We start from the raw sequence: 55,121 nt of genomic DNA on the forward strand, positions 1-55,121 counted from the left end.
GCGGCGTCGTCGCCTACGACCGCGGCGAGCTGACCACAATGTTGGGCCGCTCGACGTCGGATCTGGCTCCGGAGCTGCGCCGACCCGCCGTGCACGCCGACGACCTGGTGGCCGTCTGAGTCGGTGCGCTAGTGATCGCCCAGCGATCGGATGCGCGCCGAGATCCCCTCGAGCACCGCCTTGATCTGGTCGGCGCGCTCATCGGCGCTGGCCATGACGTCGTCATCGGCGGGTTGCACCGTCACGTCGTTGGCCTCCGCCGTGGCCTCGAAGCACTCGCGGACCACCGGATCGGCCAGGATCACCGCCGCCAGCATTCCCGGCGTGAGTTCGCGAGTGCGCAGCAGGCCGTCGTAGCGCACCTCTGCCGGGATCCGAATCTCCAGCGCGCCGCCTTCGAGTTGCTGTTTGGCCGCGGCCAGCAGAAGCGTCAGCGCCGCACGGGAGACCGCGCCGAGCACCTTGCGCCGGAACGGGAACCAGGGCAGGGGCAGCTTGTCGATCTGCTTGTCCACTCCGCCCGTGAACAGGTACTCGATCAGGCTGCGGGTCCGGACCTCTTCGACCTGCGCCCATTCGACGGTGTCCCCGTCGAATTCGACCGAGTCCTCGCTGATGGCCACGCCGCCGAAGTGGTTGAGCTTGCGCACCAGCCACCGCAGCTTGTCCGGGGTCAGCGAATGCTCGGCGATCACGTCGCCGATGCCCAGTGCCCACCGGCCGGTGACCGGCCCGGGATCAGGGCGATGCCGGTCGATCAGCTCACGCAGCCACGAAGCGTCCTCGGATGTCTGCGTCACGCCGTCATTCCCACCGAAGTCGCGACGCCGGGCAGCTCGTCGGCCAACAACGCCAGCATGGGGGAGCACCCGTTGTCGACCTTGACCGTCGCCAGCGCGTCGCCGCGGGTGGGTCCGCGGTTGACGATCGCGATCGGCATTCCGGCCGCCGCGGCGTGGCGCACGAACCGGTAGCCCGAGTACACCGTCAGCGACGACCCGGCCACCAGCAGGACGTCGGCCGCATCGACCATCGAATACGCCTGAGCCACACGCTCTTTCGGGACGCTCTCGCCGAAATAGACGATGTCGGGTTTGAGCATGCCGCCGCACCGCGGGCATTTGACGACGCGAAACGATGTGGTCTCGCCGACGACGGCATCGGCGTCCGGAGCGACCGCGATCCCGCCCACCGACTCCGCGACCCGCTGGGCGAACCCGGGGTTGGCCGCCTCCAGCAGTTCGGCCAGGGCGGCCCGCGTCATCGTGTGCGCACACTCGAGGCAGATCACCTGCGCGTAGGTGCCGTGGAGGTTGACGACGTTGGCGCTGCCCGCCTTGCTGTGCAGCAGGTCGACGTTCTGGGTGATCAGCGCCGACACCACACCCGCCGCCTCGAGCGCGGCCAGGGCCCGGTGGCCGGCGTTGGGCAGCGTGGCGTCCATATGGCGCCAGCCGAGGTGGTTGCGGGCCCAGTAGCGCTGCCGGAAGACGGGGTCGGAGGTGAACTGGCGGATCGTCATGGGGTTGCTCGGCGGCGAGTCCGGGCCGCGGTAGTCGGGGATTCCCGAGTCGGTGGACATCCCCGCGCCGGTGAGCACCGCGATCCGCCGGTTGCGCAGCAGGGCGACGAGTTCGGGTGCGTCCACCTGATCGAGGGTAGGCGCTTGGCCGAGGTTCGGCGTCAGCGGTGCTTAAGGGGTTGATCGCACGCACCACATGCGTGCGATCAACCCCTTAGCGCATAGTTCGCGCGCATCAGGTCTTCGGTCAGTTCGCCAGCGCCTGTGGCGACAACTCCTTGAGCATCGCATTCGCCCACCGCATCTGCCGCAGAGCTTGCGGATGGCACCGCTGGGTGAGTTCTAGCAGCCGCTCGTCCTTGGCGGCTTGTGCGCCCTGGGCCAGCAGTTCCCAGTCGAGCGAAACTCCGGCCGCCAGCCGGTGCAGCCGCCTCAAGTCCGCCAACAACAGAAGGGCGGGCTCGGGTCGGCGGCCGAGGCGGTCGCTGATCCACTGCTGGGCCGTCTCGGTGACGGCCTTGGTTCGTGGATGCGCACGCAACCGGACGCCGTAGCGGGGACCGATCTGCGCGATCAGTTCGACGTGTTCGCGCGACCAGACGGTGAGGTCATTGGCGACGTGATGGATGCCGTGGTCGTTGTGGTGGCGCGCGGCGATCGCATCGAGTGAGCGCGCCAGCCGCAGTTCGGAGCGGTGCAGTTCACGTAGCGACAAGCCGAGTTTCATGATGACTCCGCTCCGGTCGACGCGACGGCCAGCCGGGCCGCCGCGGTTTTGAAGATCGGCTGCTTGGAGACCGGATCCCAGTCGGTCAGTGTCAGCTCATTGGCGGCCCGATCGCACTCGGCTGCCTCGGTGTCCCAGTAGCCGTAGTGAAACGGCAGGAACAGCACGCCGGTGCGGATGCCGGTGATACGCGCCTTGGCCCGCACACGCCCGCGTGGTGTCTCGATGTCGGCAAGATCACCCTCTTGGATGCCGACCCGGCGAGCATCGGCCTCGGACACCTCGACCCACACCTCCGGAGCGGCCGCGGCAAGCTCGGGTACGCGGCCGGTCTTGGTCCTGGTGTGGAACTGGTACACGGTCCTTCCGGTGATCAATGCGAACGGATAGTCGTCGTTCGGAGTTTCGTGCGGCGGCAGATACTCGGCCGCCTTGATGATCGCCTTCCCGTGCGGGTTCATCGCCCGGTACTCGGTCGGCTCCAGCGGCGCACCGGTGATCAGGTCCTTGCCGTAGGCCTCGCAATAGTCGGGGTCGGCCCAGAACCGCCCGTCGGAGTACAGACGTTCGGTGCCCTCGGGATTCTCTGCGTTGCAGGGCCATTGAATCCCTCGGCTGCCGCGCAGCTTGTCGTAGCTCAGCCCGGTGTAATCGCACGGGCGTCCTGCGCTGCATCGCTGCCACGCGGTGAAGGCCGACTCCGGATCGGTCCACGACGGCAGCGGATTACCGTCGCGGTCACGAAAACCCATGCGGCGGGCGTAATCGAGGAAGATGTCGAGATCGGGCCGCGCCTGACCGGGTGGATCCACCGCTTTCTCCGACAGGTGCACGGTCCGGTCGGTGTTGGTGAACGTGCCCGTCTTCTCCGCCCACGTGGCCGCGGGCAGCACCACGTCGGCGAGTTCCGTCGTCTCCGTGGGGAAGATGTCTTGTACGACGAGAAACAGCCGCTGCTGGCTAAGGATGCTGCGGATGCGGCGGAGCTCGGGTAGTGACACCGCCGGATTGGTCGCGCTGACCCACAGCAGGCGCAGCGTGCCCTGTTCGGCGTATCGAAGCATCTGCATCACATGCGTCGGTGGCGCATAGTGCGGAATCTGCATCATGTCCAGGTTCCACAGGTCGGCCAACTCGCGGATGTGGCTGTCGTTGGACCAGTTTCGGAAGCCGGCCAAATCGCCGTCGGCACCGCATTCGCGCGTGTTCTCGGCCGTGGGTTGGCCATTCATCTGCAGCAGCCCACATCCGGGCTGGCCGAGCATGCCGCGCAGGATGTGGATGTTGTTGACCTGCACCGCCGCGGCGGACGCCTGATGGGACTGGTAGAAGCCCTGCAGCACCGTCGACAGCAGTCGTTCCGCGGTGCCCAGAAGCCGTGCCGCCGAGCGGATGTCGTCGGCGGACACGCCGCAGATCTCGGCGGCACGTTCGGGCGGGAACTCGGCGACGCGTTTGCGCAACTCCTCGAAACCGACGGCGTGGGTCCGGACGTAATCGGTGTCAACCCAGCCGTTGAGCACGATCTCGTGCAGGAGCCCGTTCATCAACGCGACGTTGGTACCGGGCAGCGGGGCGAGGTGCACCGTCGCGTGTTCGGCCACAGGCGTCCTGCGCGGATCAACGCACAGGATCGCCGGCGGGTCCGGTCCGGCGAGGCGGTCCAGAATCCGCATCCACAGCACGGTTTGGGTCTCGGCGACGTTGTGGCCGTAGAGCGCGATGACGTCGGCGTGATCGACCTCGGTGTAGGAGCCTGGCTGACCGTCGCAGCCGAACGACTCCTTCAGCGCCTCGGCGGCCGTCGCGGTGCACAACCGGGTGTTGCCGTCGACGTGGTTGGTGCCGATCGCGCCGTGGGCGATGACACCGAGGGTGTAGTACTCCTCGAGAAACAGCTGACCCGATGTGTAGAAACCGAACGCCGACGGCCCATACCGGTCGAGCAGCCGCTTGCTGTGGCGCACCACCTGATCCATGGCCGTGTCCCAATCGCATTCGGTGAGTTCGCCGTTGACGCGGATCATCGGTGTCCTCAGCCGATCGGGCGAGGCGTTGGCCTGCCACCCGTAGAAATCTTTGGGGTCGAGCCGACCGTGGTTGACGCGGTCGTCGTCGCGGCCCCGCACACCCACGATCCGACCGTCCTTGACCGCGATGTCGAGCCCGTCACCGTTGGAATGCAGAACCGAGGCCGACTGCACCCAGCGGTCGACGTTTTCGGGTTCCAATTCGTCAGCGAGGAACATGTCGACGCGTTTCGGCCACTGTCCGCCCTTGGCGTAGGGGGTTCGCGTTCCCCACGGTTCGGCAATGCGATCGCGCCTGCCGTTGCTCATTGCTGGGCCGGGCAGGCTTCGACGGGCGCGAGCATGGTCAGTTCCCCGGATTTCTCGAAGCGGAATGTCACGTCGACGTTGTGCGCGGGCTGGACGCTGTCTTTGGTCCCTTCGAGCGTCACCGTGAACGGACGACCCGGTGCGACGGGTTGCCCGGCGGCCATCGAGGTGCCGGCAGCCACCTCGATAGGCGGGTTCGGAGTGATACGGACGGTCTCGGCGGCTGGTGTCGAAATACCCTCGAGCCGCTCGGTTTCCGCCGGCCGGTTGTTGGTGATCGTGAACCGCAGCTCCGCTGTGCTCCCGACCTGGATGGCGCACGATCCGGGCAGATAGCGGGGCACCACGAACGCGTTTTCGACTGTTGTCTCCGTGGTCTCCGATCCGGAACCACGGTTGGTCGATTCACCGGTGGTGTAGCTACCGCAGCCGGCCACCAGGAACGCGACAAGCAGGACCGTCGCGACGGGACCGGGTTCGCACCGTTTGTATTTCGTCACCGACGCGGACCTACCCGCTCTTAGCGACGCCAAACGTCGAACCGGCGGCAGTTTGCGCCGGTTCCACGGGGTAGGCGTGGGGCGTTCGCGTTGGCCGCCGTGCGCGAGTCGGTCGGATGGCGCTGAAGACCTGCTGTTGTCCCGTTTCCACGATACGACCGCGGGTACGCGACGGGGGATCGTCGACAACCAAGGAGGACGGCATGAGCGTTGCGGCCAGGATGCTCGAGACCTATCCGAAGGACTTGGGCGGTGTCGACCGCGGGAAGCTTGTGGCATGCATTGAAGCCTGTCTGGAATGTCCGCAGGCGTGTACCGCGTGTGCGGACGCCTGCCTCAGCGAAGAGTCGGTCGCGAAACTGACCAAGTGCATCAGAACAAACGCCGACTGCGCCGATGTCTGTGCGACTACCGCCCGAGTGCTATCCCGGCATACCGGCTACGACGCCAACCTCACGGCCGAGGTGCTGCGATCCTGCGTGACCGCGTGCCGCGCATGCGCCGACGAGTGTGGCCGTCATGCCGAACACCACGACCACTGCCGCATCTGTGCCGACGTATGCCGCCAGTGTGAACGGATGTGCGACGAACTTCTGTCCGCACTCGGCTGATGCGCGATGCGCGCACTGACCGCCGGACCCGGCACGTGTGCCTCACAGCGCGAACTGGCCGGCGTCAGGAGTGAGTCTTCGGGGCGCGGCTTCGAGCGGCACGTCACCCCCGAGTGATCACTGCAGACACTTTGCCGCGGGCGTGATCTCGGCGCTCATGTTGCTTTTCATCATGGTCAGCGCCGCGTCGCTGAGCTCCGGGTCGATGTGGGCGACCGCATCGGGCGGGACGACGACGGGGAAGTGCCGGACGTAGGCGTCCAGCGCGGTGTAGAGGATGCACTGCTCGGTGACCTGGCCGGTGAGGATGACCCGTTCGGGTTCGAGCTGGCCGAGCAGGTAAGCGAGCGAGGTGGCGTAGAAGGCGCTGTGGCGCACCTTCGTCATCAACCGGCAGCCCTTCTGCGGGACGATCGGTTCGACGAGGTCCGGGCGCTCACCTTGTAGCGCCGACTGCACGAGGTCGCTGAACTCCGCGGTGAAATCGCCGTAGTTGTCGTTGACATAGATGAGGTCGACATCGTCGCGGTCGCGGGCCTCGGCCACGAGGGCCGCCAGCGGATCGACGATCTCGGCGACGTGTGGGGCCAGCTTCTCGGCGTCGGGATGGCGGTAGGTGTTCATCATGTCGATGACCAGCACTGCGGTGTCACTCATGGGGACTTGCATACCCGGTTCCGTTTTCGGGCAACAATGAGGCATGGATTTCTACTCGGCGTACCGGCACGGCTTCGTCCGCGTCGCCGCATGCACGCACCACACGGCGCTCGCCGACCCCCGGGCCAACGCCGAATCCGTGCTGCGGTTGGCGCGCGCCTGCCACGACGACAGCGTCGCGCTCGCGGTCTTTCCCGAGCTGACCCTGTCGGGGTATTCGATCGAGGACATCGTGATGCAGGATGCGCTGCTCGATGCGGTCGAGGACGCGGTGCTCGACATCGTCGTCGCCTCCGCCGACCTGATGCCGGTCCTGGTGATCGGCGCTCCGCTGCGCTACCGGCACCGGATCTACAACACGGCCGTCGTGATCCACCGCGGCCGGGTGCTCGGCGTGGTGCCCAAGTCGTACCTGCCGACGTATCGCGAGTTCTACGAGCGCAGGCAGATGGCACCGGGCGACGATGTGCGCGGCGCGATCCGGATGGGCCGCGGCGGTGAGTGGGCCGACGTTCCGTTCGGGCCCGATCTGTTGTTCACCGCGACCGACCTGCCCGGTTTCGTGTTGCACGTCGAGATCTGCGAGGACATGTTCGTGCCGATCCCGCCGAGCGCGTCGGCCGCCCTTGCCGGCGCCACGGTGTTGGCGAACCTGTCGGGAAGCCCGATAACGATCGGGCGCTCGGAAGACCGCTGCCTGTTGGCCCGCTCGGCGTCGGCGCGCTGCCTGGCCGCCTATGTCTACGCCGCGGCCGGGGAGGGCGAGTCGACCACCGACCTGGCCTGGGACGGCCAGACGATGATCTGGGAGAACGGCGAATGCCTCGCCCAATCCGAGCGCTTCCCCAAGGGTGAACGACGCTCCGTCGCCGACGTCGATCTGGAATTGCTGCGATCCGAACGCCTCCGGATGGGCACCTTCGACGACAACCGCAGGCACCACGCGGCATCGACGGACACCTACCGGCGGGTGGAGTTCCAGCTCGATCCACCGACCGGCGATGTCGGGCTGCTTCGCCACATCGAGCGCTTCCCGTTCGTCCCGTCGGATCCCGAACGGCTGGAACAGGATTGCTATGAGGCCTACAGCATCCAGGTGGCCGGGCTCGAACAACGCCTGCGGGCCCTGGACTTTCCCAAGATCGTGCTCGGGCTGTCCGGAGGACTGGACTCGACGCACGCCTTGATCGTCGCCGCGCGGGCAATGGACCGCGAACAGCGCCCGCGCAGTGACATTCTCGCGTTCACGATGCCCGGATTCGCGACAGGGGAGAGGACCAAGGGCAACGCCGAGCGGTTGGCCGAGGCGCTGGGGGTGACGTTCACCGAACTCGACATCAGCTCCACAGCGGAGTTGATGCTTACGAACATCGACCACCCGTTCGGCCGCGGCGAGAAGGTCTACGACGTCACATTCGAAAACGTGCAGGCCGGGTTGCGCACCGATTACCTGTTCCGCCTGGCCAATCAACGCGGAGGAATCGTGTTGGGCACCGGCGACCTGTCGGAACTCGCGCTGGGGTGGTCGACGTACGGCGTGGGCGATCAGATGTCGCACTACAACGTCAACGGTGGTGTTCCGAAGACGTTGATCCAGCACCTCATTCGCTGGGTGATCTCGTCGGGGCAGTTCGACGACAGGGTCAACGAGGTGCTGCAGTCGGTGCTCGACACCGAGATCTCGCCGGAGCTGGTACCGGCCGGTGAGGACGAGGAGATCCAGAGCAGCGAGTCCAAGGTCGGCCCTTATGTGCTGCAGGACTTTTCGCTGTTTCAGGTGCTGCGCTTCGGGTTCCGGCCGTCGAAGGTCGCGTTTCTGGCCTGGCACGCCTGGAGCGATCCACAACGCGGCCAGTGGCCGACCGGGTACCCCGAATCCAAGCGACCGTCATACTCGCTCAAGGAGATCCGGCACTGGCTGCAGGTGTTCGCCCAGCGGTACTACTCGTTCGCCCAGTTCAAGCGGTCGGCAGTGCCGAATGGGCCGAAGGTGTCGCACGGTGGATCGCTCTCGCCGCGCGGTGACTGGCGGGCGCCCTCGGACATGTCGGCCCGCACCTGGCTCGACGAGATCGAGCGCGAGATCCCCGAAGACTAGCGCCGTCCGATGCCGGGGAGGAATCGGCCGACGGTTGCGAGGTAGTCGCGGTAGGCGTCGCCGTGCACGGTGAGCAGATACGGCTCCTCGACGACACGAACCTGTGTCTGGATCGTCGCGATCAGCAGTACGAAACCGATCACCGCGACGAGATTCGGTGTGATCAGCGCGATTCCGAAGCCGAAGACCATCATCGCGGTGAAGATCGGGTTGCGCACCCAGCCGAATACGCCGCGGCGCACCAACGTCGTCCTCTCACTGGCGTCGACCCCGATGCGCCACGAGTCACCCATGTCGATCTGCGCGTAGAGCGTTGCGGCGATGCCGGCCACCGCGATCGCGATGCCGGCGACGTTCACCCACGTTCGATCCAGCGGCGCCAACGGAGCGATGACGCCGACCAGTTGCAGTATCGGGGCGAACAGCGCGGCGCCCATCGACACGATGAACCCCACGCCGGCGAACCACTCGAGTGACAACGGCCGGCCGCTGATGCCCCGAAAGCCGGTCGATCCGGTGCGGCGCTTCTGTTGCCAACTGCGCCAACCGAATCCGAGAATGGCGAACACCACGAACAGGGCGATGGCGACAATCGGCATGGTTATTCCCTTCATGTGCAGCAGGGGTCACCGCGCCACGCCTCGACCCCTTCGCGGACCGCGATCACCGCGATCCCGAGGGCGGCGACCGGGTCGGCCCACGACCAGCCGAACAGGCCGTTGAGAACCAGGCCGGCCAGCACTATCGCCGACAGATAGGCGCACAGCAGTGTCTGTTTCGAGTCGGCGACCGCAGATGTCGACCCGAACTCGCGACCGGCCCGCCGCTGCGCCAACGACAGCACCGGCATGATCACCAGGCTCAGCGCGGCCAGCACGATGCCGACGACGGAGGGCGCGGCCTCACTCCGGCCGGTCAACGTCAGCACCGCGTCGGCGGCGACGTACGCGGCGAGTGCGAAGAACGAGAACGCGATGAATCGCAGCGCGGCCTTCTCCCGCGTCTCGGGATCGCGTGCGGAGAACTGCCATGCGACGGCCGCCGCGGAGGAGACCTCGACGATCGAATCCAAGCCGAACCCGACCAGCGCCGACGACGACACCCGGGCGCCCTCGGCCAGTGCGACGATCGCCTCGAGGACGTTGTAGGTGATCGTGGCCGCCACGAGCCAGCGGATCCGGCGCGCCAGCACCGTGCGGCGGGTTTCGCTCGGGGCGGCCATCAGCAGCAGGCGTCGTCGGCGGCGGCCGGACAGCAGGCCGGGTCCACCTCGAGCACCAGACCGACCAGGTCGTCGAGCGCGTGGGCGATGCGCTCATCGGCGAGTTCGTAGCGGCTGCGCCGGCCCTCCGGCTGCGCGGTCACCAGACCGCAGCCACGCAGGCATGCCAGGTGGTTGGACAGGATCTGGCGGGATACGCCGATCTTGTCGGCCAGCTCTGACGGATAGCCGGGGCCGTCGCGCAGGATCAGCAGGATCTCGGCCCGCGTCGGATCGGACAGGGCACAACCGAACCGCGACAGCGCATCGCTGCGAGTGACCGTCTGCATGATGCAGACAGTACATCACAGGCTGTATTCAGCCAACGCTGAACTCTAACCCTCGCCCCTTCTGCGATTTGTGAAGCCGCACCGGCGCTCACCGCCGGTGCGGCTCCACAAATCGACCCTCAGAGGCGGCCGTCGATGCGCAGATCCGGGTGCACCCAGTCCGGGGACCGGCGCTCCTTGAACGCCATGAAGCCCTCGATCGACTCGGGCGCGCCCAGGCTGGCCTGCATACCGATGCGGTCGTAGAGGCCGATGTAGTTGTCCAGGCTCGACTTGACGACGGTCCGGGCCGCGGGCGCGGTACGGCAGCATTGGGCCAGCACCTCGCGAGCCGTCTCGGCCAGCTCGTCGTGGGGGACCACCCGCGCCACCATGCCCCAGTCGTGTGCCTCGGCGGCGGTCAGCGTGCGACCGGTGAACATCAGGTCGCGGGTGCGGACCGGCCCGATCAGCCGGGCCAGCATGTGGCTGTAGTAGGTGTCGGCGATCCCGCGGTACAGCTCGGGCACCCGGAACGTCGCCCGCTCGCTGACCACGGCGATGTCGGCGCACAGCGCGATCTGCAGCCCACCGCCCTGGCACAGCCCGTTCACTGCCGCGACGACGGGTTTGGCGGACTGGCGCAGCGTGTCGAACGGCAACGCATCCATGCCCAGCGCCGGGCCGAACGTCATCCAGTTGTCGGCGCCGCCGCCGCCCATGTCCCCGCCGGGGGCGAAGACGTCGCCGGTGCCCGTGAGCAGCAGCCCGGCGAGGTCGGGGTCGCTCTCGACATGCTTGACCGCGTACTTGATGCCGAAGTACATCGCGGGCGTCATCGCGTTGCGGGCCTCGGGGCGGTCGAGCCGGCACACCCCGAACGCGCCCTCGCGGGTGAACTTCAGGAACGGGGTGCCGAGCCAGTCGCCTTCGGGAGGGCGCGGTGCGTCGGTGGTGCTCGGCTGGGTGGTCGTCATAACTGCCTTTCTGTTGCTCTGTTGGACACAGCGTCGTCAATGGCTTCGGCGTAGGGCGCGCAGTCACCGGCTCCCGCCACGAGCGTCGACAGGGCCGCGGCGGCACATGCTCGTCGCAGGGCGAGTTCGTGGCCGTCGACCCAGTGCGTGGCGAGCACGCCGGCGAACACGTCACCCGCACCGGTGGTGTCCACGGGGCGCACCGCGGGGGCGGGGACGCTGAAGCGTTCGCCGTCGCCCAGGTAGCTCGCCCCGCGGGCACCGCGGGTGATCACGAGATGGGGGACCGGCCAGTGCCACGCGCCGGCCTCGGTCTCGTTGACCACGACCACATCGGCCAACTCGGACAGGGCGAGCAGATCGTGCGGCGGGGCCCCGGCCGGCGAGGCGTTCACGACGACGACCGCGCCGGCGGCGGACGCGGTCTGCGCGGCGGCGATCGCGGTCCCGATCGGGATCTCCAACTGCAGCAACACCACGTCGCTGTCGGCGATGACGGCGCGGACATCGGCGGAGTCCACGGACAGGGCGCCGTTGGCGCCCGGCGCGACGACGATCGTGTTCTCCGCCGAGGAGTCCACGGTGATGACGGCCGACCCGCTCGGTCCGGGCACGGTGACGACGCCGTCGAGTGCGACGCCGTTGGCGCTGAGGTGGTTGCGCAACATCTCCGCCGAGCCGTCGTTTCCGAGCGCGGCGACCAGTCGCACCTTTGCGCCCGCCCTGGCCGCCGCGACCGCCTGGTTGCCGCCCTTGCCGCCCGGAGCCATCGACAGACCCGACGCCAGCACCGTCTGGCCGGGTCGGGGCAGGGTGCGAACGGTGAAAGTCAGATCAGCGTTGACACTGCCGACCACGCATACCCGGCTGCAGTCCCGCGGCGCCATGGCTCCCAACGCTAATGCAGGGCTCCTGCCTGACACGTGTCGAACGCCCGAACCTCGTTCGATACCCTGGATAAATGAGTGTGCAGGCACCCGTCGGCGCTGTGGGCGCCGATCTGCGCCAGCAGGTGCACGACGCCGCCCGCCGGGCCCGCGCCGCGGCCCGCGCGCTGGCCACCCTGAGTTCGGAAACCAAGAACCGTGCGCTGAACACGGCCGCCGACCATGTGCTGATGTCGGCGAGCCGGATCCTCGAGGCGAACGAGCGCGATCTCGACGTCGCCCGTGCCGCAGGCACGCCCGAGGCGATGCTCGATCGGCTCGCGCTGAACCCGAAGCGGATCGACGGCATCGCCGACGGCCTGCGGCAGGTGTCCCGGCTACCCGATCCGCTCGGGGAGGTGTTGCAGGGCCGCACGCTGCCCAACGGTTTGCAGCTGCGCCAGTTGCGGGTGCCGCTCGGCGTCGTCGGAATCGTCTACGAAGGCCGGCCCAACGTGACGGTCGACGCGTTCGGGTTGACGCTCAAATCCGGCAACGCGGTCCTGCTTCGCGGTAGCTCCTCGGCGGCCAACTCCAACGCCGCACTGGTGAACGCGCTGCGGACGGCACTGGCCACCGAACTGCTCGAGGTCGACGCCGTGCAGCTGCTGCCCAGCGCCGACCGCGCCAGCGTGACGCACCTGATCCAGGCCCGCGGGCTCGTCGATGTCGTCATCCCCCGCGGCGGCGCGGGTCTCATCGATGCCGTCGTCCGTGACGCGACGGTGCCGACGATCGAGACCGGTGTCGGCAATTGTCATGTGTACGTGCACGAATCGGCCGACCTCGACGTCGCCGAACGGATCCTGCTCAACGCCAAGACCCGTCGACCCAGCGTCTGCAACGCGGCCGAATCGGTACTGGTCGACGCGGCCATCGCCGACCGTGCGTTGCCGCGGCTGACCGAGGCGCTGCGGCACGCCGGTGTGACGGTGCACGACAACCCGTCCGACGACGAGTTGCGCGCGGAGTTCCTGTCGATGGACATTGCGGTGGCGGTGGTCGACGGTGTCGACGCCGCGATAGACCACATCAATGAGTACGGCACCGGACACACCGAAGCCATCGTCACCACCGATCTGGCTGCCGCACAACGCTTCACCGACCGCGTCGATGCCGCCGCGGTGATGGTGAACGCATCGACGGCGTTCACCGACGGCGAGCAGTTCGGGTTCGGCGCCGAGATCGGCATCTCCACCCAGAAGCTGCACGCCCGCGGACCCATGGGTCTGCCCGAACTGACCTCGACGAAATGGATTGTGTGGGGCGACGGTCACACTCGCCCCGCCTGAGCAGGAGAACTCCCCGATGAGCACTTGCGTGAACAGAATTGAAGCCTTGTGAGTGTCCCCGCGCGCCCAGCGCCGCTCTTCGCTGACATCGAAGATGTCGGCAGGCGACTCGCAGAAACCGGCTATCTTCCCGACACCGCAACCGCCACAGCGGTTTTCCTGGCCGATCGGTTGGGCAAGCCGTTGTTGGTGGAAGGGCCCGCGGGGGTCGGCAAGACCGAACTGGCCCGCGCCGTCGCGCAATCGACGGGTTCGGGTCTGGTGCGGTTGCAGTGCTACGAAGGCGTCGACGAGGCCCGTGCCCTCTACGAGTGGAACCACGCCAAGCAGATCCTGCGGATCCAAGCCGGTCATGGCGACTGGGACCAGACCCGCGACGACGTGTTCTCCGAGGAGTTCCTGCTCTCGCGCCCGCTGCTGACCGCGATCCGGCGCACCGAGCCGACCGTGCTGCTGATCGACGAGACCGACAAGGCCGACATCGAGATCGAAGGCCTGCTGCTGGAGGTGCTCTCGGACTTCGCGGTGACCGTCCCGGAGCTGGGCACGATCTCCGCGGAGCGACCGCCGTTCGTCGTGCTGACGTCCAACGCCACCCGGGAGCTGTCCGAGGCGCTCAAACGTCGCTGCCTGTTCCTGCACATCGACTTTCCCGATCCCGACCTGGAACGGCGGATCCTGCTGTCCCGGGTGCCCGAGTTGCCCGAGCGCCTGGCCGACGAACTGGTCAAGATCATCGGCGTGCTGCGCGGGATGCAGCTCAAGAAGCTGCCCTCGGTGGCCGAGACGATCGACTGGGGACGCACGATCCTTGCCCTGGGCCTGGACACCATCGACGACGCGACCATCGCGGCCACCCTCGGGGTGGTGCTCAAACATCAGTCGGATCAGATCAAGGCGTCCGGCGAGCTGAGGCTCAACTGACATGGCCGTCCGCCGGACCCGACCGCCGCGGCCGCTGGCGCCGCACGGCCTGCCCGGTCATCTCGTCGGGTTCGTCGAAGCGCTACGGGCGCAGGGTATCTCGGTAGGTCCGTCGGAGACCGTCGACGCCGGGCGGGTGCTCTCGGTGCTGGGGCTTACCGACCGCGACGCGTTGCGCGAGGGCATCGCGTGCGCAGTGTTGCGTCGTCCCGACCACCGCGACACCTACGACGCGATGTTCGACCTGTGGTTCCCCGCCGCGCTGGGTGCCAGGACGATCCTGGTCGAGGACGACGACGACACCGACACCGACGAGCCGGGCCTGCCGCCCGAAGACATCGAGGCGATGCGCGCGGCGCTGCTGGACATGCTGGCCGAGAACCAGGATCTGGCCAACCTCGACGAGCGGATGGCCGCGATGATCGCTCAGATCGTCGAGGCGTACGGCAGGTACAACTCCAGTCGGGGCCCGTCGTATTCGTCGTATCAGGCGCTCAAGTCGATGAACCTCGACGACCTCGAGGGCCGGCTGCTGGCCGGTCTGCTCGCACCCTACGGCGACGAGCCCACGCCCACCCAGGAGCAGATCGCCAAAGCCCTTGCCGCGCAGCGCATCAACCAGCTGCGCAAGATGGTCGAGGCCGAAACCAAACGGCGCACCGCCGAGCAGCTCGGCCGTGACCACGTGCAGATGTACGGGGTGCCTCAGCTGACCGAGAACGTGGAGTTCCTGCGCGCCTCGGGTGAGCAACTGCGCCAGATGCGCAAGGTCGTGCAGCCGCTCGCGCGCACGTTGGCGACCCGGCTGGCCGCGCGGCGACGGCGGTCGCGGGCCGGTGAGATCGACCTGCGCAAGACGCTGCGCAAATCCATGTCCACCGGTGGGGTGCCGATCGACGTCGTGCTCAAGAAGCCCCATCCGGCGCGGCCCGAGCTGGTGGTGTTGTGCGACGTGTCCGGATCGGTCGCCGGCTTCAGCCACTTCACGCTGCTGCTGGTGCACGCGCTGCGCCAGCAGTTCAGCAGGGTTCGCGTCTTTGCCTTCATCGACACCACCGACGAGGTCACCGAGCTGTTCGGCCCGGATGCCGACCTGGCGGTCGCGGTGCAGCGCATCACCCGCGAGGCGGGGGTGTACACGCGCGACGGGCACTCCGACTACGGCCACGCGTTCGTGTCGTTCATGGACCGCTGGCCCAACGTGCTGTCGCCGCGCAGCGCGCTGCTGATCCTCGGCGACGCCCGCAACAACTACCGCAACCCGGAGATCGAGCTGCTGGCGCACATGGTCAACTCGAGCAGGCACGCGCACTGGCTGAACCCCGAACCGCGACACCTGTGGGGCAGCGGCGACTCGGCGGTGCCGCGCTACTCCGACGTCATCACCATGCACGAATGCCGCTCGGCCAAGCAGCTCGCCTCGGTGATCGACCAGTTGCTACCGGTCTGACTACCGCCGAACGTGGGTTACCCGCACGCCCTGGCGGCCCGAACCGTGACGCGAGCCCCCACTCGGCGCGAGAAGTAAGCTGGCTCTCCATGGCTTCTGGACGCAGGCTCGGCGTGATGGGTGGGACATTCGATCCCATCCACAACGGCCACCTGGTGGCCGCCAGCGAGGTGGCCGACCTGTTCGGGCTCGACGAGGTCGTGTTCGTCCCGACCGGGCAGCCCTGGCAGAAGGACCGCGACGTCACCGCCGCCGAAGACCGGTACCTGATGACGGTGATCGCCACCGCCTCCAATCCCCGGTTCAGCGTCAGCCGGGTCGACATCGACCGGAGCGGACCGACCTACACCAAGGACACATTGCTCGATCTGCACGCGCTCAACCCCGACGCCGACCTGTTCTTCATCACCGGGGCCGACGCGCTGGCGTCGATCCTGACATGGCAGAACTGGGAGGACATGTTCGCGATCGCGAGCTTCGTCGGGGTCAGCAGGCCCGGATACGAATTGGACGGCAAGCACATCGCCGCGGCGATCAAGGAACTGCCCGACGACGCGCTGCGACTGGTGGAGGTGCCCGCGCTGGCCATCTCCTCGACCGACTGCCGCAAGCGCGCCGAGGAGAACCGGCCGATCTGGTATCTGGTGCCCGACGGGGTCGTGCAGTACGTGGCGAAGCGCAGACTCTATGCGAGACAACCGATGACAACCCAAGGAAAGCATCAATGAGCGCCTCCGACGAAGCCGTTCGCATGGCAGGAGTGGCCGCGAAGGCGGCCGCGTCCAAAGTGGCAGACGACGTCGTCGTGATCGACGTGTCGGGTCAACTCGTCATCACCGACTGCTTTGTGATCGCCTCGGCCTCCAACGAGCGTCAGGTCAACGCAATCGTCGACGAGGTCGAGGAGAAGATGCGCCTCGCCGGCTACAAACCGGCCCGCCGTGAAGGCGCCCGCGAGGGCCGCTGGACGCTGCTGGACTACGTCGACATCGTGGTACACATCCAGCATCAGGACGAGCGCAACTTCTATGCGCTGGACCGGTTGTGGAAAGACTGCCCGACCATTCCCGTCGATCTCGACGGGCCCGCCGCGCAACCGTCCGCCGACGAGGTCGACGGGCAGTGAGGAGGATCCGCCGGCTGGTCATGCTCCGGCACGGGCAGACCGAGTACAACGCGGGTAGCCGGATGCAGGGTCAACTCGACACCGATCTGAGTGATCTGGGGCGTTACCAGGCCATCGCCGCCGCGGAGGTGTTGGCCAAACGCCGACCGCTGGCGATCGTGTCGTCGGATCTGCGCCGCGCCCTCGACACCGCCGTCGTGCTGGGGGAGCATGCGGGAATGCCGGTGATCGCCGACATCCGCCTGCGGGAGACCCACCTCGGCGAGTGGCAGGGGTTGACGCATCTGGAGGTCGACGCCATTGCCCCGGGAGCCCGGCTGGCGTGGCGCGACGACTCGCGGTGGGCGCCGCCGGGTGGGGAGAGCCGCGTCGACGTCGCCGCGCGCAGCAGGCCGCTGGTCGACGAGCTCATCGACGAACATGGACAGTGGGGGCTGGATGAGGCCGGCGACGGACCGGACCGGCCGGTCGTGCTGGTCGCCCACGGCGGGTTGATCGCGGCGCTGACCGCCTCGCTGCTCGGCCTGCCGATGGACAACTGGCCGATCCTCGGCGGAATGGGCAACGCCAGCTGGGTACAGCTGGCCGGCCACAGCGCCGTCGACGCCGCGCCCGGCGATGTCCGGTGGCGGCTCGACGTGTGGAACGCCTCAGCGCAGGTTGCCGGCGATGTCCTCTGACCGTCCGACCCTGCTGGTCTTCTGCGACTCGCTGTCCTATTACGGCCCGACCGGCGGGCTCCCCTCCGACGATCCGCGAATCTGGCCCAACATCGTTGCGGCACAACTGGGTTGGGATGTCGAGCTGATCGGCCGGATCGGTTGGACCTGCCGCGACGTGTGGTGGGCGGCCATCCAGGATCCGCGGGCCTGGGCGGCGTTGCCGCGGGCCGGTGCGGTCGTCTTTGCCACGGGCGGAATGGATTCGCTGCCGTCGCCGCTGCCGACCGCGCTGCGCGAACTCATCCGCTACGTGCGCCCGCCGTGGCTGCGGCGCTGGGTGCGCGACGGGTACGGCTGGGTGCAGCCGCGCCTGTCGCCGGTGGCGCGACCGGCGCTGCCCCCACACCTGTCCGCCGAGTATCTGGAGATGACCCGCGGCGCAATCGACTTCAATCGGCCCGGCATCCCCGTCGTCGCGTGCCTGCCTTCGGTGCACATCGCCGGTACCTACGGCAGGGCGCACCACGGCCGCGACGGTACGGTGAAGGCGCTCACCGAATGGGCTGAGCGCCATGATGTTCCGCTCGTCGACCTCAAGGCGGCGGTCGGGGAATACGTCATGAGCGGACAGGGCAACCCCGACGGGATCCACTGGAACTTCGAAGCCCATCAGGCCGTCGCGGACTCGATGCTCAAGGCGCTCGCCGAAGCCGGCGTGCCATGTCGGTGATCGTGGTGACCGACTCGTCGTCGCGGTTGGCGCCCGAGGAGTTGAAACAGTGGGACATCCGGCAGGTGCCGCTGCACGTGCTGGTCGATGTGATCGATCTGCGAGACGGGATCGACGAGGTGCCCTACGACATCCACGACGTGCCGCGCGCCAGCACCGCCGGGGCGGCGCCCGTCGACCTCGCGGACACCTACCGGCAAGCGCTGCGGGACAGCGGAGGCGACGGCGTGGTCGCCGTGCACCTGTCGTCGGCGCTGTCGAGCAGTTACAGTTCGGCGGTTCAGGCGGCCCGCGAGCTCGGATCCTCGGTGCGGGTGGTGAATTCGCGTTCGGCGGCGATGGGGGTGGGGTTCACCGCAGTCGCGGCGGCCAAGGCCGCGGCGGCGGGCTCGGACCTGGATTCGGTTGAGGCCGTGGCCCGTTCGGCTGCTCAGCGCACGCACGCCTTCATCGTGGTACACCGGCTGGACAACCTGCGCCGGAGCGGGCGGATCGGCACCGCGGCGTCGTGGTTGGGGACCGCGCTGTCGCTCAAACCGCTGCTGCGCCTCGATCTCGACGGTCGACTCGTACTCGACCAGCGAATCCGGACGGTCACCAAGGCGCACGCCGCGATGGTGGACCGCATCGCCGACCTCGTCGGTGAGCGCCAGGCATCGATCGCCGTGCATCATGTCGACAACCACGACGGCGCCGATGAGGTCGGCGCCGCGCTGACCGACCGGCTCCCTCAGCTCGAGTCGCTCACCGTCACCGACATGGGGCCGGTGCTGGCGATCCACGTCGGCGCCGGCGCGATCGGCGTCGTCGTTCAACTGGCCGAATAATCCCTTCGGCGCGCCGCCGTACCCTTGCAGCGCGGTATTGGTAAGTGGTAACTTACCGTTCGTGCTGGCTTACCAAGAGGGTGATGCGTGGGTGGCCATGGCGGACCGCACGCGGCGGTCGATCGTCGAACGTCTCGCGCACCGGCCGATGGCGGTGGGGCAGCTGGCCCGCGAACTTCCGGTCAGCCGGCCGGCGGTGTCCCAGCATCTGAAGGTGCTCAAGCTCGCCGGGCTGGTGTGCGACCGCGCTGAAGGCACCCGACGCGTCTACCAACTGGACCCGGCGGGTTTGGCCGCGATGCGGGCCGAACTCGACCGCTTCTGGATGCAGGCGCTGGCCGGTTTCAAGGAGATGGTCGAGAGCGAAGGAGACCCCCAATGACCTCAGCCCAGTCGGCGGTCATCCGCCACGACATCACGGTCAACGCGCCGCTGGAGCGGGCGTTTCGGGTGTTCACCGAGAGATTCGGCGAGTTCAAGCCGCGCGAACACAACCTGCTGGGCGTGCCGATCGCCGAGACGGTGTTGGAACCCCGCGTCGGCGGGCACATCGACGGCAGCGTGTGCGCGTGGGCGCGGGTGCTCGTCGTCGAGCCGCCCCACCGCCTCGTCTTTTCCTGGGACATCGGCCCGACCTGGCAGATCGAATCGGATCCGACGCGGTGCAGCGAGGTGGAGGTGGTGTTCACCGCCGAAGCGGACGGCCGCACGCGCGTCTGCCTCGAGCATCGCCACATCGAACGGCACGGCGACGGGTGGGACTCCGTCGCCTCCGGTGTCGGCGGGGATGCGGGTTGGCCGCTGTACCTGCGCCGGTTCGGTGAGCTGCTCGCGCGGGAGGCGCAGTGACCGCACCGATGCAGATGGCGCGCGAGGAGCGCGAGGAGTTCGCCGCGCTGCTCGACCAATTGACCCCGGAGCAATGGGATCAGCCGAGTCTGTGTACCGGCTGGCGGGTTCGCGATGTGGTCGCTCACGTCATCAGTTACGAGGATCTGAGCAGGCCCCGTGCAGTGGCACGGATGGCATGGGGTGCACTGCGCTACCGGGATCCGAACGCGATCGGTGTCGCGGTGAACGCGGCCAAGTCACCGTCCGAACTCACCGCGCTGATGCGCAAGTACGCCACGCCCCGTGGCAGCACCGCCGGTTTCGACGGACGCATCGCGCTCACCGACGGGATGGTCCACCAACAGGACATCCGCCGACCGCTCGACATGCCTCGCGTCATCGAGCCCGAAAAACTGGCCGTCGCATTGGATTTCACCAAGTACGCGCCCTTCTTGCGGGGAGCGTGGCGAGCGCGCGGGTTACGGCTCGTCGCAACGGATCTCGACTGGACCCACGGCAGCGGTCCGGAGGTACGCGGCACCGGCGAGGCATTGCTGATGGCGATGGCTGGGCGAGGCGCCGCGCTCAGCGATCTCGACGGACCCGGGAAAGCGACACTGGCGCAGCGGCTCTGAGGGGCGAATTCTGCCGATGAGCGCTCATCCCTGTACGGCTTGCGCCCTGATTTCCGTACCACACTGAGCGCTCGGCGCCGTCACACCGCGGCGCGGCCGGTGACCGGGGGCAGGTCCTTCAGCGTCACGATGCCCGCCGGCGCCGCGACCACCGCGGGTACCGCGTTGGTCACCGGCAGGGCGGTATAGATCATGCCCAGGCCCATGAAGCCGGGTTCGGTCCAGTCCTTCGGCGGCAGGCAGTGCAGCACGGTACGCATATTCGGGAGCCCGAACACCTGGATGACATGGCCGTGTTCGAGCGGCTTAGGCGGGGTGACGTGTTCGCCCATGATCCAGTTGAACCCGACGCTGACGACGTTCTTCTCACCGACCCAGCCGCGGTGGTACCCGTGGACACCGGCGACGGTGCCCTTCGGAATTCGCATGAACCCGAGGTCGGAATCGCCGGTGGCCGCGGTGAACTCCACGTCGAAGGTAATCCGGTCGAGCTTGGCGCCGATCGCGTCGGCCATCATGGCCGCCGACTCGGCGAACACCTCGCTCTCGCGGCGCACGCTTTCGGCGAGTCCGGGAGTGTCGGGGTCTTGCGAGAAGCCCATCGCGGTCTGCGTACCCGCCGACTCGTAGGTCGAGCAGTCCACCGACTCGGTGATGCGGATCTCGTCGACCCGTTCGCAGGCGCCGGAGAGCACCATCCCGACCATGTTGCTCATGCCGGGATGCGCACCGCTGCCGAAGATCGTCGAATTGCCCTTCTCGCAAGCCTTTCGGATTCGGTCGAGGTCCTCGGGTGTCTGCTTGCCGCCGGTGATCCACGCCGCGCTCGAGCAGACGTTGACGCCCGCCTCCAGGAGCCGGGTCAGCTCGTCGATGTCGGGCCACAACGGGTTGTAGCAGCAGGCGTCGGGCCGTTGGGCCAGCAGCGCATCGATGTCGTTGGTGGCCGTCACTCCGGTGGGTTCAGGCCAGCCGGCCAGTTCTGCTGCGTCGACACCGACCTTGTCCGCGCCGTGGGCGTAGACGCCGACGAGTTCCATATCCTCGCGTCCGATGATCGCGTGCAGCGACCGGCGGCCGATGTTGCCGGTGGTCCACTGGATGACACGCAGCGGCCGGTCAGGTGTCGTCACGAAAACTCCTCGGTGTCAACCATTTACATGTGGGTGCCGCCGTCGACGCGGACTTCGGTGCCGGTGACGAAGTAGGCCTCGGGTGCGGCGAGCATGGCGACGACAGCGGCCACGGCGTCGGGTTTGGCGAACATCCCGTCACCGTCGACGGGCAGTGTCGGCATGATCTTGCCGAACAGCGTGTAGTCGGCGTCCTCCGGCAGCCCGGGTCCGACGCTCTGGCCGGATCGCCCTGTGCCGTCGGTCATTCCCGACGAGATCGACCCGGGCTGCACGCAGTTGAACCGGATTCCCTGCTTGCTGAACTCCAGCGCCAACGTGTGTGTCATGGCCTGGATGCCGCCCTTGGACGCCGCATAGGCCGACATGTAGGGATGGGCGAAGTTCGCCGATGTCGAGCTGAAGTTGACCACTGCCGGGGCGGTGCCGGTTCGCAGCGCGGGCAGGGCTTCGCGGGTGACCAGAAACGTCCCCACGAGGTTGACCCGCAGAACCTGCTCGAAATCGGCGAGCGTGGTGTCGGCGAAGTGGGCCGATCGAAGGATTCCGGCGGCGTTGACGAGCGCGTCGAGGCCGCCCATCGTGGCGACCGCGTGTGAGACCCCGGCGATCACCGAATCCTCGCTGCCGACGTCCGTCACCACGGTGGTGAGCCGGGCTCTCGATTCACCGGCCTTGGCCTCGGTGTCGGCCAGTCCGGCCTCGCTGACGTCGGCGGCGACCACGGTGCCACCCTCGTCGAGGATCCGCAGGACCGTTGCCTGGCCGATACCGGATCCGCCTCCGGTGAGCAGTACCCGACGGTCGGTGAATCGCTGCAACGTCGCCACCGGGGGAATGCTAGTGCGTACGTGGGGCCAGGCTGGGCTATTCAGGGTCGCGCTCGGCGGCGTCTTCCGAGGCGGATGCATCGGCGTCGTCGGCGGGGCCGGACTGGTCGGTGACGGTGTCGGTGCCGGCCGGCAGCGCCGGGGTTTCGGATTCGTCGGGCAGCGAGAGGGCCACCCCGAGTGCGAGGAAGAACAGGATGAACAACGGCCCGCCGAGGTACATGTTCATCGGACCGCCCGGGGAGATGAAGCTGCCCGGCGGCCCGATGATCGTGATGGTCTCGATCAGCTGCTCGACGGCGAAAACCGCGGCGACGATGCCGAGCCAGCGGGGGAAGCGTCCCTCGTTGGCGGCCAACAGAATCGGTGCGGCGACCATGATGTCGGCCACGGTCAGCAGGGGTCCCCACATCGTGACCACGTCGGCGAGCGCCCGCGCGGTTCCAGAGCCCAGATCGGCGGGGTGCAACGACAGCCCGGCGGTGAACCAGGTCGCGATGCTGATCTGGACCAGGACGACGGCCGACCCGATGGTGAACACGAAAGCGTACGGTCCCGCGAGTCGGTCCCGGGCGTGACCGAGCACCACCACCAGGGCCAGCGCACCGAACGCCAGCAACAGCGCCTGGGTCCGCATCGCGCCGGAGTGCTCGTTGAGATGGGTCACGATGTCGAGTCCCGGGCGATCGATCCCGGGTAACGCCGGAACCATCAGCAGCGCAACGGCGTACAGCACCGCGAACGCGATGGCCGCGACCATCGGCACTCGACGATCCACAGCAACACTGTAGACATCGGGCCTATCCCCAACGCTCATTTGATCCACAGGGCGAGTCGCCGGCCGGCGTTGGCGTCGTCCACGGTCGGTGTGCGCACCTAACTTCACATGCATGCGAACTGAATTGCCTGCCGAGCGCACGCAGCGCAGGCTGGGTGCCGAAGGGGAACCCGGGAGCGACGATGAGGACCGTCGACCGGACACCTCATTGACCCGCTGGCTGCCGGAGTCCGCCGGCAGCGGCGCGGGCGGTTGGCTCGCCGCGGTGCGCGCAGACCCCGGCCGAGCCGGCGTCGTGGCGCTCGGCGGGGTCGGTGTCATTGCCGTGCTGGTCACGGTGTTCGTCCTGCTGCGCGACGACAGCCCAGCGGTGGCAGCGGCCAAACTGCCGCCGGTGGAGATAGTTTCATCGGCGAGCCCGACGCCGGGTGGCGCGCCGGCGGAGACGGGAGGGCCCGTCGTCGTCAGCGTCGTGGGCCTGGTGCAGAAGCCGGGGTTGGTCACGCTGGCCGACGGCGCCCGGATCGCCGACGCGCTCACCGCGGCCGGTGGGCCGCTGGACGGCGCCGACCTGGTGGGGCTCAACATGGCCAGACGGATCGCCGACGGTGAACAGATCGTCGTGGGCATCGCGCCTGCGGCGGGTGAACCGGCCGCCATGGGGAGCTCCGTCAGCACGGGCGTCGCGGCGCCCGCGTCGACGAACACACCGGCGTCGGGGGATGGCAGCGCGCCGCCGGGCGGGACGGTGGACCTGAACACCGCGACGGTCGAGCAGCTCGACACGCTGCCCGGGATCGGGCCGGTGACCGCCGCGGCGATCGTGGCCTGGCGCGATGCCAACGGTCGTTTCACCAGCGTCGACCAGCTCGGCGACGTCGACGGCATCGGACCGGCGCGGTTGGAGAAGCTGCGCGACCTCGTGCATGTGTGACTCCGGTGGCGGACGCCGAGGCGGCGCCATTGGACCTGCGCCTGGTCCCGGCGGCGCTGACCGGCTGGGCGGTGACCGGCGCCGGGATCCTGTGGCCGGTCGGCGGGTCAGCGGTCGCCGCCGTCGTGATGGTGGCGGGCACCGCGGCGCTGGGGTGGTGGGGTAGTGGCCGCCGGGCGGGAGCCGACGGGAAAGCGGTCGGCGCGAGCGTGCTGGCGGTCGGGCTGGTGGCGGCGGGCTTCGCGATCGCGATCGGTTTGCGGGTCGACGAGGTACGCGGCCATCCGGTCGCCCAACGCTACGGAACGGTCGCCGCCGTCGTGGTCACCCCGACGGAAAGCCCGCGTGCGCTGGGCGGCAACCGGACGATGTTCCGTGGTTCCCTGGTGGCGCTCGACGGACAGGAAATGTCCGGCCGGATCGTGGTTTTCGCGTCGACCACCCGCATCCGGGAGCTGACCGCGGGCACGCCGGTGGCGTTTCGGGCTCGCGTCGGGCGGCCCACGCGGCGCGACCTGAGCGTGGCGGTGCTCTCGGCCATCGGTGATCCCACCTACGGCGAGGCGTCCGCCGTTCAACGTGCGGCCGCCGAGGTTCGCGCCGGGTTCGCCGAGGCCGCGCGGCGCTCGCTGCCCGCCGATCAGGCCGCGATGCTGCCCGCGCTGGTGCTCGGCGACACCTCGGCCGTGCCGCGTCAGACGACGGCCGACTTCCGCGCGGCGGGATTGACGCACCTGACCGCGGTTTCCGGGGCGAACGTGACGATCGTGTGCGGGGCCGTGCTGTTGACCGCGGGGCTCATCGGGCCGCGGGCGGCGGTCGGCCTGGCGGCGGTTGCGCTGCTGGCGTTCGTGGTGGTCGTGCAGCCGAGTGCGAGTGTGCTGCGGGCCGCGGTGATGGGGGCGATCACGTTGTTGGCGGTGCTGTCGCACCGGCGTCGGCAGGCCATTCCCGCGTTGTCGGCCAGCGTGCTGGCGTTGATGATCGGAACCCCGGAGCTCGCCGTCGACGTCGGGTTCGCGCTGTCGGTGTCGGCGACGGCGGCCCTCGTCGTACTGGCGCCGGTGTGGTCACGGCGCCTCGTCGGGCGGGGCTGGCCCAAGCCGGTCGCTGACGCGCTGAGCGTGGCCGCCGCCGCGCAACTGGTCACCGCTCCGCTTGTGGCCGGGATGGCCGGGACGTTCAGCGTCGTATCGGTCGCGGCCAATGTTGCAGTGGCCCCGGTGATTCCACCGATCACCGTGCTCGGCACCGCCGCGGCTGCGCTGAGCCGGGTCTGGCCCGCCGGCGCCGACCTGCTGATCCGGTTCACCGGGCCGGAAGTGTGGTGGCTGCTGCACGTGGCCGACTGGGCGGCGGGCGTTCCGGGGTCCTCGGTGTCGGTGCCGTCCGGGCTTGCGGGGGTGATGCTGACCGCGGCCGTGGGAGCGGCGGTGGTGCTCGCGTGGCGCTTCCGACTTGTGCGCCTCGCGGCGGGTGCCGCCGCGGTGTGCCTGTTGGCGTGGACAGTGTCGGGGGTGTCGGCTGGGCGTGACACGATCGGGGGGTGAGCGAAGCGTCGCAGTTGCATCTGGTGCTCGGGGACGAGGAGCTGCTGGTCGAACGCGCGGTGGCGGCGGTTCTCAAACAGGCCCGCAAACAGGCTGGCATGCACGACATTCCGGTCGATCGCCTGCGCGCCGGCGAGGTCAGCACCAGCGAACTGGCCGAATTGCTGAGCCCGTCGCTGTTCGCCGAGGAGCGCGTGGTGGTGTTGGAGTCGGCGGGCGAGGCGGGAAAGGACGCGGCCGCGCTCATCGCCGACTCCGCGGCGGACCTGCCGCCGGGCACCATGCTCGTCGTCGTGCACTCCGGTGGCGGGCGCGCCAAGGCGCTGGCCGATCAGCTCAAGAAGCTCGGGGCGCAGGTGCATCCGTGTGCGCGCATCACCAAGGCCGCCGACCGCGCCGACTTCGTCCGCCGTGAGTTCCGCGCGTTGAAGGTGAAGGTCGGCGAGGACACCGTCACCGCGGTGCTGGACGCGATCGGCTCCGACATTCGCGAGTTGGCGGCGGCCTGCTCGCAGTTGGTCACCGACACCGCCGGGGAGGTCGACGCGGAGGCGGTGCGCCGCTACCACTCGGGCAAGGCCGAGGTGAAGGGATTCGATGTCGCCGACAAGGCGGTCGTCGGGGATGTGGCCGGGGCGGCTGAGGCGCTGCGGTGGGCGATGATGCGCGGCGAACCGCACGTCGTGCTGGCCGACGCCCTGGCCGAGGCGGTGCACACCATCGCGCGGGTGCGGCCGTTGTCGGGCGACCCCTACCGGCTGGCGTCAGAGCTGGGGATGCCGCCCTGGCGCGTGCAGAAGGCGCAGAAGCAGGCGCGGCGATGGTCGAACACCACCGTCGCCGAGGCGATGCGGTTGGTAGCCGCGCTCAATGCGGATGTGAAGGGCGCCGCGGCGGATGCGGACTACGCGCTGGAGGCGACGGTGCGGCGCGTCGCCGAACTCATCGAGGATTGAGCGGACTGAGCGGGCTCAGAGCTTGTTGAACGCTCAGAGCTTGTTGAACGCGGAGGCCAGCGCCGACTTGCGGTTGGCGGCCTGGTTCTTGTGGATGACGCCCTTGCTGGCGGCCTTGTCCAGCTGACGGCTGGTCGAGGCCAGCAGCTCCTGGGCCTTGTCCTTGTCGCCGGCCTCCACGGCCGCCCGGAAGCCACGCACCGCGGTGTGAAGCGACGACTTGACCGACTTGTTGCGCAGCCTGCGGCGCTCGTTGGTCCGGTTGCGCTTCTCCTGCGACTTGATGTTGGCCACGCGTGTAGTCCTTCGTAAATCCTGTAGGGGTTTCCCAAAGTCTGGTAGGCGCCCGGTAGGCGGGCAGCGAGGGTTCAGGTTACCAGCGGAGTGGGTAAATGCCCAAAGTGAGTCCTCTGGCCTGCCGATATGTCCGAAGTGTTGCAGCATGGCAGGGGTGAGCCTGCGAACCCTGCCGACCGAGTCCGCACGACCGTCGCGGAGCCCACGTAAGCAGGCCAAGCGCTACCAGGGCGTCTTCTCCGGCTACAGCGATCCCGCAAGCTACGCCAAGGCCTTCGACGAGATGTTCGACGCCCAAGGCAACGTGAGGGGCCCCTACAAGGGCATCTACGCCGAGCTCGCCCCGTCGGACGCCTCCGAACTCGAAGCCCGCGCCGACGCGCTCGGCCGCGCGTTCATCGACCAAGGCATCACATTCTCGCTGTCCGGCCAGGAACGTCCCTTCCCGCTCGACCTGGTTCCGCGCGTCATCTCCGCGGCGGAGTGGACGCGCCTGGAACGCGGCATCATCCAGCGGGTCAAGGCGCTCGAGCTCTACCTCGACGACATCTATGGCGAGCAGGAGATCCTGCGCGACGGCGTCATCCCGCGTCGACTGATCACCTCCTGTGAGCACTTTCACCGCGAGGCCGCCGGCATCGTGCCGCCCAACGGGGTGCGCATCCATGTCGCGGGCATCGACCTGATCCGCGACGCCAAGGGCGACTTCCGGGTGCTGGAGGACAACCTGCGCTCACCGTCCGGGGTGTCGTACGTGATGGAGAACCGCCGCACGATGGCGCGGGTGTTTCCGAACCTGTTCGCCACCCACCGGGTTCGCGCCGTCGGTGACTACTCGTCGCATCTGCTGCGGGCGCTGCGCAACGCCGCGGCCAACAACGTCGCCGACCCCACAGTCGTCGTGCTCACCCCTGGTGTCTACAACTCGGCGTACTTCGAGCATTCGCTTCTGGCCCGGCAGATGGGTGTCGAGCTGGTGGAGGGCCGCGACCTGTTCTGCCGCGACAACGCCGTCTACATGCGCACCACCGAGGGCGAGCGGCAGGTCGACGTCATCTACCGGCGCATCGACGACGCGTTCCTCGACCCGATGCAGTTCCGGCCCGACTCGGTGCTCGGCGTCGCCGGGCTGCTCAACGCGGCCAGGGCGGGCAACGTCGTCATCTCCAGCGCCGTCGGCAACGGCGTCGGCGACGACAAACTCGTCTACACCTACGTGCCGACGATCATCGAGTACTACCTCGGCGAGAAGCCGCTGCTGGCCAATGTCGACACATTCCGATGCTGGCTCGACGACGAACGCGAGGAAGTGCTCGACCGCATCGACGAGCTCGTCATCAAACCGGTCGAGGGCTCCGGCGGCTACGGCATCGTGTTCGGGCCGGACGCCTCGGAGAAGGAGCTCGCCGCCGTCGCCAAGAAGATCCGCAACGATCCGCGCGGCTGGATCGCCCAGCCCGTCATGCAGCTGTCGACCGTGCCCACCCAGATCGGGGACCAGCTGGTGCCGCGGCACGTCGATCTGCGCCCGTTCGCGGTCAACGACGGCGACGACGTGTGGGTGCTGCCCGGCGGGCTGACCCGCGTCGCGCTGCCCGAGGGTTCGCTGGTGGTCAACTCCAGCCAGGGCGGCGGATCGAAGGACACCTGGGTGCTGGCCTCGCGCACCTCGGCCGCCGACCGCGAGCTCGGCGCCGCCGAAGTGGTGCGCAAGCTGCCCAAGTCTGCGCGCGGGCCCAAGGCCGAGAGCAGCGACGGGCAGACCCAAGACCAACAGCAACAGCAGCAGTAAAGGGGTGGTGCGCTGATGTTGGCCCGCAACGCCGAATCCTTGTACTGGATCGGCCGGTACGTCGAACGCGCCGACGACACCGCCCGCATCCTCGACGTGACCGTGCATCAACTGCTCGAAGACTCCAGCGTTGACCCCGACCAGGCCTCGCGGACGCTGCTGCGGGTGCTGGGGATGGAGGCTCCCGACGCGCCGTTGGACGTGTGGTCGCTGACCGACATCGTCGCCTTCAGTCGCGGCACCCAGGGATCGATCGTCGACGCCATTTCGGCGGCCCGCGAAAACGCCCGCGGCGCAAGGGAAGTCACATCCACCGAAATCTGGGAGTGCCTCAACACCACCTACAACGCGCTGGCCGAGCGGGAACGGGCCGCCAAACGTCTTGGGCCGCACGAATTCCTCTCGTTCGTCGAGGGCCGCGCCGCGATGTTCGCCGGGCTGGCCGACTCGACGCTGTCACGCGACGACGGCTACCGCTTCATGGTGCTCGGCCGGGCCATCGAACGCGTGGACATGACCGTGCGGCTGCTGCTTTCGCGGGTCGGGGACAGCGCGTCGTCACCGGCATGGGTGACGCTGCTGCGGTCGGCGGGTGCCCACGACACCTACCTGCGCACCTATCGCGGCGTGCTCGACGCCGGTCGCGTCGTCGAATTCATGTTGCTGGACCGGCTTTTCCCACGTTCCATCTTCTATTCGCTGCGACTTGCCGAACACAGCCTCGACGAGCTGATGAACCGACCCCACAGCCGCCTCGGGGCCACCGCCGAGGCGCAGCGACTCCTCGGCCGGGCCCGCAGCGAGTTGGAGTTCCTGCGTCCCGGTGTGCTGCTCGAGTCGCTGGAACAGCGGCTGGCCGACCTGCAGAAGACGTGCTTCGATGTCGGAGCGGCGTTGGCGCTGCAGTACTTTCACTCCGCACCCTGGGTGGCATGGCACGATGCGGGCCACAACGGCACGCTCGTCATCGAAGAAGGTGAACTCTAACGATGAGCGCTTGCGTAGCGATGAGGAGACAGTGATGTGGCGGATGCGGGTCGTGCACTCGACCGGGTACGCATACAAGTCTCCGGTGACGGCGTCGTTCAACGAGGCGCGGCTGACACCGCGGTCGGACTCGCGGCAGAACGTGATCCTCAACCGCGTGGAGACCGTGCCGGCCACCCGCAACTACCGCTACGTCGACTACTGGGGAACCGCGGTCACGGCGTTCGACCTGCACGCACCGCACACCGAACTGGAGGTGACGTCGTCGTCGGTCGTGGAGACCGACGCCGACCAGATGCCCGAACGCGAAGTGACATGGGAGGACCTGCATTCCGAGGCCGTCGTCGACAGGTTCGACGAGGTTCTCGCTCCCACCCACTACACGCCGGCGAGCAAGCGCATACGCCGGGTCGGTCAGCGCATCATCAAGGACCGCACGCCGTGCGAGGCCGTCACCGCCGCCGCATCGTGGGTGCGCAGCGAGTTGGCGTACGTCGCGGGCACCACCGGCGTGCACTCGTCGGGGCTGGACGCGTTGCGCGAGGGCAAGGGTGTTTGCCAGGACTTCGCGCACCTGACGCTGATCCTGTTGCGCTCCATGGGCATTCCCGCCCGCTACGTGTCGGGGTATCTGCACCCGAACCGCAAAGCGGCGATCGCCGACACCATCGACGGGCAGAGCCACGCCTGGGTGCAGGCGTGGACCGGTGGGTGGTGGAACTACGACCCGACCAACGACGCCCCGATCAACGAGCAGTACATCAGCGTGGGTGTCGGCCGGGACTACTCCGATGTCACCCCGCTGAAGGGGATCTACTCCGGTGAGGGCTCGACCGACCTCGACGTCGTCGTCGAGATCACCCGCCTGGCCTGACCGATCACCCGGTCGGCTTGGCGGAGATGCCGGGATGCACCTCGACGCGAAGCAGATCGTCACCGAGTTCGATCTGCCGGTCGAAGACCGACGCGGCCAACGCGCGCCAGTCGTCTTCCTGCCCGGGTTCGATCGCGGGCACGTAGTGGGTGAGGACCAGGATGCCCACCCCCGCGCGCGCCGCGGTTTCGGCTGCCTGCTCGACCGAGGAGTGATAGTCGCAGATGTCGCGGATGCGCTGCATGGCCATCCTGTCGACCAGGTCCTTGCGGATCACGGTGTGCACCAAGGCACCTGCGCCCGCCGCGAGTTCGTCGAGGCTCTCGCAGGGAACGGTGTCGCCGGCCAGCACCACCGAGGCGTCGGCGTGCTCGATGCGGAAACCGATGGTCGGGGTGACCGGGCGGTGGTCGGTGGGCGCAACCCGGATCGTCACGTCGTCGCGGTTCCACACCTCACCCTCGGTGTACTCGTGCACCTCCACCGGGGGCGGCGCCGTCAGGTCGGCGTGGTGCGCGATCCGGTATCCGATGTCGAAGCCGAACGCCTTGAGGGTGTGCTCGACCACCTCGGCGGTGCCCGGCGGTCCGATGATCTGCAGCGGGGGCTGCTCGGGCGTGAACGTCGACACCCATCGGGTGATGATCACGTCGCCCAGGTCCGCGATGTGGTCGCTGTGCAGATGCGTCAACAGCAGCGCGGACAGTCCGTTGGCGGGCGCGCCCGCGGCCGTCAGGCGTTGCTGCACGCCGCGACCGCAGTCGATCAGAAACGTCTGCCCGCCCGCGCGCACGAGCGTGGACGGTCCGGCGCGGTGGGCGTCGGGGATGGGGCTTCCGGTGCCAAGCAGTGTGATCTCGATCATGGCCCCACATATACCCGAGGGGCGCGGCGAAGGGGGCTTCGAGACGGGCCGAATCGGCATTCCGGCAGGTGTGTACTCGACTTTGCGCTGCTGGAATGCCATTTCGCGACTTTGCGGCCCGAGTGTGACCGGGTTGCAACCTCGCAAAGCCTTCCGCGCCGAGGCAGTCCAACCTAGCCTGTGAGGAAGATCACGAGCGGAGGCAAGGATGCGGATCGCGGACGTGTTGCGGAACAAGGGCGCCGCGGTGGCCACGATAACTCCGGAGACGTCGGTCTCGGGGTTGCTCACCGAGCTGGCGGTGCACAATATCGGCGCGATGGTCGTGGTGTCGCCGGACGGCCTGATGGGGATCGTCTCCGAGCGTGATGTCGTGCGGGCGCTGCACCGTCGAGGGGGAGAACTACTCACCAAACCGGTGTCGGAGATCATGACCACGCTGGTGGCGACCTGCGCTCCGGACGATTCGGTGGACAGCCTCAGCGCGTTGATGACGACGAACCGGGTCCGGCACGTGCCGGTCATGGAGAACGGCAGGCTGGTGGGCATCGTGAGCATCGGCGACGTCGTCAAGACGCGGATGGAAGAGCTCGAAGCGCAGCAGGAGCAGCTGCAGGCCTACATCACCCGTGGCTGACGTCGAGGTCGCTCCGGCGGCGCGCCGGCATGTGCGCCAGATGTCTGCGGTGCTGGCGCGCGCGTTCTACGACGACCCGGTGATGAAGTGGATGCTGCCGAAGGACGCTGCGCGGGAGCGCGCCCTGGCACGGGTGTTCGCCACCATGATTCGCCACCATTTCCTGCGCACCGAGGGAGTTGAGGTCGCAGGCGGCCAGCGCATCGGTGCCGCCGCGCTGTGGGACCCGCCGGGCGAGTGGAGGCAGAGCGGGCTGCAGGAGCTGAGGATGATGCCGGCGTTCATGCGGGCGATGGGAGCCAATGTGCGGCGCGGTCAGGCGATGGCCGAGCTGATGAAGCAGCACCACCCCGAGGAGCCGCACTGGTACCTGGGGGTGATCGGCAGCGACCCGACGGTGCGCGGCACCGGATACGGGCAGGCCCTGATGCGCTCGCGCCTCGACCGCTGCGACGCCGAGCACGCGCCCGCGTACCTCGAGTCCAGCAACCCCGACAACATCGGCTACTACCAGCGCTTCGGGTTCGACGTCACCGGCGAGATCACGTTGCCCGACGGCGGCCCGCCCATGTGGCCCATGTGGCGTGAGCCACGGTGAGGCAGAAGTGGCGGGCGCCACGCTGACATTCCGCAAACGGCCGCGAGCGACCGCCGATTGCCATGCGCGCGCGGCGTGTCGCGGGGCAGACGCGGTCACTCGCGGAAAAAAAAAGGGGTGGGGGGTCAGCTCCAGGAGTATTCGGCGCGTAGCCGCGCGGCGACCACTTCGAACTTCTCGCGGGCGAGGATCGCCCCTTCGCGGCGGATTCCGTCTTCGGGAACGTCGAGCACCCGGTCCAGCCGCACCCAACTGGCTCGCCCCTCGTAATCCCAGGTACCGGTGCCGATGCCCACCCAGTCCGGATCGTCTCGGTGGTGGTCCTGGCTGGACAGCATCAGGCCGAGCAGCGTGGACCGGTCGCGGCCCACCACCAGAACCGGTCGGTCCTTGCCCTGCGTCGGGTCGTCCTCGTAGACCACCCACGTCCACACGATCTCGCCCGGGTCGGCGCGGCCGTCGAGGTCGGGGGCGTACACCACCTTGCGGGCGCGGTGGGCGGTCGGCACGAAGTGACGGCTGACGGGGCGTCCGGTCGTGATCGCCGGTGTCTCGTCCCGCGATGTGCCGGCGATCGCGTCCAGACCGATCCTGATGCCCTGCTGGATACCGCGCTGCACGGTCTCGGACTGACCGATCTGCCGGATGATCTTCGGCGCCTCGTTGAACACCAGGTTCTCGGCAATCCTCTGGAATGTCTGCAGTGGTCTCCAGGGCGCAGGCATATTTCCGAGCATAAGCGAGCGCGGCCCAGCACGATTGTGTGCTTACGGCGCCGCCTGGATACGCTGGTGACACCCGAAGTCCGCGTTCACCAGGAGATTCCCATCAGCACTTTCGCCGATCAGACCTTCACGGCACCGGCGCAGATCCGGAACTTCTGCATCATCGCCCACATCGATCACGGCAAGTCGACGCTGGCCGACCGGATGCTGCAACTCACCGGCGTCGTCGCCGATCGTGACATGCGCGCGCAGTACCTCGACCGGATGGACATCGAGCGCGAGCGCGGCATCACGATCAAGGCGCAGAATGTCCGGCTGCCCTGGAAGCTCGGGGACGAGGACTACGTCCTGCACCTCATCGACACCCCGGGCCACGTCGACTTCACCTACGAGGTGTCACGTGCGCTCGAGGCGTGCGAAGGTGCGGTGCTGCTCGTCGACGCCGCCCAGGGGATCGAGGCGCAGACGCTGGCGAACCTCTATTTGGCCCTGGATCGCGATCTGCACATCATCCCGGTGCTCAACAAGATCGACCTGCCCGCGGCCGATCCCGACCGGTACGCCGCCGAACTCGCCCACATCATCGGCTGCGAACCCGACGACGTGCTGCGGGTCTCCGGGAAGACCGGCGCGGGCGTGGCCGACCTCCTCGACCACGTCGTGCGCGAGGTTCCGCCGCCGGTCGGCGACGCCGACGCACCGGCCCGGGCGATGATCTTCGACTCGGTCTACGACACCTACCGCGGAGTGGTCACCTACGTCCGCGTCGTCGACGGCCGGATCGTGCCCCGCGAACGCATCAAGATGATGTCCACCGGCGCCCACCACGAACTGCTCGAGGTCGGCATCGTCTCGCCCGAACCCAAGGCCTCCGCGGGTCTGGGGGTCGGCGAGGTCGGCTACCTCATCACCGGCGTGAAAGACGTGCGCCAGTCCAAGGTCGGTGACACCGTGACGACGGCACGCCACGGCGCGGCCGAGCCGCTCACCGGGTACCGCGAGCCGCGCCCGATGGTCTACTCGGGGCTGTATCCCGTTGACGGCTCGGACTATCCGGACCTGCGCGACGCCCTGGACAAGCTGCAACTCAACGATGCGGCGCTGACGTATGAGCCGGAGACGTCGGTGGCGCTCGGATTCGGTTTCCGCAGCGGCTTTCTGGGCCTGCTGCACATGGAGATCACCCGTGAGCGGCTCGAGCGCGAGTTCAACCTCGACCTGATCTCCACGTCACCCAACGTCGTGTATCGCGTTGTGCAGGAGGATAATTCGGAGGTCACCGTGACCAACCCGTCGGACTGGCCGGAGGGTAAGGTCCGCACGGTCTACGAGCCGATCGTCAAGACCACGATCATCGCGCCCAGCGAGTTCATCGGGACCATCATGGAGCTGTGCCAGTCGCGGCGCGGCGAACTCGGCGGTATGGATTACCTCTCCCCGGAACGGGTGGAGCTGCGCTACACGATGCCGTTGGGCGAGATCATCTTCGACTTCTTCGACGCGCTGAAATCGCGCACCCGCGGCTACGCCAGCCTGGACTACGAGGAGGCCGGTGAACAGGAGGCCGACCTGGTCAAGGTCGACATCCTGCTGCAGGGTGAGCCGGTCGACGCGTTCAGCGCGATCGTGCACAAGGAGTCGGCGTACGCCTACGGCAACAAGATGACCACCAAGCTCAAGGAGCTGATTCCGCGCCAGCAGTTCGAGGTTCCGGTGCAGGCGGCGATCGGATCGAAGATCATAGCTCGCGAAAACATCCGCGCGATCCGCAAAGACGTGCTATCGAAGTGCTATGGCGGGGACATCACCCGCAAGCGCAAGCTGCTCGAGAAGCAGAAGGAAGGCAAGAAGCGGATGAAGACGATCGGCCGGGTCGAGGTGCCCCAGGAGGCGTTCGTCGCCGCCCTGTCCACCGACTCGTCGGCCGCCGACAAGGCCAAGAAGTAGGACGGCGTGCGCGCGGCGGCGATGACGGCGGCACTGGTGGGCGCATGCGCGATCGTCGCCGGCTGTTCGGCGCCCGCTGGCGAAGCGCCGGCTCCGCGGGTCGCCGAGGTCGTCAAACCGTCGCCGAACCGGATGCTCGACCAGGCGCTTCCCACCGCCGAGGAGCTGACCACGATGTTCGGGGCCGGCGGCTTCATGGGCCAGGTCGTCGAAGGCGGCGCCGACATGCTGCTGCAGGGTGTGCGCGAGGCCGAGGCGACGCCTCCTGACTGTGTGAGCACCGGATACCGGTTGGAGAAGGTCGTGTATCAGGCCAGTCCGGTGCGGTCGGTGGTCAGCCAGTCGTGGGCCGGCGGTGACGCCCACGGGCCCACCGTCACCGGGTTCTTCGGGGTGGTCGAGTTCATCGACGCCGATGCCGCGCAGGAATTCTTCGCCACGTCGGCTGACAAGTGGCACCGGTGCAACGGCCAGACGCTGGTGTTGAACCAACCCGAGCGCGGCGCAGAGGGATCCAGCCGGATCACCGAGGTGGGCGTCGACGACGAGATCGTCTCGGCGGTGGTGATGCAGGACGCCGGGTCGACGCTGCAGCGGGCCCTCGGTGTGGCCGGCGATTGCATCGTGGAGGTGGAGATCACCGACGTCGCCGGACCCAGTCCGACCGGCGCCCGGCACGCGACCGCGGTCGCCGACCTGATGATGGACAAAATCGCCCAGTCCTGAAGAGTGCGGACGAAATTGTCGGCCACGCCGCGAATGTGGCCGAAGTCGGTCACAATAACTCGGTGACTCGATTCGGCACGGCGTCGCGACTGTTCGCCGCGGGTGTCGTCCTGGCGACATCGGCCGTGCTGGCGGGCTGTGTGAGCACCGTGGCGGGCATAGCGATACGCGGCCAGGCGGTCGAGGTGCGGGAGTTGACGGCGGCGACGCTTGACGACGTGCTGCTCACCATCGGCGAACTGAACGGCATCATGGGCTCGACCACGATGAAGGTCACGAGCGAACTCGAGGAGATGACCGATCATTCCGACGACGTGTCGGATCGCGAGTGCCTCGGCGCCATGTACGGTGCCGAGGGGCCGGTGTATGCGGGCAGTGGGTGGACCGATGTGCGCGACCAGGTGGCGCGCGAACCCGACGACGACAACAACCACTGGGTCGAACAGACAGCGGTGCTGTACACGTCGGCCGAGGATGCGCAGCGCTTCTTCGACAAGTCCAGGGCGGCGTGGGAGGGTTGCGCCAATTCCACTGTGGTCGTGGGTAGTTCGGGAGACTCGTACCTGTGGGAGCTCAGTGAGGTCCGCACCGACGACGAGATGATCACCCAGGTCACGACGCAACAGGATGCCGACGGCTGGGCCTGCCAACATGCGCTGTCGGCCGCCTCGAACCTGACCGTCGAGGCGTGGGCGTGCAGTTACTCGATCGGTGACGAGGCGGCCACCATCGCGCGGGACATGCTCGCCAACGCGGCCAAGTAACAGACGTCCGGGACCGGGCAGTCGAGGCGCATCCGGGTGTTTCACGGTTCCTTCACGCCCCTGCAGCCTTTGTTGAGGCGGATGGCCGATGGCGGGGCGGGGAACCACAATGACCGTATGCTGCCGGTTCTCGACCTCGCCGAGGCGGACACCCGACCCGACCGGTTCCGGGCCCGCCTGCGCGAAGCCGCACACGACGCCGGGTTCTTCTATCTGGTGGGGCACGGTGTTCCGCGCGCGCAGATCGAACACGTGCTCGGCCTCGCACGCGAGTTCTTCGCCCTGCCGACGGAGGCGAAGAACGAGATCAGCCAGCTGAAAAGCCCGCAGTTCCGCGGGTATTCGCGCATCGGCGGTGAGCTGACCAACGGCCGGGTCGACTGGCGTGAGCAGATCGACATCGGTCCGGAGCGGCCCGTCATCGACGGCGCCGAGGGCTACTGGCGGCTGCAGGGCCCCAACCTGTGGCCGTCGGCGCCCGCGGGCTTCCGCGCCGCCTTCGAGGGCTGGACCGCCGCGCTGTCGGCTGTGGGGCTGCGGCTGTTGCGGCACTGGGCGGTGTCGCTGGGCGCGGCGGAGAACACGTTCGATGCGGCATTCGCCGACCGGCCCGCCACCTTGCTGAAGGTCGTGCGATACCCCGGCACCGCCGACACCTCGCAGGGTGTCGGCGCGCACAAGGATTCGGGCGTGCTGACCCTGCTGCTGGTGGAGCAGGGATCCGAGGGGCTGCAGGTCGAAGGCGCCGCGGGGGAGTGGATCGACGTGCCCCCGCTGCCCGACGCGTTGATCGTCAACATCGGCGAACTGCTCGAGGTCGCGACCGGAGGCTATCTGCGCGCCACCCGCCACCGCGTGCTCGCACCGCCGCCGGGCACCGACCGCGTGTCGATCCCGTATTTCCTCAATCCGGCGCTCGACGCGTTGGTCCCGATCATCGAGCTGCCGCCGCGGTTGGCCGCGCTGTCGCGAGGGGTGGAGGCCGATCCGGACAACCCGATCTTCAACACCTACGGCGAGAACGCGTGGAAATCGCGCACCAGGGCCCATCCCGACGTCGCCGAACTGCATCACGGCATCACACCCAAAGGCGTCGCGAGCGCGTACTGAGGCGATTACATCGGGCTGATCGCAACCGTCGGCAATTGGCAGTCGTCCGGTTACGTTTCGCCCGTGTTCGATGTGCGCCGGTTGCTGGTGTTGCGGGAAGTCGTGAGCTGTGGCTCGCTGTCGGCGGCCGCGCTGGCGCTGAACTACACGACATCGGCTGTGTCACAACAGATCACCGCCCTGGAACGAGACATCGGTTCGACGCTTCTGGTGCGCAGCCCGAGCGGGGTGCGGCCGACGGCCGCGGGCACCCGGCTGCTCGAACACGCCGACGTGATCCTCGCGGCGGTCACGGCTGCCGAACGCGATCTCGCGCGGCTGGCCGGCGCCCGGGCCGGTGCGGTGCGGGTCGCGTCCTTCGCCACCGCCGCCGCGACCCTGCTGCCCCGTGCGATCGCGCGCTTCCGCACGCTGTGTCCCGACATCGACGTCGAACTGGTTCCCGCCGACCCCGAGCAGGGCGTCGGGATGCTGGTGGCAGGCGAGGTCGATGCGGCGGTCATCACCGAGGTTCCCGGCGAGGACCCGGAGTTCCCGCGTGTCCACAGCGACGCGGTCTACGACGACGAGTTCTACGCGGTGCTGCCCGCGAACCACCGACTGACGGCCGCATCGACGCTGCCGTTCGCGGCTCTGGCCGACGAACAGTGGATCGTCAGCACCGAAACCGGGGTGTGCCCCGACGTCCGGGTGTTCGAAAGAGCCTGCCGACACGCCGGATTCGCACCGTCGGTGACGCTGCGCGCTGAGGACTACTCGACCGTGCAGGGCCTGGTGGCCGCCGATCTCGGTGTATCTCTCGTACCGTCGCTGGCCGCTCACGGCGGTGTCCACCCCGGTGTGGTGTTACGGCGGATCGTCGGACGTGCACCGGTGCGGCGCATCTGCGTGGCTACCGCGAAGGCGCCTGCGGCCAACACACCGCTGACGACCTTTGTGTCCCTTGTCCGCTCGGCCGGCGCCCACCTGCGTGCCGAGAGCGCTTACAGCGTTGCTGAACGTCCCTTCAGCGTCGCTTGACCCCGGTTCCGCCCCACCGCCGACGATCCTAGATTGGCCAACCATGACCACCACCGAAAGCACCACGCCCGTCCTGACTTCGGCCGAGCAGGCGCTGCGCACCGCCCATCTCATCGCGGCCGACATCGCTGCCGGCGCGGTCGAGCGGGAACTCAACGGAATCTGGCCCGAAGCGGAGCTCCGCCGGATCGGCGACTCGGGGCTGCTGGGCATCATCGTCCCCGCCGCGCATGGTGGCCCCGACCTTCCGCGCGCCACCGCCGTCGAAGTCCTACGCATTCTGTCTCAGGCGGATTCGGCCGTCGGGCAGCTACTGCTCTCCCACTACGTGCTGAGCCAGGCGATCAGCGGGCTCGGGGACAACGACCCGGCGCCGCGCATCTACCGCGACGTGCTCGCCGGCGCCCAGCTCGGCAACGCCACCGTCGAACGCGGCACCCGGACCAGCGCGGAGCGGCGGACCACCGTGGTGCGCCAGGCCGACGGCACGTGGCGGCTCAACGGCACCAAGTACTACGCGACGGGAACGCTCGGGGCGACGTGGATCGCCGTCGCCGCCCGCATCCCCGACACCGAACCGTCGCACGGCGCAACCGTTTTCGTCCGGCCCACCGATGCCGGCGTCACCCTCAACCTCGACCGCTGGTCCTCGTTCGGGCAGCGCGGCACCGCCAGCGGTGAGGTCGTCTTCGACAACGTCGTCGTGGAGGGTGAATTCGTCATCGACGAGGGACCCGACCCCGATCCGGTCACCGCGCCGCCGTCGGTGCTCGGCGCCTTCGACCAGGCCCTGCACGCCGCCGTCGACATCGGAATCGCGCGCGCCGCATTGGAGGACGGCGCACGGTTCGTCACCACGAGGTCGCGTCCGTGGTTCGAAGCAGGAGTCGACAACGCCGCCGACGAACCGCACGTGGTGCGCCGGTTCGGTGAACTGACGGCCCGCCTGTACGCGCTCGAGGCGTTGCTCGCCCAGGGCGCAGGCCTGGTCGACGACGCGTTGAGCGCACCGGAGCTGAGCCGCGACGCCGCGGCCGCCGCGTCGTTGCGGGTGGCCGCGGCCAAGGCGCTGGCACAGGAGTTCGCCGTCGAGATCGCCAGCGGCATCTTCGAACTGGCCGGCGCATCGGCCACCGACCGCGGGCACGCGCTGGACCGGCACTGGCGCAACGTGCGCGTGCACTCGCTGCACGATCCCGCCCGCTGGAAATACGTCCACATCGGCAACCACACCCTTCGCGGCACCAAGCCGCCGCGGCTCGGTGTCCTCCTCTGAAACGAAGGATTCGCCATGACAGGCTTCTATCTCACCGGCAGCATCAACGTCGCCACCGTCGACGACGCGTTCGCTTTGGTGGGCAACCGGCTTCAGCCCGGCGTGACCCGCGTCCCCGACGGCGAACCCGGTGACCGCGCCAACTGGGTGCTCACCCAGGCCGACCACTTCCTGGCCAACCCGACCCTGGACGTCGTTGACGGCAAGGTCCGGGTGCGCGCCGGGACACCGGTGTCGTTCGGCGCGCTCGACTACCACAGCGTCGCCGCCGGCTCCTACGCCCGCTTCATCGCCGCTCGCCGCGACGGCGTGCTGGCCGAGGACTCGCGTTTCCTGGTGTCCATTCCGACGCCCTTCAACGCCGTGAACTCGTTCGCGCAGTTCGACTCTCAGGTCGAAGTGGCCTACGCCTACGAGCAGGCGTTACGACTCAGCGTCGAGGCGCTGCAGGAGGCGATCCCGCCGAGCGACCTGGCGATTCAGTGGGACCTGCCGACCGAACTGGCGACCATCGAAGGGTGGTTCCCCAACCCCTACGGCGGTTTCGAGCCGATCTTTGCGGCCACGGCGCGGCTGGCGTCCTGGGTCCACGACGACGCCGAGCTGACCTTTCATCTGTGCTACGGCGATTCGAAGTTCGGCGCGTCGCCGTTCATGGGTGATCCACCCGACGAGGAGGCGGCCGCCCGCGGAGGCCGGCACATCCTGCCACGGGACGCCTCGGCGATCGTCACGCTGGCCAACGGGTTGTCGCGCCATGTGCCGCGCCGCATCGACGCCATCCAGGCGGCGACGGTCGCGGCCTGGAACAGGCGGGCGCACTGGCAGCCGCTGAGCGGACTGGCGCTCGAAGCCGGAACCGAGATCTATCTCGGCTTGCTGCACGCCGAGGACGGTGCAGACGGCGCGCGGGCGAGGGCGGCGCTGGCGTCGGAATTCCTGCCGGAGTTCGGGATCTCCACCGAATGCGGGCTCGGCAGGCACACCACCGAACAGCTCGAGGCGGTGCTCGTCGCGTGGAGCGACTACGCCGCTTCCCGCGAACCCGCCCTGGCCGGCTGACGCGACCTACATCGGGGCGTTGGCCGGGACGAACACCCCGGAGCTGTCGGCCTCCTCCTCGGCCCGAATGACGTGCACGACCGCGTTGATCAACGCCAGGTGGGTGAACGCCTGCGGGAAGTTGCCGAGGTGCCGGCCGGTGCGCGGCTCGATCTCCTCGGCGTACAGATGCAGCGGGCTGGCGAACGACAGCAGTCGTTCACACAGATGCTTGGCGCGGCTGATCTCGCCGATCTCGACCAGCGCGGACACCAGCCAGAACGAGCAGATCGTGAAGGTGCCCTCCTCACCGGCCAGCCCGTCGTCGGTCTCCTCGACGCGGTACCGCAGCACGAGGCCTTCCTCGGTCAGCTCGTCGGCGATGGCCAGCACCGTCGCGCGCACCCGCGGATCGTCGGGCGGGAGGAACCGGGTGAGCACGGCCAGCAGCAGCGAGGCGTCGAGCGCGTCGTCGCCGTAACGCTGCGTCAGCACACCGCGGGAGTCGACGCCGTGCTTGAGCACGTCGGCCTTGATCTCCTCGGCGGTCGCACGCCACTGCTGGGCGTAGGACTTCTCGCCCTGCAGTTCGGCGAGTTTGGAGCCGCGGTCCAGCGCCACCCAGCACATGATCTTGCTGCTCGTGAAGTGCTGCGGCTCGCCGCGCACCTCCCAGATACCGCGGTCGGGTTCCTTCCAGTGCTTGATCGCCTCTTCGACCTGCGCCTTGCACACTGGCCACAGCGTGTCGGAGATCTGCTCGCGCGACTTGGCGTGCAGATACACCGAATCGAGCATGGTGCCCCAGATGTCGTGCTGCATCTGGTTGTAGGCGCCGTTGCCGATGCGCACCGGCCGCGCCCCGTCGTATCCGGACAGGTGGCGCAGTTCCTCCTCGACCAGCGTGCGCTCGCCGCCGACGGCGTACATCACCTGAAGCGGATGCCGCTCACCGTTGTTCGCGCCCGACACGTCGGCGATGAACGCGAAGAAGTCGTCGGCCTCGCGGTCCAGGCCCAGTGTGTAGAGCCCCCACAACGCGAACGTCGAATCGCGCACCCACGCGTAGCGGTAGTCCCAGTTGCGTTCGCCCTGAGGCGTTTCCGGCAACGACGTGGTGGGCGCGGCCAGCAGCGCACCGGTCGGGGAGTAGGTCAGCCCCTTCAACGTCAGCGCGCTGCGCTGGAGGTAGGCCCGCCACGGATGGTCCGGGAAGTCGCCGACGTTGATCCACTGGCGCCAGGCCTCGCTGGTCTGCCACATCTTGTCGGCGGCCTCTTCGTAGGTCTGCGGCGCCGGGTGCTTGGACCACGACAGCGCGACGAACGCGTTGTCGCCTTCCTTCATCCGGGTCCGCGCCCGGGCCTCATGGCCCTCCAGGCCGAGCCGCAGATTCGTGGTGAGCCGCAGCGTGGGGTGGGCGTCGGCGTCGCGGCTGGCGCGCGCGATCGCCTCGCCGTACGCCTGCGCGGAGTACTCCCAGGTCGCGGGGATGCGGTGATAGTCGAAGGCCGGCTCGCAGTTCATCACCAGTTCGACCGTGCCGCTCACACATCGCACGGTGCGCAGCAGGATGTGCTCGGCGTCCCAGTCCATCGGTGTGCGGCGGTGGGTGCGCGACCGGGTCTCGAGGTCGTGCCAGGGTCCCATCACCAACGCCTCGCGCACGATCAGCCAGCCGGTGTGGGTCTGCCACGTCGTCTCCAGGATCAGGCTGCCGGGCAGGTAGCGCCGCGCCGAGGGCACCGTCACCCCGTAGGGCCCCAACCGGAAGTGGCCGGCCCCGCGATCGAGGATGGCGCCGAAGACGCTCGGCGAGTCGGGCCGCGGCACGCACAACCACTCGACCGACCCGGCCGAGGAGATCAGGCACGTGTTCTCGCAGTCGGACAGAAAGCCGTAGTCGGCGATGGGCGGGAACGGGTTTCGCAACGCTCCGGTCGGCGCGTACGGTGTCGGCGCGGTCACGGTCAGCGGGGTGTTCGCCATGACGGCCTCGGCCGGCTTCGCCCCGTTCTCGGTTTCTGTTGACCCGTCCGACGGCCCGGTTTGTTGCAGAACCATGCCGTCATCATCGACTGCCGACGCGCTCGGCGTCTACTTGTTGGCGGTTACGGCGCGGTCAGCGCCGGGCGAAGGCCGGAATGTGTTCGGGTAAGGGGCCGATCGCCACGCCGTAGGCCACCACGCGGCGCAGCAGCGCCAGCCCGGCGGCCACGCGCACGAACCGGGGCGCCTCGGCCTGGCCGGTAGAGGCGACGGCGACCGCGATGACGCGGCGGTGGATCACCCTCTGCACCGTCTGGATCAGCGCGGCGGGCAGCCAGCGCCGCACCTGGACGCGGGCCAGATGCCGGTTCGACAGCGTGCCCGAGCGCAACGGACCCGCCAGGACACGGCCCGCGGCGACGGCGTCGGCCACCGCGAGGTTGATCCCGACCCCGCCGACCGGCGACATCGCGTGGGCGGCGTCGCCGATCAGCAGCAGGCCGTCGCTGTACCAGCGCCGCAGGCGGTTCAACTGCACGTCGAGCAGCTTCACGTCGTCGAACGACGTCACCGCCCCGACGCGGTCGGCCAACCACGGCACCAGGGACACCACACCGCGGTGCAGCGATCCGATGCCCTGCGCCCGCAACTCCTCGTCGCGACCCTTGGGGATGACGTAGGCGCACTGGTAGTAGTCGCCGCGGTCGATGACGATCTGCGCGTGCCCGGCGCCGAGGACACCGGCGAGCCCGTGCGGATCCTCGGGGTCGCGGGGCAGCCGGAACCACCAGACGTCCATCGGCACACCGAAGTCCTTCGGCTCGAGCCCCATCGCGGTGCGCAGCGTCGACGACCGCCCGTCGCAGGCCACGGTCAACGCCGCGCGCATCTCGCGCACCTCGCCGTCTGCGCCGCGGTAGCGCACACCGACCACCCGGTCGCCGTGGCGGATCGGCCCCAGCACCTCGGTGCTGCGCAGCAGGGTGAACGTCGGCTCCCGCTTTGCGGCGGTGGCCAGCAGTTCCAGGAAATCCCACTGCGGGACCAGCGCGATGTGCTTGTGGGGACCGGGGATTCGCCGCAGGTCCATGGTGACCGGCGTGCCCTGCACCGTCATCGACAGCGTGTCGATCTCACGGTGGGGGAGCGCCGCGAACTCATCGGACAGCCCCAACTCGTCGAGCAGCCGCAGGGTGCTGGCATGCACGGTGTCGCCGCGGAAATCGCGCAGGAAGTCGGCGTGCTTCTCCATCACCGTGACGTCGACCCCGGCGCGGGCGAGCACCAGCGCGAGCATCATGCCCGCCGGGCCGCCACCGGCCACGATGCAGGTGGTGTCCCCGGCCCGGGGGGCGGGGTCCGAGTCGGCGGCCACGTGCACATCCTCGCATCGCTAGGCTGGCCGCGTGGGTGGCTTCCTGAGTTGGTGGGACGGTGTGGAGCTCTGGCTGACCGGCCTGCCGTTCGTCGCCCAGACCGCGGTGGTGATGCCGGTGGTGCTCGCGCTGGCCTACGGCACCGCGGTTGTGCTCGACGGCGCCCTCGGTAACGGGATCAGGTTGTGGCGCCGCGTTCGCCACGACGAACGGGATGCGCACCGATGAGCGGCGGGATGCCGCGGTCGCGGGTGACGTTGGTGCTCGTCATCCTGGTGATCCTGGTGATCGTCATGTGGCTGTTCACTCGTTGACGGCACTTCATCCCTCGCCGAGCAGGTTGCGAGAACTCTGTTAGGCTTCGCGCCATGCAAACAGCGTCCGGCAACAAGAGCGGCCATGTTCTGGCCCTCATTGCCGTGAGTTTCAGCGCTGTTGCCGATGTCTGTTGTTGTTGCTGACTCCTCCGCCCGTCCGCGGTTCGGTGTCGGTAACGGCTGTGGGATAACGCCTCGCGCTGATCCATCGCCGTCCCGTCGGGTCGGGTTCCTCCGAAGTCCCCCAACGAAAGGTCACTGATGGTCAACATCCGCAGAACCTGGCGCGCCGCGGCGGCGCTGGCCACCACCGCCACAGTGCTGGCCGCATGCGCCGGCGGATCGAGCGATGTGGTGGGTGAGGGCGGCGGGAACGGCGCCGACACGACGCTGACGCTGGTCGCCTACGCCGTGCCCGAACCCGGCTGGAGCAAGGTCATCCCGGCGTTCGCCGCCACGCCGGAGGGTAAGGGCGTCGGCGTCACGACGTCCTACGGCGCCTCCGGCGACCAGTCGCGCGCCGTCGTCGACGGTAAGCCCGCCGACATCGTCAACTTCTCCGTCGAGCCGGACATCACCCGGCTCGTCAAGGCCGACAAGGTGGCCAAGGACTGGAACGCCGACGCCACCAAGGGCATCCCGTTCGGGTCGGTGGTGTCCTTGGCGGTGCGGCCCGGCAACCCCAAGAACATCAGGGACTGGCCCGATCTGCTCAAGCCCGGCGTCGAGGTCATCACGCCCAGCCCGTTGAGCTCCGGGTCGGCCAAGTGGAACCTGCTGGCGCCCTACGCGTGGGCCAGCAAGGGTGGCCAGGACCCGCAGGCCGGTCTCGACTACGTCACCGAGCTGGTGACCGAGCACATCAAGCTGCGTCCGGGTTCGGGCCGGGAGGCCACCGACGTGTTCCGGCAGGGCAGTGGCGACGTGCTGCTGGCCTACGAGAACGAGGCGCTGCACTTCGACCTGGAGTACGTGAACCCGCCGGAGACCTTCAAGATCGAGAATCCGGTCGCCGTGGTGACGTCTAGCACGCACCTGGACAAGGCGAACGCGCTGAAGAACTTCATCTACACCCCCGAGGCGCAGAAGTTGTGGGCCGAGGCCGGATTCCGGCCCGTCGATCCCGCCGTGCTCGAGGAGTTCCGGGACAAGTTCCCCGCGCCGGCCAAGCTGTGGACCGTCGACGATCTCGGAGGCTGGGCGACACTGGATCCCGAGTTGTTCGACAAGGACAACGGCACGATCACCAAGATCTACACCCAGGCGACCGGATGACCTCTTCGGTGGTGTCCCGGCCCGAGCTCACCGGTGGTGAGCCGGGCCGGGCGTCCCGACTGCTCGAGCGTCGTCACGGGACGACGTCGCTGCGGGTGGGAGCCGCGTCGATCTGGCTGAGCCTCATCGTGCTGCTGCCGCTGGCCGCGATCCTGTGGCAGTCGGCCGGCGGCGGGTGGCGGCCGTTCTGGCTCGCGGTCACCTCGAACGCGGCCATCGAGTCGTTCAAGGTGACGCTGACCGTGTCGTTCGGGGTGACGGCGGTCAACCTGGTGTTCGGGCTGCTGGTGGCCTGGGTGCTGACGCGCGACGAGTTCGTCGGCAAGCGGCTGATCGACTCGGTGATCGACCTGCCGTTCGCGTTGCCGACGATCGTCGCCAGCCTGGTCATGCTGGCGCTCTACGGCCCGGCCAGCCCGGTCGGGCTGCACCTGCAGCACACCAGGTGGGGCATCGGGGTCGCGTTGCTGTTCGTCACCCTGCCGTTCGTGGTGCGCTCCGTTCAACCGGTGCTGCTCGAACTGGACCGCGAGATCGAGGAAGCCGCGGCATCGTTGGGCGCCAACAACTGGATCATCTTCACCCGGGTGATGCTGCCCGCACTCCTGCCGTCGCTGCTGTCGGGCGCGGGACTGGCGTTTTCCCGCGCGATCGGCGAATTCGGTTCGGTGGTGCTGATCGGCGGCGCCGTACCCGGTGAGACCGAAGTGTCCTCGCAGTGGATCCGCACCCTGATCGAGAACGACGACCGCACCGGCGCCGCGGCGATCTCCATTGTGCTGCTGGCCATATCGTTCATCGTGCTGTTCATCCTGCGCGCAATCGGCTCGCGCGCCGCCCGACGGGACGCGTTGGCGCCATGATCCTTTCGCCCGCAGTCAAACACCTGCTGCGTTACCTCGCGCTGGCCTACGTCATCGTCCTGGTCGTCGTGCCGGTGGGGCTGATCCTGTGGCGCACGTTCTCGCCGGGTGTCGGTGCCTTCATCGGATCGATCAGCACCCCCGCCGCGATTTCGGCGCTGAACCTTTCGCTGCTGGTGGTCGCGATCGTGGTGCCGCTCAACGTGTTGTTCGGTGTGCCGACGGCACTGGTGTTGGCGCGCAACAAGTTCCGCGGCAAAAGTGCGATGCAGGCCATCATCGATCTGCCGTTTGCGGTCTCGCCGGTGGTGGTCGGTGTCGCGCTGATCCTGCTGTGGGGCTCGGCTGGGCTGTTCGGCTTCGTGGAGAACAACCTCGGATTCAAGATCATTTTCGGGATTCCCGGCATCGTGCTGGCCAGCATCTTCGTCACCGTGCCGTTCGTGATCCGCGAGGTCGAACCGGTGCTGCACGAGATCGGCACCGATCAGGAAGAGGCCGCGGCCACGTTGGGCTCGCAGTGGTGGCAGACGTTCTGGCGGGTCACGCTGCCATCCATCCGGTGGGGTCTGACCTACGGCGTCGTGTTGACGATCGCGCGCACCCTCGGCGAGTACGGCGCGGTGCTGATGGTGTCGTCCAACCTGCCGGGCAGCTCGCAGACGCTCACACTGTTGGTGTCGGACCGCTACACCCGCGGCGCCGAGTACGGCGCGTATGCGGTGTCGACGCTGCTGATGGCGGTGGCGGTGGTGGTGTTGGTCGCGCAGGTGTTGCTCGACGTGCGGCGGGGCCGGGCGGGCAAGTAGGCGTAGGAAGAAGGAACAGATGACGAACGCGATCGTCGTGCGCGGCGCGAACAAGCACTACGGCGACTTCGCCGCATTGGACAACGTCGACTTCGAGGTGCCGTCCGGCTCGCTGACCGCGCTGCTCGGACCCAGCGGGTCGGGTAAGTCGACGCTGCTGCGGGCCATCGCGGGGTTGGATCAGCCCGATTCCGGCACGGTCACGATCAACGGCCGCGACGTCACGAACGTGCCGCCGCAGCGCCGCGGTATCGGGTTCGTGTTCCAGCACTACGCCGCGTTCAAGCACCTGACGGTGCGTGACAACGTGGCGTTCGGGCTGAAGATCCGCAAGCGGCCCAAGGCCGAGATCAAAGAGAAGGTCGACAATCTCCTCGAAGTGGTGGGGCTGGCCGGTTTCCAGACCCGCTACCCGAACCAGCTCTCCGGCGGCCAGCGTCAGCGCATGGCGCTGGCTCGCGCGCTCGCGGTCGACCCGCAGGTGCTGTTGCTCGACGAACCGTTCGGGGCGCTGGACGCCAAGGTGCGGGAAGACCTTCGTGCCTGGCTGCGCAGGCTTCACGAAGAGGTGCACGTCACCACGGTGCTGGTGACGCACGATCAGTCCGAGGCGCTCGACGTCGCCGACCGGATCGCGGTGCTGAACAAGGGGCGCATCGAGCAGGTCGGCTCGCCCGGAGAGGTCTACGACTCACCCGCCAACGCGTTCGTGATGTCCTTCCTCGGCGCGGTGTCCTCGCTGAACGGCTCGCTGGTCCGTCCGCACGACATCCGCGTCGGCCGCAACCCCGACATGGCGATCGCCGCCAGCGACGACTCGGTGCAGTCGACGGGGGTGGTGCGGGCGACCATCGATCGAATCGTGATGCTGGGCTTCGAGGTTCGCGTCGAGTTGCACAGTGCGACCGACCAGACGCCGTTCACCGCGCAGATCACCCGCGGCGATGCCGAGGCGCTGGGCCTCAAGGAGGGGGACACCGTCTACGTCCGCGCGACCCGGGTCCCCCCATTGCCGGGCGGCACACACGTCCCTCCGAGCGACACGGCCGACGACGAGGTCCTGACCAAGGCCTGAGCCGGTCGCGGCCGAAGATGGGGCAATTGCCCCATTCCGCGAGGCGCAAATGCTGGTTCAGTTGCTCGCATGAACACCTCCAGTGCCCTGACCCAGGTCGATCCGGAGAAATTGATGGAGTTCGTACTCCGGGCGGTCGAGGAGGCCGGCGCGGCCCTCAACTGCGCCCTCGTCGTCATGGGGGACCGCCTCGGGTACTACCGTTCGCTCGTCGAGCACGGGCCGAGCACCCCCGCAGAGTTGGCCGAGCGCACCGGCACCGACGAGCATTACGCCAGGGAGTGGCTCAACGCCCAAACCGCCGGCGCCTTCGTCGATTACGACCCGACGACTGGGCGCTACCGGATGCCACCCGAGCAGGCCGTCGCCCTCACCGACGAGACCAGCCCGGCCTTCGTGGGCGGTCTCTTCCAGATCGCCCACGGAACCGCATCGGACGCTGGGCGCATCATCGAGGCCGCCCGCGCAGGCGCCGGGGTCGCTTGGGGAGATCACAATTCCGACGTCCACGTCGGGTGCGAACGGTTCTTCCGCCCGACCTACGCCGCACATCTGGTCGCTGATTGGCTTCCGGCGCTGGACGGCGTCGTGGAGAAGCTCATCCGCGGCGCCCGCGTCGCCGACGTCGGTTGTGGACACGGGGCGTCGACGCTTCTGATGGGCGAAGCCTTCCCCGCCTCGACGTTCGTCGGCGTGGACGGCCACACCCAGTCCATCGAGGTGGCTCGTGAACGAAACGGGACACCGGGAACGGTCAGCTTCCAGACCGCGACCGCCGACGCGTTCGGGGGTGGACCGTACGACCTGGTGACGATGTTCGACTGCCTGCACGACATGGGCGATCCGATCGGCGCCGCATGCCACATCCGCGAGGTCATCGCCGACGACGGCACGTGGATGGTGGTCGAACCGGCCGCCGGTGACCGGGTCGAAGACAACCTCAACCCGATCGGGCGCGCCTACTACGGCTTCTCGACGCTGCTGTGCACACCGTCGTCGCTGGCACAGCCGGTCGGCATGGCGCTGGGCACTCAGGCGGGTCCGGCCCGCATCCGCGACGTCGTGACCGAGGCCGGGTTCCGCCGGTTCCGGCTGGCCGCGCAGACGCCGTTCAACAACGTGTTCGAGGTCAGGCCCTGAGATTCGATCAGGCGGCGGCGGCGGCGCCGGCGGTGATCGCGTCGTAGCGGTCCATCACCGTGGCGGCGACGAGGTTGTGCGATCCGAGCGGTTCGGCCATCGCAATGTCTTGTGCGGCAGCATATTCGGCCACACGGTCGGTGATCCGGCCATGGGCCAGGAACCACGGGGCGAGGACCAGGCGTTCGGCACCGCGGGCACGCAGGCGCTCGGCGGTCTCCGGGATACTCGCATACGGCCCGGTTGCGAACGCCACTTCGGCTCCCGCCCAACGCGTTCCAGAGCCCAGTGACTGGGCGACCGTGGCGGTTCGCGCGTTCGCGGCGGGATGTGATGAACCGACCGCGACGACGAGGACGCCAAGGCCGTCGTCGTCGGGGGAGACCCCGAGCTCGGCCAGCCGCTGCCGCAGCACGGTCAACAGCGCCGGATCCTCGCCGAGCACCTCGGCCCGGTCGACCACCGCCCCCGCCTGCTCGACGATCGAGGGGATGTCGACCCGCGCGTGAAATGCGCTGGCCAACAGGAACGGTACGACCACGGCCGGGGTGTGCAGACCGCTCAGGGTGTCGAGCAGGCTGGGGCCGTTCTGTTCGAGGAAGGCCGGACGCACGTCGAGCCAGGGCCGCAGACGCCGGATCCGGCCCGCCACCGCATGCGTCACCGCCGCCGAACGCGGGTCGGCGCTGCCGTGCGCGGTCAGCACGAGGGTCACAGTGACCTCGCCGGCGACCTCATGAGGCGTGCAGTCCGCATTCGATCTTGCCGGTACCGGCCCAGCGGCCGCTGCGCGGATCGGCGCCTTCGACCGGCTTCGCCGTGCACGGCGCGCACCCGATCGACGGATACCCCTCATAGACGAGCGGATTGACGAGCACTCCGTTGGCGTCGATGTAGTCCTGCATGTCCTCGTCGGTCCAGGCCGCCAACGGGTTGATCTTCACCAGCCCGAAAGCCTTGTCCCAACTGATGAATGGCGCGTTGGCGCGCGTGGGCGCCTCGACGCGGCGGATGCCGGTCACCCAGGCCGAGTAGCCACGCAGCGCCTTCGACAACGGTTCGACCTTGCGCATGCGGCAGCACTCGTTGGGCTCTCGGGCGAACAAGTTCTTGCCGTACAACTCGTCCTGCTCGGCCACGCTCTTGTCCGCCGTGACGTTGACGATGTTGACGTCGTAGACCGCCTCGACGGCGTCGCGGGTGCCGATCGTCTCGACGAAGTGGTATCCGGTGTCGAGGAAGAGGATGTCGACGCCGGGCCGCACCTTGGCGGCCAGATCGATCAACACCGCGTCCTGCATGTTCGACGCCACGACGTAATGCCCGCCGAAGTTCTCGTCGGTCCAGCGCAGGAGGTCGTGCGCGCTTGCACCCTCGAGTTCTGCCGCGCCGCGCTCGGCGAGCGCCTGCAGATCGGTCTCGGTCATCGCCGTGTTGTTGCCAGTCACCGCAAATCCGCCTCGTCTGCTCGAATAGCCCACGTAGCGAAACGCTCGCCCTGCTCTCGTTGTTTCACGAAATTGCGAACGACCCTGTCGATGTAGTCACCGAGCTCGGTGGCCAGCACCTTGTGTTGACGTAACTTGCGGCCGAACCCGCTGTCCAGACCCAGGCTGCCGCCCAGGTGCACCTGGAAGCCCTCGACCGAGTTGCCGTCACCGTCGTCGACCATCTGGCCCTTGAATCCGATGTCGGCGACCTGGATGCGCGCGCACGAGTTCGGGCAGCCGTTGATGTTGACCGTGATCGGCACGTCGAGTTGCGCGTTGATGTCCTCGAGCCGCTTCTCCAGCTCCGGAACCAGCACCTGCGCGCGGGTCCTGGTCTCGGTGAACGACAACTTGCAGAACTCGATACCTGTGCAGGCCATCAGGTTCTTGCGCCAGTGCGACGGCTCCGGCGGCAGCCCGAGCGCTTCGAGGCCCGCGGTCAGCTCGGCGAGCTTGTCGTCGGGCACGTCGAGGATGATCAGCTTCTGGTAGGGGGTGAACCGGATCCGGTCCGAACCCGCGGCCTCGGCGAGATCGGCCACCTTGGTCAGGATCGTGCCCGAGACCCGGCCCGCGATCGGCGCGACGCCGACGGCGTTGAGCCCGTTCTTCAGTTTCTGGACGCCCACGTGGTCGATCGGGTGCTTGACCGGTTCCGGTGCGGGCCCGTCGATCAGCTTGCGACCCAGGTACTCGTCCTCGAGGATCTGGCGGAACTTTTCGACGCCCCAGTCCTTGATCAGGAACTTGAGCCGGGCCTTGGACCGCAGCCGTCTATACCCGTAGTCGCGGAACACCGCGGTGATCGCCTCCCAGACGTCGGGCACCTCGTCGAGCGGAACCCACGCCCCGAGCCGCTGCGCCAGCATCGGGTTGGTCGACAGGCCACCACCGACCCACAGATCGAGCCCGGGGCCGTGCTCGGGATGGTTGACCCCGATGAAGGAGATGTCGTTGACCTCGTGGGCCACGTCCTGCAGACCCGAGATCGCGGTCTTGTACTTGCGCGGCAGGTTCGAGTACTCGGGGTTGCCGATGTAGCGCCGCACGATCTCGTCGAGCGCGGGCGTCGGGTCGAGCACTTCTTCGAGCGATTCGCCGGCCAGCGGCGAGCCGAGCATTCCGCGCGGGCAGTCACCGCACGCCTCGGTGGTCTGCAGACCGTGCGCGGCCAGCCGCTCCCAGATCTCGGGCACGTTCTCGACCTCGAGCCAGTGGTACTGCAGGTTCATCCGGTCGGAGATGTCGGCGGTGTCGCGGGCGAAGTCGATGGAGATTTGGCCGAGCGTGCGCAGTGCGGCCGCCGACAACGCCTTACCGTCGCAGCGCACCCGCATCATGAAGTACTTGGCCTCGAGCAGGTCGGCGTTCTCGTCACCGGTCCAGGTGCCGTCGTAGCCCTGCTCACGCTGGGTGTACAAACCCATCCAGCGGAACCGGCCGCGCAGGTCCTGCTTGTCGATGCCGTCGAAACCGGTCTTGGAGTAGATGTCGACGATGCGGGCGCGCACGTTGAGTGCGTCGTCGTCCTTCTTGAACTGCTCGTTGGGATTGAGCGGCTCGCGGTAGCCGAGCGCCCACTGACCCTCGGCACGGGTCTTCTTGGGGGCCTTCGGCTTGGATTCCGCGGTGGTCATGGGGTGGCTCCTCGGTGGAGCCGGCGTTCGAATCGCGCGTGGTCACCGGTGGCTGTCCGGCGGCGCAGATCCGGCGGCCAGCTATACGTACGGGTGGGCTGGGGACCTAGATCAAGCGCAAGGCAGACAACAACAGGTACACACGCGCTTGAAGTCGACGTGCCGACGCGCCACCAGCGATACACGCTTGGGGAAGGTGCGGGCGGCAGTCACGTCGCCAATTGTGCCACGAATTGCCGCACCGGCCCTAACCGGGGGAGATTTGCGCTCATCGTGAGCAGAACATCGTCGAGAATGCATCCACGCATCGGAAGTTCGAGTGCACGCCTGCCCGAGTGCAATCTCGCGGGAGGCGGACAATCGTTGACATGACCCGAACCGTAGCGCCGGGTAACGCCGCATCGGCGGTGCTGCCGGCGATGACCCCCGCTCAGGGGCGGCCGTTCGGCGTCTACGTCCACGTGCCGTTCTGCGCCACCCGCTGCGGCTATTGCGACTTCAACACGTACACACCCGGCGAGCTGGGCGGCGCCAACCCGGACGAGTGGCTGGCGGCGCTGCGGAGCGAGCTTGCGCAGGCGGCGAGGCACCTGGGCCGCATCCCCGAGGTCGACACCGTGTTCGTCGGCGGCGGCACACCGTCGCTGTTGGGCGGGCCCGGCCTGGCCGCCGTTCTCGATGCCGTGCGTGCGCACTTCCCACTGGCGGACGGCGCCGAGGTCACCACGGAGGCCAACCCGGAATCGACGTCCCCGCTGCTGTTCGACCAGCTCCTGGGGGCCGGATACACCCGGGTCTCGCTGGGCATGCAGTCCGCGGCTGAGCATGTACTGGCGGCCCTCGACCGGAGGCATTCGCCGGGCCGGGCGCTCGCGGCGGCGCGGGAGGCCCGTGCGGCCGGGTTCGACCACGTCAACCTCGACCTGATCTACGGCACGCCGGGGGAGTCCGACGACGACCTGCTGCGCTCGGTCGACACCGTCGTCGAATCCGGTGTCGATCACGTGTCGGCCTATGCGCTGGTCATCGAGGACGGCACGGCGATGGCACGGCGGGTGCGGCGCGGCGAGCTCGTACCGACCGACGACGACGTGCTGGCCCGCCGCTACGAGCTGCTTGACGCTCGCCTGACCGGCGCCGGTTTCGCCTGGTATGAGGTCTCGAACTGGAGCAGGCCGGGCGGTGAGTGCCTGCACAACGTCGGCTACTGGAACGGCGGCCAGTGGTGGGGTGCGGGACCGGGTGCGCACGGCTTCGTCGACGCGGTGCGCTGGTGGAACGTCAAGCACCCGAGCGCGTACGCGCAGATGTTGGCCGATGGTCGGCTACCCGTGGCCGATTTCGAGCACCTCGACCCCGAGACCCTGCACATCGAGGACGTGATGCTGCGGGTGCGGTTGCGCGACGGGCTGCCGACGAGCGTGCTGAGTGCACCCGAGCGGGAGCGCGCCGCCGTCGCGGTCGCCGACGGGCTGTTGAGCCCGGTCGACGACCGATTGGTGCTCACCGACCGCGGCCGGCTGCTGGCCGACGCGGTGGTCCGCGACCTGCTGGACTGATCGCCGGACGACAGCCGGGCTCGAAATTCGCCCATAAGCTCACGCTCGCGCGCGCAACGTTGAACGATTCTGAGATGGACGTCGTTGTGATCAGCGATGACGACTGCGGTGGATGAGCGATGACTCCCGACCCCGCGCAGGCCGAGTTGCTGCGCGCGATTCACGACGAGCACAGCCAGACGCTGCTGCGCTACGTTCTGCGGCTGACCCGCGGCGACACGCCGTTCGCCGAGGACGTGGTGCAGGAAGCGCTGCTGCGGCTGTGGCGCAAACCGGAGATCCTGCAACAGCCGGGTGACGCCGCGCGGGCCTGGCTGTTCACCGTCGCTCGCAACCTCGTCATCGACGACCGGCGCAGCGCGCGGTTCAGCCGGGAATTGCAGACCG

61 protein-coding genes (2 of these 61 cut by a window edge) are annotated in these 55,121 nt (G+C 68.3%); 38 read left to right on the top strand and 23 right to left on the bottom strand.

Features of this window, described 5'->3' with window-relative positions; all coding sequences use genetic code 11:
• On the top strand, positions 1-119 hold the end of the coding sequence (proB, locus tag RMCN_RS01805) for a glutamate 5-kinase (RefSeq protein WP_067386785.1). It extends 1,018 nt beyond the left edge of the window; 119 of the gene's 1,137 nt are visible here — the last part of the coding sequence; its start codon lies off the left edge, out of view; the stop codon is at positions 117-119.
• Positions 120-128: 9 nt separating this feature from the next.
• Here proB and RMCN_RS01810 read toward each other — a convergent pair whose 3' ends face one another.
• The 5 genes from RMCN_RS01810 to RMCN_RS01830 all read right to left on the bottom strand — a co-directional run bounded on the left by RMCN_RS01810 (position 129) and on the right by RMCN_RS01830 (position 5,088).
• A complete protein-coding gene (locus RMCN_RS01810; RefSeq protein ID WP_064350412.1) occupies positions 129-800 on the bottom strand; it encodes a hypothetical protein in 672 nt (223 codons plus the stop codon).
• On the bottom strand, positions 797-1,648 hold the full coding sequence (locus tag RMCN_RS01815; protein WP_067386787.1) for an NAD-dependent protein deacetylase: 852 nt from the start codon (positions 1,646-1,648) through the stop codon (positions 797-799). Before RMCN_RS01815 ends, RMCN_RS01810 begins: the two co-directional genes overlap by 4 nt.
• A gap of 121 nt (positions 1,649-1,769) precedes the next feature.
• The gene (locus RMCN_RS01820; protein ID WP_067386789.1) at positions 1,770-2,249 is read right to left on the bottom strand and encodes a hypothetical protein; all 480 of its coding nucleotides are present in this window, start codon (positions 2,247-2,249) and stop codon (positions 1,770-1,772) included.
• The gene (locus RMCN_RS01825) at positions 2,246-4,588 is read right to left on the bottom strand and encodes a molybdopterin oxidoreductase family protein (protein WP_067386791.1); all 2,343 of its coding nucleotides are present in this window, start codon (positions 4,586-4,588) and stop codon (positions 2,246-2,248) included. Before RMCN_RS01825 ends, RMCN_RS01820 begins: the two co-directional genes overlap by 4 nt.
• Complete coding sequence (locus RMCN_RS01830; RefSeq protein WP_067386793.1) at positions 4,585-5,088, bottom strand: copper chaperone PCu(A)C domain-containing protein; 504 nt, start codon at positions 5,086-5,088, stop codon at positions 4,585-4,587. Before RMCN_RS01830 ends, RMCN_RS01825 begins: the two co-directional genes overlap by 4 nt.
• Positions 5,089-5,291: 203 nt before the next feature.
• Here RMCN_RS01830 and RMCN_RS31315 point away from each other — a divergent pair, with 203 nt between their 5' ends.
• Entirely contained in the window at positions 5,292-5,699 is a 408-nt protein-coding gene (locus RMCN_RS31315; protein WP_067386795.1) for a four-helix bundle copper-binding protein, read from the top strand.
• Positions 5,700-5,816: 117 nt separating this feature from the next.
• On the opposite strand, the gene RMCN_RS01840 is transcribed toward RMCN_RS31315, so the two are convergent.
• Complete coding sequence (locus RMCN_RS01840) at positions 5,817-6,356, bottom strand: cysteine hydrolase family protein (RefSeq protein WP_067386797.1); 540 nt, start codon at positions 6,354-6,356, stop codon at positions 5,817-5,819.
• 43 nt (positions 6,357-6,399) lie between these two features.
• Between RMCN_RS01840 and RMCN_RS01845 the strand changes: the two genes are divergently transcribed.
• Complete coding sequence (locus tag RMCN_RS01845; RefSeq protein WP_064413657.1) at positions 6,400-8,454, top strand: NAD(+) synthase; 2,055 nt, start codon at positions 6,400-6,402, stop codon at positions 8,452-8,454.
• Here the strand turns inward: RMCN_RS01845 and RMCN_RS01850 are convergent.
• From RMCN_RS01850 to RMCN_RS01870, 5 genes are all read right to left on the bottom strand, one after another.
• Positions 8,451-9,053 (bottom strand): methyltransferase family protein, encoded by a 603-nt coding sequence (locus RMCN_RS01850; protein ID WP_067386799.1) that lies wholly within the window; start codon positions 9,051-9,053, stop codon positions 8,451-8,453. The two genes, RMCN_RS01845 and RMCN_RS01850, sit on opposite strands and share 4 nt — an antisense overlap.
• A gap of 11 nt (positions 9,054-9,064) precedes the next feature.
• Entirely contained in the window at positions 9,065-9,676 is a 612-nt protein-coding gene (locus RMCN_RS01855; protein WP_067386801.1) for a cation efflux transmembrane domain-containing protein, read from the bottom strand.
• Complete coding sequence (locus RMCN_RS01860; protein ID WP_064350420.1) at positions 9,676-10,005, bottom strand: ArsR/SmtB family transcription factor; 330 nt, start codon at positions 10,003-10,005, stop codon at positions 9,676-9,678. The genes RMCN_RS01855 and RMCN_RS01860 overlap by 1 nt, the downstream gene beginning before the upstream one ends.
• Positions 10,006-10,124: 119 nt before the next feature.
• Positions 10,125-10,961: an enoyl-CoA hydratase/isomerase family protein gene (locus tag RMCN_RS01865; RefSeq protein ID WP_064413661.1), complete on the bottom strand. Its 837-nt coding sequence runs from the start codon at positions 10,959-10,961 to the stop codon at positions 10,125-10,127.
• Complete coding sequence (locus RMCN_RS01870; protein WP_067386929.1) at positions 10,958-11,848, bottom strand: PfkB family carbohydrate kinase; 891 nt, start codon at positions 11,846-11,848, stop codon at positions 10,958-10,960. The genes RMCN_RS01865 and RMCN_RS01870 overlap by 4 nt, the downstream gene beginning before the upstream one ends.
• A 74-nt stretch (positions 11,849-11,922) precedes the next feature.
• Between RMCN_RS01870 and RMCN_RS01875 the strand changes: the two genes are divergently transcribed.
• From RMCN_RS01875 to RMCN_RS01925, 11 genes are all read left to right on the top strand, one after another.
• Positions 11,923-13,179, top strand: a complete 1,257-nt coding sequence (locus RMCN_RS01875) for a glutamate-5-semialdehyde dehydrogenase (RefSeq protein WP_067386803.1) — start codon at positions 11,923-11,925, stop codon at positions 13,177-13,179.
• A gap of 48 nt (positions 13,180-13,227) precedes the next feature.
• The gene (locus RMCN_RS01880; RefSeq protein WP_064413664.1) at positions 13,228-14,103 is read left to right on the top strand and encodes an AAA family ATPase; all 876 of its coding nucleotides are present in this window, start codon (positions 13,228-13,230) and stop codon (positions 14,101-14,103) included.
• Between the two features lies 1 nt (position 14,104).
• Entirely contained in the window at positions 14,105-15,553 is a 1,449-nt protein-coding gene (locus RMCN_RS01885; protein WP_067386805.1) for a vWA domain-containing protein, read from the top strand.
• Between the two features lie 89 nt (positions 15,554-15,642).
• Complete coding sequence (nadD, locus tag RMCN_RS01890) at positions 15,643-16,281, top strand: nicotinate-nucleotide adenylyltransferase (protein ID WP_084377017.1); 639 nt, start codon at positions 15,643-15,645, stop codon at positions 16,279-16,281.
• Positions 16,278-16,679 (top strand): ribosome silencing factor, encoded by a 402-nt coding sequence (rsfS, locus tag RMCN_RS01895; RefSeq protein ID WP_064413667.1) that lies wholly within the window; start codon positions 16,278-16,280, stop codon positions 16,677-16,679. Before nadD ends, rsfS begins: the two co-directional genes overlap by 4 nt.
• Positions 16,680-16,699: 20 nt before the next feature.
• Positions 16,700-17,359, top strand: a complete 660-nt coding sequence (gene gpgP / locus RMCN_RS01900) for a glucosyl-3-phosphoglycerate phosphatase (protein WP_067386809.1) — start codon at positions 16,700-16,702, stop codon at positions 17,357-17,359.
• A complete protein-coding gene (gene octT, locus RMCN_RS01905) occupies positions 17,349-18,071 on the top strand; it encodes a diglucosylglycerate octanoyltransferase (protein WP_067386811.1) in 723 nt (240 codons plus the stop codon). The genes gpgP and octT overlap by 11 nt, the downstream gene beginning before the upstream one ends.
• Positions 18,062-18,898, top strand: a complete 837-nt coding sequence (locus RMCN_RS01910; RefSeq protein ID WP_067386813.1) for a DegV family protein — start codon at positions 18,062-18,064, stop codon at positions 18,896-18,898. The genes octT and RMCN_RS01910 overlap by 10 nt, the downstream gene beginning before the upstream one ends.
• 97 nt (positions 18,899-18,995) lie before the next feature.
• Entirely contained in the window at positions 18,996-19,280 is a 285-nt protein-coding gene (locus RMCN_RS01915) for an ArsR/SmtB family transcription factor (RefSeq protein WP_067386931.1), read from the top strand.
• On the top strand, positions 19,277-19,747 hold the full coding sequence (locus tag RMCN_RS01920; RefSeq protein ID WP_067386815.1) for an SRPBCC family protein: 471 nt from the start codon (positions 19,277-19,279) through the stop codon (positions 19,745-19,747). Before RMCN_RS01915 ends, RMCN_RS01920 begins: the two co-directional genes overlap by 4 nt.
• A gap of 8 nt (positions 19,748-19,755) precedes the next feature.
• Positions 19,756-20,364: a maleylpyruvate isomerase family mycothiol-dependent enzyme gene (locus RMCN_RS01925; protein WP_067386933.1), complete on the top strand. Its 609-nt coding sequence runs from the start codon at positions 19,756-19,758 to the stop codon at positions 20,362-20,364.
• An 80-nt stretch (positions 20,365-20,444) separates the two neighbouring features.
• Here RMCN_RS01925 and RMCN_RS01930 read toward each other — a convergent pair whose 3' ends face one another.
• The 3 genes from RMCN_RS01930 to RMCN_RS01940 are packed head-to-tail and all read right to left on the bottom strand — an operon-like array spanning position 20,445 to position 23,105.
• The gene (locus RMCN_RS01930; protein ID WP_064413672.1) at positions 20,445-21,497 is read right to left on the bottom strand and encodes an NAD(P)H-dependent amine dehydrogenase family protein; all 1,053 of its coding nucleotides are present in this window, start codon (positions 21,495-21,497) and stop codon (positions 20,445-20,447) included.
• A 23-nt stretch (positions 21,498-21,520) separates the two neighbouring features.
• On the bottom strand, positions 21,521-22,327 hold the full coding sequence (locus tag RMCN_RS01935; RefSeq protein WP_234787529.1) for an SDR family NAD(P)-dependent oxidoreductase: 807 nt from the start codon (positions 22,325-22,327) through the stop codon (positions 21,521-21,523).
• A gap of 37 nt (positions 22,328-22,364) precedes the next feature.
• Positions 22,365-23,105 (bottom strand): hypothetical protein, encoded by a 741-nt coding sequence (locus tag RMCN_RS01940; RefSeq protein WP_234787530.1) that lies wholly within the window; start codon positions 23,103-23,105, stop codon positions 22,365-22,367.
• A 112-nt stretch (positions 23,106-23,217) separates the two neighbouring features.
• On the opposite strand from RMCN_RS01940, the gene RMCN_RS01945 reads away from it, so the two are divergent.
• From RMCN_RS01945 to holA, 3 genes are read left to right on the top strand one after another with little or no spacing between them, the layout of a single operon-like run.
• The gene (locus tag RMCN_RS01945) at positions 23,218-24,039 is read left to right on the top strand and encodes a ComEA family DNA-binding protein (RefSeq protein ID WP_067386817.1); all 822 of its coding nucleotides are present in this window, start codon (positions 23,218-23,220) and stop codon (positions 24,037-24,039) included.
• A 5-nt stretch (positions 24,040-24,044) separates the two neighbouring features.
• Positions 24,045-25,589: a ComEC/Rec2 family competence protein gene (locus RMCN_RS01950; protein WP_067386939.1), complete on the top strand. Its 1,545-nt coding sequence runs from the start codon at positions 24,045-24,047 to the stop codon at positions 25,587-25,589.
• On the top strand, positions 25,586-26,545 hold the full coding sequence (gene holA / locus RMCN_RS01955; RefSeq protein ID WP_067386819.1) for a DNA polymerase III subunit delta: 960 nt from the start codon (positions 25,586-25,588) through the stop codon (positions 26,543-26,545). The genes RMCN_RS01950 and holA overlap by 4 nt, the downstream gene beginning before the upstream one ends.
• Positions 26,546-26,578: 33 nt before the next feature.
• On the opposite strand, the gene rpsT is transcribed toward holA, so the two are convergent.
• Positions 26,579-26,839: a 30S ribosomal protein S20 gene (rpsT, locus tag RMCN_RS01960; RefSeq protein ID WP_064350435.1), complete on the bottom strand. Its 261-nt coding sequence runs from the start codon at positions 26,837-26,839 to the stop codon at positions 26,579-26,581.
• Positions 26,840-26,987: 148 nt separating this feature from the next.
• Here rpsT and RMCN_RS01965 point away from each other — a divergent pair, with 148 nt between their 5' ends.
• Genes RMCN_RS01965 through RMCN_RS01975 form a run of 3 tightly spaced genes read left to right on the top strand, consistent with a single transcriptional unit; the run spans position 26,988 to position 30,495 of the window.
• Positions 26,988-28,634, top strand: a complete 1,647-nt coding sequence (locus RMCN_RS01965) for a circularly permuted type 2 ATP-grasp protein (RefSeq protein ID WP_201028781.1) — start codon at positions 26,988-26,990, stop codon at positions 28,632-28,634.
• Between the two features lie 15 nt (positions 28,635-28,649).
• Positions 28,650-29,621, top strand: a complete 972-nt coding sequence (locus RMCN_RS01970) for an alpha-E domain-containing protein (RefSeq protein WP_067386821.1) — start codon at positions 28,650-28,652, stop codon at positions 29,619-29,621.
• 34 nt (positions 29,622-29,655) lie between these two features.
• Entirely contained in the window at positions 29,656-30,495 is an 840-nt protein-coding gene (locus tag RMCN_RS01975) for a transglutaminase family protein (protein ID WP_067386823.1), read from the top strand.
• 4 nt (positions 30,496-30,499) lie between these two features.
• On the opposite strand, the gene RMCN_RS01980 is transcribed toward RMCN_RS01975, so the two are convergent.
• Positions 30,500-31,360, bottom strand: a complete 861-nt coding sequence (locus RMCN_RS01980) for a ribonuclease Z (protein ID WP_064413677.1) — start codon at positions 31,358-31,360, stop codon at positions 30,500-30,502.
• Between the two features lie 208 nt (positions 31,361-31,568).
• On the opposite strand from RMCN_RS01980, the gene RMCN_RS01985 reads away from it, so the two are divergent.
• Together RMCN_RS01985 and RMCN_RS01990 are read left to right on the top strand one after the other, a co-directional pair.
• The gene (locus tag RMCN_RS01985; RefSeq protein ID WP_064413678.1) at positions 31,569-31,997 is read left to right on the top strand and encodes a CBS domain-containing protein; all 429 of its coding nucleotides are present in this window, start codon (positions 31,569-31,571) and stop codon (positions 31,995-31,997) included.
• A complete protein-coding gene (locus RMCN_RS01990; RefSeq protein ID WP_067386825.1) occupies positions 31,990-32,595 on the top strand; it encodes a GNAT family N-acetyltransferase in 606 nt (201 codons plus the stop codon). The genes RMCN_RS01985 and RMCN_RS01990 overlap by 8 nt, the downstream gene beginning before the upstream one ends.
• Before the next feature lie 125 nt (positions 32,596-32,720).
• Here the strand turns inward: RMCN_RS01990 and RMCN_RS01995 are convergent, their stop codons facing one another.
• Positions 32,721-33,320: a type II toxin-antitoxin system PemK/MazF family toxin gene (locus tag RMCN_RS01995; protein ID WP_067386826.1), complete on the bottom strand. Its 600-nt coding sequence runs from the start codon at positions 33,318-33,320 to the stop codon at positions 32,721-32,723.
• Between RMCN_RS01995 and lepA the strand changes: the two genes are divergently transcribed.
• The 7 genes from lepA (at position 33,321) to RMCN_RS02030 (ending at position 41,225) form a co-directional block, all read left to right on the top strand.
• Positions 33,321-35,267 (top strand): translation elongation factor 4, encoded by a 1,947-nt coding sequence (gene lepA, locus RMCN_RS02000; protein WP_110765726.1) that lies wholly within the window; start codon positions 33,321-33,323, stop codon positions 35,265-35,267.
• A 6-nt stretch (positions 35,268-35,273) separates the two neighbouring features.
• Positions 35,274-35,993, top strand: a complete 720-nt coding sequence (locus RMCN_RS02005; protein WP_067386830.1) for a sensor domain-containing protein — start codon at positions 35,274-35,276, stop codon at positions 35,991-35,993.
• A gap of 62 nt (positions 35,994-36,055) precedes the next feature.
• Positions 36,056-36,757, top strand: coding sequence for a sensor domain-containing protein (locus RMCN_RS02010; protein ID WP_064413706.1), 702 nt, complete (start codon positions 36,056-36,058; stop codon positions 36,755-36,757).
• Positions 36,758-36,874: 117 nt separating this feature from the next.
• Positions 36,875-37,867 carry an isopenicillin N synthase family dioxygenase gene (locus RMCN_RS02015; protein ID WP_067386832.1) on the top strand — a complete coding sequence of 331 codons (993 nt, stop codon included), beginning with the start codon at positions 36,875-36,877 and terminating at the stop codon, positions 37,865-37,867.
• Between the two features lie 63 nt (positions 37,868-37,930).
• On the top strand, positions 37,931-38,887 hold the full coding sequence (locus tag RMCN_RS02020) for a LysR family transcriptional regulator (protein WP_067386834.1): 957 nt from the start codon (positions 37,931-37,933) through the stop codon (positions 38,885-38,887).
• 43 nt (positions 38,888-38,930) lie between these two features.
• Positions 38,931-40,163 (top strand): acyl-CoA dehydrogenase family protein, encoded by a 1,233-nt coding sequence (locus RMCN_RS02025; protein ID WP_067386836.1) that lies wholly within the window; start codon positions 38,931-38,933, stop codon positions 40,161-40,163.
• 15 nt (positions 40,164-40,178) lie between these two features.
• Positions 40,179-41,225 carry a hypothetical protein gene (locus RMCN_RS02030; RefSeq protein ID WP_067386838.1) on the top strand — a complete coding sequence of 349 codons (1,047 nt, stop codon included), beginning with the start codon at positions 40,179-40,181 and terminating at the stop codon, positions 41,223-41,225.
• 6 nt (positions 41,226-41,231) lie between these two features.
• On the opposite strand, the gene RMCN_RS02035 is transcribed toward RMCN_RS02030, so the two are convergent.
• Both RMCN_RS02035 and RMCN_RS02040 read right to left on the bottom strand, forming a co-directional pair.
• The gene (locus RMCN_RS02035) at positions 41,232-43,268 is read right to left on the bottom strand and encodes a glycoside hydrolase family 15 protein (protein ID WP_064350498.1); all 2,037 of its coding nucleotides are present in this window, start codon (positions 43,266-43,268) and stop codon (positions 41,232-41,234) included.
• 58 nt (positions 43,269-43,326) lie between these two features.
• Positions 43,327-44,568, bottom strand: a complete 1,242-nt coding sequence (locus RMCN_RS02040) for an FAD-dependent oxidoreductase (protein ID WP_067386839.1) — start codon at positions 44,566-44,568, stop codon at positions 43,327-43,329.
• A 31-nt stretch (positions 44,569-44,599) separates the two neighbouring features.
• On the opposite strand from RMCN_RS02040, the gene RMCN_RS02045 reads away from it, so the two are divergent.
• The 7 genes from RMCN_RS02045 (at position 44,600) to RMCN_RS02070 (ending at position 50,048) form a co-directional block, all read left to right on the top strand.
• On the top strand, positions 44,600-44,797 hold the full coding sequence (locus RMCN_RS02045) for a hypothetical protein (protein WP_064413688.1): 198 nt from the start codon (positions 44,600-44,602) through the stop codon (positions 44,795-44,797).
• Positions 44,798-44,937: 140 nt separating this feature from the next.
• Positions 44,938-45,030: an Ms4533A family Cys-rich leader peptide gene (locus RMCN_RS32055; RefSeq protein WP_353612094.1), complete on the top strand. Its 93-nt coding sequence runs from the start codon at positions 44,938-44,940 to the stop codon at positions 45,028-45,030.
• A gap of 117 nt (positions 45,031-45,147) precedes the next feature.
• Positions 45,148-46,161 carry a sulfate ABC transporter substrate-binding protein gene (locus RMCN_RS02050; protein ID WP_067386842.1) on the top strand — a complete coding sequence of 338 codons (1,014 nt, stop codon included), beginning with the start codon at positions 45,148-45,150 and terminating at the stop codon, positions 46,159-46,161.
• Positions 46,158-47,024, top strand: coding sequence for a sulfate ABC transporter permease subunit CysT (gene cysT / locus RMCN_RS02055; protein WP_067386844.1), 867 nt, complete (start codon positions 46,158-46,160; stop codon positions 47,022-47,024). Before RMCN_RS02050 ends, cysT begins: the two co-directional genes overlap by 4 nt.
• Positions 47,021-47,833 (top strand): sulfate ABC transporter permease subunit CysW, encoded by an 813-nt coding sequence (gene cysW / locus RMCN_RS02060; protein ID WP_067386846.1) that lies wholly within the window; start codon positions 47,021-47,023, stop codon positions 47,831-47,833. Before cysT ends, cysW begins: the two co-directional genes overlap by 4 nt.
• A gap of 19 nt (positions 47,834-47,852) precedes the next feature.
• Complete coding sequence (locus RMCN_RS02065) at positions 47,853-48,908, top strand: sulfate/molybdate ABC transporter ATP-binding protein (RefSeq protein ID WP_067386848.1); 1,056 nt, start codon at positions 47,853-47,855, stop codon at positions 48,906-48,908.
• Positions 48,909-48,977: 69 nt separating this feature from the next.
• A complete protein-coding gene (locus RMCN_RS02070) occupies positions 48,978-50,048 on the top strand; it encodes a class I SAM-dependent methyltransferase (RefSeq protein WP_067386850.1) in 1,071 nt (356 codons plus the stop codon).
• 7 nt (positions 50,049-50,055) lie between these two features.
• Here the strand turns inward: RMCN_RS02070 and RMCN_RS02075 are convergent, their stop codons facing one another.
• The 4 genes from RMCN_RS02075 to RMCN_RS32060 all read right to left on the bottom strand — a co-directional run bounded on the left by RMCN_RS02075 (position 50,056) and on the right by RMCN_RS32060 (position 53,577).
• A complete protein-coding gene (locus tag RMCN_RS02075) occupies positions 50,056-50,763 on the bottom strand; it encodes a sirohydrochlorin chelatase (RefSeq protein ID WP_067386853.1) in 708 nt (235 codons plus the stop codon).
• Between the two features lie 19 nt (positions 50,764-50,782).
• Complete coding sequence (locus tag RMCN_RS02080) at positions 50,783-51,475, bottom strand: phosphoadenylyl-sulfate reductase (protein ID WP_067386943.1); 693 nt, start codon at positions 51,473-51,475, stop codon at positions 50,783-50,785.
• Positions 51,476-51,492: 17 nt separating this feature from the next.
• Positions 51,493-53,175 carry a nitrite/sulfite reductase gene (locus RMCN_RS02085; protein ID WP_067386855.1) on the bottom strand — a complete coding sequence of 561 codons (1,683 nt, stop codon included), beginning with the start codon at positions 53,173-53,175 and terminating at the stop codon, positions 51,493-51,495.
• A 111-nt stretch (positions 53,176-53,286) separates the two neighbouring features.
• A complete protein-coding gene (locus RMCN_RS32060) occupies positions 53,287-53,577 on the bottom strand; it encodes an Ms4527A family Cys-rich leader peptide (protein ID WP_409366029.1) in 291 nt (96 codons plus the stop codon).
• Here RMCN_RS32060 and hemW point away from each other — a divergent pair.
• Both hemW and RMCN_RS02095 read left to right on the top strand, forming a co-directional pair.
• The gene (gene hemW / locus RMCN_RS02090; RefSeq protein ID WP_067386858.1) at positions 53,544-54,734 is read left to right on the top strand and encodes a radical SAM family heme chaperone HemW; all 1,191 of its coding nucleotides are present in this window, start codon (positions 53,544-53,546) and stop codon (positions 54,732-54,734) included. The genes RMCN_RS32060 and hemW overlap by 34 nt on opposite strands.
• A gap of 119 nt (positions 54,735-54,853) precedes the next feature.
• Positions 54,854-55,121: the 5' portion of a sigma-70 family RNA polymerase sigma factor gene (locus RMCN_RS02095; RefSeq protein ID WP_067386860.1), read on the top strand. Its footprint extends 248 nt past the window's final position; the window shows 268 of its 516 coding nt (coding positions 1-268); the start codon lies at positions 54,854-54,856; its stop codon lies beyond the right edge, outside the window.

It is taken from the genome of Mycolicibacterium novocastrense (genome assembly GCF_001570485.1).
GTDB lineage: Bacteria > Actinomycetota > Actinomycetes > Mycobacteriales > Mycobacteriaceae > Mycobacterium > Mycobacterium novocastrense.

What these genes read in the sequence shown, in the direction of transcription:
- RMCN_RS01820 (WP_067386789.1), bottom strand. Translation starts at nt 2,249, where the DNA reads ATGAAACTCGGCTTGTCGCTACGTGAACTGCACCGCTCCGAACTGCGG.
- RMCN_RS01825 (WP_067386791.1), bottom strand. Translation starts at nt 4,588, where the DNA reads ATGAGCAACGGCAGGCGCGATCGCATTGCCGAACCGTGGGGAACGCGA.
- RMCN_RS31315 (WP_067386795.1), top strand. Translation starts at nt 5,292, where the DNA reads ATGAGCGTTGCGGCCAGGATGCTCGAGACCTATCCGAAGGACTTGGGC.
- RMCN_RS01840 (WP_067386797.1), bottom strand. Translation starts at nt 6,356, where the DNA reads ATGAGTGACACCGCAGTGCTGGTCATCGACATGATGAACACCTACCGC.
- RMCN_RS01845 (WP_064413657.1), top strand. Translation starts at nt 6,400, where the DNA reads ATGGATTTCTACTCGGCGTACCGGCACGGCTTCGTCCGCGTCGCCGCA.
- RMCN_RS01850 (WP_067386799.1), bottom strand. Translation starts at nt 9,053, where the DNA reads ATGCCGATTGTCGCCATCGCCCTGTTCGTGGTGTTCGCCATTCTCGGA.
- RMCN_RS01855 (WP_067386801.1), bottom strand. Translation starts at nt 9,676, where the DNA reads ATGGCCGCCCCGAGCGAAACCCGCCGCACGGTGCTGGCGCGCCGGATC.
- RMCN_RS01860 (WP_064350420.1), bottom strand. Translation starts at nt 10,005, where the DNA reads ATGCAGACGGTCACTCGCAGCGATGCGCTGTCGCGGTTCGGTTGTGCC.
- RMCN_RS01865 (WP_064413661.1), bottom strand. Translation starts at nt 10,961, where the DNA reads ATGACGACCACCCAGCCGAGCACCACCGACGCACCGCGCCCTCCCGAA.
- RMCN_RS01870 (WP_067386929.1), bottom strand. Translation starts at nt 11,848, where the DNA reads ATGGCGCCGCGGGACTGCAGCCGGGTATGCGTGGTCGGCAGTGTCAAC.
- RMCN_RS01875 (WP_067386803.1), top strand. Translation starts at nt 11,923, where the DNA reads ATGAGTGTGCAGGCACCCGTCGGCGCTGTGGGCGCCGATCTGCGCCAG.
- RMCN_RS01885 (WP_067386805.1), top strand. Translation starts at nt 14,105, where the DNA reads ATGGCCGTCCGCCGGACCCGACCGCCGCGGCCGCTGGCGCCGCACGGC.
- nadD (WP_084377017.1), top strand. Translation starts at nt 15,643, where the DNA reads ATGGCTTCTGGACGCAGGCTCGGCGTGATGGGTGGGACATTCGATCCC.
- rsfS (WP_064413667.1), top strand. Translation starts at nt 16,278, where the DNA reads ATGAGCGCCTCCGACGAAGCCGTTCGCATGGCAGGAGTGGCCGCGAAG.
- gpgP (WP_067386809.1), top strand. Translation starts at nt 16,700, where the DNA reads ATGCTCCGGCACGGGCAGACCGAGTACAACGCGGGTAGCCGGATGCAG.
- octT (WP_067386811.1), top strand. Translation starts at nt 17,349, where the DNA reads ATGTCCTCTGACCGTCCGACCCTGCTGGTCTTCTGCGACTCGCTGTCC.
- RMCN_RS01910 (WP_067386813.1), top strand. Translation starts at nt 18,062, where the DNA reads ATGTCGGTGATCGTGGTGACCGACTCGTCGTCGCGGTTGGCGCCCGAG.
- RMCN_RS01915 (WP_067386931.1), top strand. Translation starts at nt 18,996, where the DNA reads ATGGCGGACCGCACGCGGCGGTCGATCGTCGAACGTCTCGCGCACCGG.
- RMCN_RS01920 (WP_067386815.1), top strand. Translation starts at nt 19,277, where the DNA reads ATGACCTCAGCCCAGTCGGCGGTCATCCGCCACGACATCACGGTCAAC.
- RMCN_RS01925 (WP_067386933.1), top strand. Translation starts at nt 19,756, where the DNA reads ATGCAGATGGCGCGCGAGGAGCGCGAGGAGTTCGCCGCGCTGCTCGAC.
- RMCN_RS01945 (WP_067386817.1), top strand. Translation starts at nt 23,218, where the DNA reads ATGCGAACTGAATTGCCTGCCGAGCGCACGCAGCGCAGGCTGGGTGCC.
- RMCN_RS01965 (WP_201028781.1), top strand. Translation starts at nt 26,988, where the DNA reads ATGGCAGGGGTGAGCCTGCGAACCCTGCCGACCGAGTCCGCACGACCG.
- RMCN_RS01970 (WP_067386821.1), top strand. Translation starts at nt 28,650, where the DNA reads ATGTTGGCCCGCAACGCCGAATCCTTGTACTGGATCGGCCGGTACGTC.
- RMCN_RS01975 (WP_067386823.1), top strand. Translation starts at nt 29,656, where the DNA reads ATGTGGCGGATGCGGGTCGTGCACTCGACCGGGTACGCATACAAGTCT.
- RMCN_RS01980 (WP_064413677.1), bottom strand. Translation starts at nt 31,360, where the DNA reads ATGATCGAGATCACACTGCTTGGCACCGGAAGCCCCATCCCCGACGCC.
- RMCN_RS01985 (WP_064413678.1), top strand. Translation starts at nt 31,569, where the DNA reads ATGCGGATCGCGGACGTGTTGCGGAACAAGGGCGCCGCGGTGGCCACG.
- RMCN_RS01995 (WP_067386826.1), bottom strand. Translation starts at nt 33,320, where the DNA reads ATGCCTGCGCCCTGGAGACCACTGCAGACATTCCAGAGGATTGCCGAG.
- RMCN_RS02015 (WP_067386832.1), top strand. Translation starts at nt 36,875, where the DNA reads ATGCTGCCGGTTCTCGACCTCGCCGAGGCGGACACCCGACCCGACCGG.
- RMCN_RS02025 (WP_067386836.1), top strand. Translation starts at nt 38,931, where the DNA reads ATGACCACCACCGAAAGCACCACGCCCGTCCTGACTTCGGCCGAGCAG.
- RMCN_RS02030 (WP_067386838.1), top strand. Translation starts at nt 40,179, where the DNA reads ATGACAGGCTTCTATCTCACCGGCAGCATCAACGTCGCCACCGTCGAC.
- RMCN_RS02035 (WP_064350498.1), bottom strand. Translation starts at nt 43,268, where the DNA reads ATGGTTCTGCAACAAACCGGGCCGTCGGACGGGTCAACAGAAACCGAG.
- RMCN_RS32055 (WP_353612094.1), top strand. Translation starts at nt 44,938, where the DNA reads ATGCAAACAGCGTCCGGCAACAAGAGCGGCCATGTTCTGGCCCTCATT.
- RMCN_RS02050 (WP_067386842.1), top strand. Translation starts at nt 45,148, where the DNA reads ATGGTCAACATCCGCAGAACCTGGCGCGCCGCGGCGGCGCTGGCCACC.
- cysT (WP_067386844.1), top strand. Translation starts at nt 46,158, where the DNA reads ATGACCTCTTCGGTGGTGTCCCGGCCCGAGCTCACCGGTGGTGAGCCG.
- cysW (WP_067386846.1), top strand. Translation starts at nt 47,021, where the DNA reads ATGATCCTTTCGCCCGCAGTCAAACACCTGCTGCGTTACCTCGCGCTG.
- RMCN_RS02065 (WP_067386848.1), top strand. Translation starts at nt 47,853, where the DNA reads ATGACGAACGCGATCGTCGTGCGCGGCGCGAACAAGCACTACGGCGAC.
- RMCN_RS02070 (WP_067386850.1), top strand. Translation starts at nt 48,978, where the DNA reads ATGAACACCTCCAGTGCCCTGACCCAGGTCGATCCGGAGAAATTGATG.
- RMCN_RS02080 (WP_067386943.1), bottom strand. Translation starts at nt 51,475, where the DNA reads ATGACCGAGACCGATCTGCAGGCGCTCGCCGAGCGCGGCGCGGCAGAA.
- RMCN_RS02085 (WP_067386855.1), bottom strand. Translation starts at nt 53,175, where the DNA reads ATGACCACCGCGGAATCCAAGCCGAAGGCCCCCAAGAAGACCCGTGCC.
- hemW (WP_067386858.1), top strand. Translation starts at nt 53,544, where the DNA reads ATGACCCGAACCGTAGCGCCGGGTAACGCCGCATCGGCGGTGCTGCCG.
- RMCN_RS32060 (WP_409366029.1), bottom strand. Translation starts at nt 53,577, where the DNA reads ATGCGGCGTTACCCGGCGCTACGGTTCGGGTCATGTCAACGATTGTCC.